Source organism: Burkholderia sp. BCC1644 (assembly GCF_902833225.1).
Classification (GTDB): domain Bacteria; phylum Pseudomonadota; class Gammaproteobacteria; order Burkholderiales; family Burkholderiaceae; genus Burkholderia.
In genome coordinates this window covers 229,561-287,231 of record NZ_CADFEI010000009.1, presented here as the reverse complement: position 1 = coordinate 287,231, position 57,671 = coordinate 229,561, and the positions used below count along the sequence as shown (strand labels likewise).

The 57,671-nt window shown below is 67.8% G+C and carries 51 protein-coding genes (1 of these 51 running past the window's edge); 29 read left to right on the top strand and 22 right to left on the bottom strand.

From position 1 onward, the window contains the following. Position 1 precedes the first annotated feature (1 nt). On the bottom strand, positions 2-958 hold the full coding sequence (locus HWX87_RS20170; RefSeq protein WP_176048757.1) for a hypothetical protein: 957 nt from the start codon (positions 956-958) through the stop codon (positions 2-4). 308 nt (positions 959-1,266) lie between these two features. Between HWX87_RS20170 and HWX87_RS20165 the strand changes: the two genes are divergently transcribed. Together HWX87_RS20165 and HWX87_RS20160 are read left to right on the top strand one after the other, a co-directional pair. Then, positions 1,267-2,559 carry an MASE1 domain-containing protein gene (locus HWX87_RS20165; protein ID WP_176048756.1) on the top strand — a complete coding sequence of 431 codons (1,293 nt, stop codon included), beginning with the start codon at positions 1,267-1,269 and terminating at the stop codon, positions 2,557-2,559. 13 nt (positions 2,560-2,572) lie between these two features. Beyond that, the gene (locus tag HWX87_RS20160) at positions 2,573-3,388 is read left to right on the top strand and encodes an alpha/beta fold hydrolase (protein WP_176048755.1); all 816 of its coding nucleotides are present in this window, start codon (positions 2,573-2,575) and stop codon (positions 3,386-3,388) included. A gap of 7 nt (positions 3,389-3,395) precedes the next feature. On the opposite strand, the gene HWX87_RS20155 is transcribed toward HWX87_RS20160, so the two are convergent. From HWX87_RS20155 to HWX87_RS20090, 14 genes are all read right to left on the bottom strand, one after another. After that, positions 3,396-4,418 carry a MerR family transcriptional regulator gene (locus HWX87_RS20155; RefSeq protein WP_176048754.1) on the bottom strand — a complete coding sequence of 341 codons (1,023 nt, stop codon included), beginning with the start codon at positions 4,416-4,418 and terminating at the stop codon, positions 3,396-3,398. An 84-nt stretch (positions 4,419-4,502) separates the two neighbouring features. Then, complete coding sequence (xylB, locus tag HWX87_RS20150) at positions 4,503-5,969, bottom strand: xylulokinase (RefSeq protein ID WP_176048753.1); 1,467 nt, start codon at positions 5,967-5,969, stop codon at positions 4,503-4,505. Next, positions 5,966-6,901: an AraC family transcriptional regulator gene (locus tag HWX87_RS20145; RefSeq protein ID WP_176048752.1), complete on the bottom strand. Its 936-nt coding sequence runs from the start codon at positions 6,899-6,901 to the stop codon at positions 5,966-5,968. The genes xylB and HWX87_RS20145 overlap by 4 nt, the downstream gene beginning before the upstream one ends. Before the next feature lie 28 nt (positions 6,902-6,929). After that, positions 6,930-8,123: a sn-glycerol-3-phosphate ABC transporter ATP-binding protein UgpC gene (gene ugpC, locus HWX87_RS20140; protein WP_176048751.1), complete on the bottom strand. Its 1,194-nt coding sequence runs from the start codon at positions 8,121-8,123 to the stop codon at positions 6,930-6,932. Between the two features lie 3 nt (positions 8,124-8,126). Beyond that, a complete protein-coding gene (locus HWX87_RS20135) occupies positions 8,127-9,161 on the bottom strand; it encodes an NAD(P)-dependent alcohol dehydrogenase (protein ID WP_176048750.1) in 1,035 nt (344 codons plus the stop codon). 10 nt (positions 9,162-9,171) lie between these two features. Then, on the bottom strand, positions 9,172-9,999 hold the full coding sequence (locus HWX87_RS20130; RefSeq protein ID WP_244137723.1) for a carbohydrate ABC transporter permease: 828 nt from the start codon (positions 9,997-9,999) through the stop codon (positions 9,172-9,174). A gap of 11 nt (positions 10,000-10,010) precedes the next feature. Continuing rightward, positions 10,011-10,970: a sugar ABC transporter permease gene (locus HWX87_RS20125; RefSeq protein ID WP_244137717.1), complete on the bottom strand. Its 960-nt coding sequence runs from the start codon at positions 10,968-10,970 to the stop codon at positions 10,011-10,013. Further along, on the bottom strand, positions 10,954-12,228 hold the full coding sequence (locus HWX87_RS20120; RefSeq protein WP_176048749.1) for a sugar ABC transporter substrate-binding protein: 1,275 nt from the start codon (positions 12,226-12,228) through the stop codon (positions 10,954-10,956). The genes HWX87_RS20125 and HWX87_RS20120 overlap by 17 nt, the downstream gene beginning before the upstream one ends. A gap of 215 nt (positions 12,229-12,443) precedes the next feature. Next, the gene (locus HWX87_RS20115) at positions 12,444-13,403 is read right to left on the bottom strand and encodes an amidohydrolase family protein (protein WP_176048748.1); all 960 of its coding nucleotides are present in this window, start codon (positions 13,401-13,403) and stop codon (positions 12,444-12,446) included. Between the two features lies 1 nt (position 13,404). After that, positions 13,405-14,352, bottom strand: coding sequence for a YncE family protein (locus tag HWX87_RS20110; protein ID WP_176048747.1), 948 nt, complete (start codon positions 14,350-14,352; stop codon positions 13,405-13,407). A 43-nt stretch (positions 14,353-14,395) separates the two neighbouring features. Then, positions 14,396-15,688: an MFS transporter gene (locus tag HWX87_RS20105; RefSeq protein WP_176048746.1), complete on the bottom strand. Its 1,293-nt coding sequence runs from the start codon at positions 15,686-15,688 to the stop codon at positions 14,396-14,398. Between the two features lie 131 nt (positions 15,689-15,819). Beyond that, positions 15,820-16,737, bottom strand: a complete 918-nt coding sequence (locus HWX87_RS20100) for a dihydrodipicolinate synthase family protein (RefSeq protein ID WP_176048745.1) — start codon at positions 16,735-16,737, stop codon at positions 15,820-15,822. Between the two features lie 8 nt (positions 16,738-16,745). Further along, positions 16,746-17,918 (bottom strand): L-rhamnonate dehydratase, encoded by a 1,173-nt coding sequence (locus HWX87_RS20095; RefSeq protein ID WP_176048744.1) that lies wholly within the window; start codon positions 17,916-17,918, stop codon positions 16,746-16,748. A 63-nt stretch (positions 17,919-17,981) separates the two neighbouring features. Further along, the gene (locus HWX87_RS20090; protein ID WP_176048743.1) at positions 17,982-19,037 is read right to left on the bottom strand and encodes a 4-hydroxythreonine-4-phosphate dehydrogenase PdxA; all 1,056 of its coding nucleotides are present in this window, start codon (positions 19,035-19,037) and stop codon (positions 17,982-17,984) included. A gap of 115 nt (positions 19,038-19,152) precedes the next feature. Between HWX87_RS20090 and HWX87_RS20085 the strand changes: the two genes are divergently transcribed. After that, complete coding sequence (locus HWX87_RS20085; protein WP_176048742.1) at positions 19,153-20,100, top strand: LysR family transcriptional regulator; 948 nt, start codon at positions 19,153-19,155, stop codon at positions 20,098-20,100. Here HWX87_RS20085 and HWX87_RS38060 read toward each other — a convergent pair. After that, complete coding sequence (locus HWX87_RS38060; protein WP_244137716.1) at positions 19,996-20,466, bottom strand: hypothetical protein; 471 nt, start codon at positions 20,464-20,466, stop codon at positions 19,996-19,998. The genes HWX87_RS20085 and HWX87_RS38060 overlap by 105 nt on opposite strands. An 89-nt stretch (positions 20,467-20,555) precedes the next feature. Next, positions 20,556-21,833 carry an MFS transporter gene (locus tag HWX87_RS20075; protein WP_176048740.1) on the bottom strand — a complete coding sequence of 426 codons (1,278 nt, stop codon included), beginning with the start codon at positions 21,831-21,833 and terminating at the stop codon, positions 20,556-20,558. Positions 21,834-22,008: 175 nt separating this feature from the next. Between HWX87_RS20075 and HWX87_RS20070 the strand changes: the two genes are divergently transcribed. Then, a complete protein-coding gene (locus tag HWX87_RS20070; RefSeq protein WP_176048739.1) occupies positions 22,009-22,704 on the top strand; it encodes a hypothetical protein in 696 nt (231 codons plus the stop codon). Between the two features lie 67 nt (positions 22,705-22,771). On the opposite strand, the gene HWX87_RS20065 is transcribed toward HWX87_RS20070, so the two are convergent. Next, a complete protein-coding gene (locus tag HWX87_RS20065) occupies positions 22,772-23,857 on the bottom strand; it encodes an ATP-binding protein (protein ID WP_176048738.1) in 1,086 nt (361 codons plus the stop codon). Continuing rightward, the gene (locus tag HWX87_RS20060; RefSeq protein WP_176048737.1) at positions 23,854-24,591 is read right to left on the bottom strand and encodes a response regulator; all 738 of its coding nucleotides are present in this window, start codon (positions 24,589-24,591) and stop codon (positions 23,854-23,856) included. The genes HWX87_RS20065 and HWX87_RS20060 overlap by 4 nt, the downstream gene beginning before the upstream one ends. 438 nt (positions 24,592-25,029) lie before the next feature. Here HWX87_RS20060 and HWX87_RS20055 point away from each other — a divergent pair, with 438 nt between their 5' ends. The 25 genes from HWX87_RS20055 to HWX87_RS19935 all read left to right on the top strand — a co-directional run bounded on the left by HWX87_RS20055 (position 25,030) and on the right by HWX87_RS19935 (position 53,559). After that, positions 25,030-26,514 carry an FAD-dependent oxidoreductase gene (locus HWX87_RS20055; RefSeq protein ID WP_176048736.1) on the top strand — a complete coding sequence of 495 codons (1,485 nt, stop codon included), beginning with the start codon at positions 25,030-25,032 and terminating at the stop codon, positions 26,512-26,514. 10 nt (positions 26,515-26,524) lie between these two features. Next, the gene (locus HWX87_RS20050) at positions 26,525-27,184 is read left to right on the top strand and encodes a c-type cytochrome (protein ID WP_176048735.1); all 660 of its coding nucleotides are present in this window, start codon (positions 26,525-26,527) and stop codon (positions 27,182-27,184) included. A 35-nt stretch (positions 27,185-27,219) separates the two neighbouring features. After that, a complete protein-coding gene (locus HWX87_RS20045) occupies positions 27,220-27,894 on the top strand; it encodes a hypothetical protein (RefSeq protein WP_176048734.1) in 675 nt (224 codons plus the stop codon). 73 nt (positions 27,895-27,967) lie between these two features. Continuing rightward, the gene (locus HWX87_RS20040) at positions 27,968-28,591 is read left to right on the top strand and encodes a TetR/AcrR family transcriptional regulator (RefSeq protein WP_176048733.1); all 624 of its coding nucleotides are present in this window, start codon (positions 27,968-27,970) and stop codon (positions 28,589-28,591) included. A 245-nt stretch (positions 28,592-28,836) separates the two neighbouring features. Beyond that, a complete protein-coding gene (locus tag HWX87_RS20035; RefSeq protein ID WP_176048732.1) occupies positions 28,837-29,670 on the top strand; it encodes a phytanoyl-CoA dioxygenase family protein in 834 nt (277 codons plus the stop codon). A gap of 17 nt (positions 29,671-29,687) precedes the next feature. Beyond that, the gene (locus HWX87_RS20030) at positions 29,688-30,101 is read left to right on the top strand and encodes a RidA family protein (protein ID WP_176048731.1); all 414 of its coding nucleotides are present in this window, start codon (positions 29,688-29,690) and stop codon (positions 30,099-30,101) included. Between the two features lie 215 nt (positions 30,102-30,316). Then, the gene (locus tag HWX87_RS20025) at positions 30,317-31,681 is read left to right on the top strand and encodes a DUF1329 domain-containing protein (RefSeq protein ID WP_176048730.1); all 1,365 of its coding nucleotides are present in this window, start codon (positions 30,317-30,319) and stop codon (positions 31,679-31,681) included. A gap of 85 nt (positions 31,682-31,766) precedes the next feature. Further along, a complete protein-coding gene (locus tag HWX87_RS20020) occupies positions 31,767-33,611 on the top strand; it encodes a DUF1302 domain-containing protein (RefSeq protein WP_176048729.1) in 1,845 nt (614 codons plus the stop codon). Positions 33,612-33,673: 62 nt separating this feature from the next. Beyond that, positions 33,674-36,034, top strand: coding sequence for an efflux RND transporter permease subunit (locus HWX87_RS20015; RefSeq protein ID WP_176048728.1), 2,361 nt, complete (start codon positions 33,674-33,676; stop codon positions 36,032-36,034). A 30-nt stretch (positions 36,035-36,064) separates the two neighbouring features. Then, positions 36,065-36,355, top strand: a complete 291-nt coding sequence (locus tag HWX87_RS20010) for a hypothetical protein (RefSeq protein ID WP_176048727.1) — start codon at positions 36,065-36,067, stop codon at positions 36,353-36,355. Positions 36,356-36,386: 31 nt separating this feature from the next. Further along, the gene (locus tag HWX87_RS20005; RefSeq protein ID WP_176048726.1) at positions 36,387-37,355 is read left to right on the top strand and encodes a YCF48-related protein; all 969 of its coding nucleotides are present in this window, start codon (positions 36,387-36,389) and stop codon (positions 37,353-37,355) included. A 47-nt stretch (positions 37,356-37,402) separates the two neighbouring features. Beyond that, entirely contained in the window at positions 37,403-38,881 is a 1,479-nt protein-coding gene (locus HWX87_RS20000) for an FAD-dependent oxidoreductase (protein ID WP_176048725.1), read from the top strand. Beyond that, entirely contained in the window at positions 38,881-39,552 is a 672-nt protein-coding gene (locus tag HWX87_RS19995) for a c-type cytochrome (RefSeq protein ID WP_176048724.1), read from the top strand. Before HWX87_RS20000 ends, HWX87_RS19995 begins: the two co-directional genes overlap by 1 nt. A 174-nt stretch (positions 39,553-39,726) precedes the next feature. Continuing rightward, positions 39,727-40,857: a DUF5938 domain-containing protein gene (locus tag HWX87_RS19990; RefSeq protein WP_176048723.1), complete on the top strand. Its 1,131-nt coding sequence runs from the start codon at positions 39,727-39,729 to the stop codon at positions 40,855-40,857. A 42-nt stretch (positions 40,858-40,899) separates the two neighbouring features. After that, positions 40,900-42,453 carry an AMP-binding protein gene (locus HWX87_RS19985; protein ID WP_176048722.1) on the top strand — a complete coding sequence of 518 codons (1,554 nt, stop codon included), beginning with the start codon at positions 40,900-40,902 and terminating at the stop codon, positions 42,451-42,453. Between the two features lie 25 nt (positions 42,454-42,478). Next, positions 42,479-43,720, top strand: coding sequence for a thiolase family protein (locus HWX87_RS19980; protein WP_176048721.1), 1,242 nt, complete (start codon positions 42,479-42,481; stop codon positions 43,718-43,720). 11 nt (positions 43,721-43,731) lie between these two features. Continuing rightward, positions 43,732-45,222 (top strand): FAD-dependent oxidoreductase, encoded by a 1,491-nt coding sequence (locus HWX87_RS19975; RefSeq protein ID WP_176048720.1) that lies wholly within the window; start codon positions 43,732-43,734, stop codon positions 45,220-45,222. 167 nt (positions 45,223-45,389) lie between these two features. Next, a complete protein-coding gene (locus HWX87_RS19970; RefSeq protein ID WP_176048719.1) occupies positions 45,390-46,067 on the top strand; it encodes a TetR/AcrR family transcriptional regulator in 678 nt (225 codons plus the stop codon). A 171-nt stretch (positions 46,068-46,238) separates the two neighbouring features. After that, positions 46,239-47,528 carry an acyl-CoA dehydrogenase family protein gene (locus tag HWX87_RS19965; RefSeq protein ID WP_176048718.1) on the top strand — a complete coding sequence of 430 codons (1,290 nt, stop codon included), beginning with the start codon at positions 46,239-46,241 and terminating at the stop codon, positions 47,526-47,528. 165 nt (positions 47,529-47,693) lie between these two features. Beyond that, positions 47,694-48,368: a histidine phosphatase family protein gene (locus tag HWX87_RS19960; protein WP_176048717.1), complete on the top strand. Its 675-nt coding sequence runs from the start codon at positions 47,694-47,696 to the stop codon at positions 48,366-48,368. A gap of 20 nt (positions 48,369-48,388) precedes the next feature. Then, the gene (locus HWX87_RS19955) at positions 48,389-49,420 is read left to right on the top strand and encodes a phosphotransferase (RefSeq protein WP_176048716.1); all 1,032 of its coding nucleotides are present in this window, start codon (positions 48,389-48,391) and stop codon (positions 49,418-49,420) included. 61 nt (positions 49,421-49,481) lie between these two features. After that, positions 49,482-50,246 carry an SDR family oxidoreductase gene (locus HWX87_RS19950; protein WP_176048715.1) on the top strand — a complete coding sequence of 255 codons (765 nt, stop codon included), beginning with the start codon at positions 49,482-49,484 and terminating at the stop codon, positions 50,244-50,246. 7 nt (positions 50,247-50,253) lie between these two features. Then, on the top strand, positions 50,254-51,012 hold the full coding sequence (locus tag HWX87_RS19945) for a glucose 1-dehydrogenase (RefSeq protein ID WP_176048714.1): 759 nt from the start codon (positions 50,254-50,256) through the stop codon (positions 51,010-51,012). A 34-nt stretch (positions 51,013-51,046) separates the two neighbouring features. Next, positions 51,047-52,291, top strand: coding sequence for an acyl-CoA dehydrogenase family protein (locus tag HWX87_RS19940; protein ID WP_176048713.1), 1,245 nt, complete (start codon positions 51,047-51,049; stop codon positions 52,289-52,291). 362 nt (positions 52,292-52,653) lie between these two features. After that, a complete protein-coding gene (locus HWX87_RS19935) occupies positions 52,654-53,559 on the top strand; it encodes a LysR family transcriptional regulator (protein WP_176048712.1) in 906 nt (301 codons plus the stop codon). A gap of 43 nt (positions 53,560-53,602) precedes the next feature. On the opposite strand, the gene HWX87_RS19930 is transcribed toward HWX87_RS19935, so the two are convergent. The 3 genes in view from HWX87_RS19930 to HWX87_RS19920 are tightly spaced (at most 52 nt apart) and all read right to left on the bottom strand, a layout consistent with a single transcriptional unit that may run on beyond the window. Then, positions 53,603-56,644 (bottom strand): FAD-binding and (Fe-S)-binding domain-containing protein, encoded by a 3,042-nt coding sequence (locus tag HWX87_RS19930; protein ID WP_176048711.1) that lies wholly within the window; start codon positions 56,642-56,644, stop codon positions 53,603-53,605. A 29-nt stretch (positions 56,645-56,673) separates the two neighbouring features. After that, positions 56,674-57,432: a 2-keto-4-pentenoate hydratase gene (locus tag HWX87_RS19925; protein WP_176048710.1), complete on the bottom strand. Its 759-nt coding sequence runs from the start codon at positions 57,430-57,432 to the stop codon at positions 56,674-56,676. A 52-nt stretch (positions 57,433-57,484) separates the two neighbouring features. Further along, positions 57,485-57,671 carry the final stretch of an MFS transporter gene (locus tag HWX87_RS19920; RefSeq protein WP_176048709.1) on the bottom strand. It continues 1,088 nt past the right edge of the window, so only the last 187 of its 1,275 coding nucleotides appear in the window; its start codon lies beyond the right edge, outside the window; it ends in the stop codon at positions 57,485-57,487.

The following is a 57,671-nucleotide window of genomic DNA, read 5'->3' as shown; positions in this document are numbered from 1 at the left end:
ATCACAGGCCGGGTAACTGAATCTGAAGGCCGGCCGGGCGATGTTCGAGGACATCCGTGACTTCATATTCGGTTTTTGCGCCGTCCGAAGTTTGCCATTGCTGCATACGGACATTGCACAAGAGCACATCCCCCTTGCTGAAACTGATCTGGCTGTTGTTCACGCGCGACAGGAAGCCGGCGTCCGTGATTGCCGCATGAATCGTCGACGTGCCGTCGTACAGCCGCCATTTGTTGTCGTCCTTGAACGCGAGCGACACGATCGAGAACGCCATCTTGCGATGCTCGTCGAGCAGGAGCGTGTCGGTTGGCTCGGGTGCGCGAAACCACGCAATTTCGTGGCGGGCGACCGTCTCGAACACTTCCGTATCGGTGCCGGCCGCGAAAATCTCGACGCCTTCACGCGCGAGCGGCGCCAGGACCTGTGCGGTTGCGTGGCGAACGCGGACGTCGCGCAGCAGCGTGAGGACGGGCAGGTCGATCTCGAGTTCGTCGCCCTCGACCTGCAGCACCGCGGTGTGGTCCTGCATTCGCACCTGCCGGATCTCGCGCCCGCGCAGCCATTTGAGGACGGCGAAGAGCCCCTTCCTCGCCTTGGGCGCGGCGATGCCGAGCGCGGTCAGGATCGTGACCGCATTGGCGAGCGCCGTGCCTTCGTTGCCGCTCGGCATGTCGCGCATGCGGCCGGGCAGTGAGGTCGCGAGCGTGAAGTCGATACCGAAGCTGCCGGTCTTGAAGCTGTCGCGCACGTTCACCTGCGGCCGAACCTGATCGCCGCACAGTGCGCGCGTCGATGCGTCGAGCAAATCGCCGAATGCAAGCAGCGCGGGCGCGAGTTCGCGCACGTCCATCTCGGACGATTCGAGCGCGGGCCCGTCGTACGTGACGCGAAATCGGCTCATGGCATCGAAGGGGCCGATGTCGGCCGGACCGGGGCTGTTTCCATTACGTGTGGTCATGTGGAATGCGGGCTGGAGACGTGGACGATACCCGAAACGAACGCTTTCGGATGCCTTTCATGGTAGGGGCGAACGACCGGATGCGTGCGATTTTGGCCATCTGGACAAGACGGCATACGGTCGTGTCCCGATAGCGTCCGGGAAGCCACGAACTTTTCCGATACTTTCCCGGTCACACTCGCCAGCCTGCGGGCGTGCCGGCGCCCCGAACGTGCTTCCGGCCCCGGTATTCCCCCACCCACCCCATCCGCATATCATTCGCACATCGCGCACCTGCAGGCCGCAGGCGCGGCACACAGGGATTCTCGATGGACACCAAACGATCGCGGCCGGGGCTCGTCGCCGCGCTGCTCTGGGCGGCGCTGTATCTCGCGACCGGCTACATCTCGCACGAGTTCAACGGCCCCGTCCGGCTGACGGGCTACATCTGGCTGCCGGCCGGCGTCACGGTCGGCGCGTTCATGCTGCGGCCGGCGCGCGACTGGCTGACGCTGGCCGGCGCGTTCCTCGTCGGGCAGCTCGCACTGACGGCGCTCGAACACGGCAGCCTCGTCAATGCGGTGCTGTTCACGATCGACGAGGTCGGCGCGGCCGCGCTCGCGGTCTGGCTCGTGCAGCGCGTGCGCTTCTCGCTCGAAGGGCTGTACTTCCTGCGCTCGGTGATCCTCGCCGGGTTGATCGCGGGCGTCGTCGGCGCGATCGGCGGCGCGGCGTGGTACACGACGGTCAAGGGCGCGCCGTTTTTCGACGTGTGGTCGGTGTGGGCCGCATCCGATTTCGTCGGCGTGCTGCTGGTCACGCCGGTGCTTGCGTCGTGGTCGCGCTTTCGCGCGCACCGCTCCGGCGACCACGAGCGCTTCGACCTGGTGCTCGGCATGGTCTCGTTCGCGCTGGTCGTGGGCGCCGCGCTCGTGATCTTCGACGGCGACACGTCGCAGAAATTCGGCACGGGCGCCGGCTTCGCGCTCACGTACATTCCGCTGTTCCTGACCGTCGCGGTGACGCTGCTGCTCGGCGGTCGCGCGGGCTCGTCGTCGGTGCTGGTGCTCGCGCTGATCGTGATCGAGCAGACCGCGCAGGGCGACGGCCCGTTCGCGTCGTTCCACGAACACTACGGCAGCGCGCTGCTCGAAGCGCAGCTCTATCTCGCGGTCGCGTCGCTGCTGGTGCTGACGGTCAGCACGCTGAAGACGACGCGCGAACGCGTGCACGAGCATGCGGCGGTCCTGCAGAACAACATGGAGCTCGCGCTCGCGAGCGCCGGCCAGATCGCGTACGTGCTCGATCCGGAGTCGGGCCGGATCGACTGGAGCGGCGACGTCGAGCGCGTGTTCGGCGTCGGCGTCGATGCGTCGCAGATCGCGAGCGTGCCGCTCGTGCTCGAACGCGTGCAGCCGGGCGACCGCGAAGCACTGAGCGACTACTGGAACGCGGAGATCGCCGGCGAGGATTGCGCGTCGCTGTCGCTGCGCATCGTGCTGCGCGACGGCGGCACGCAGACGATCACCGACCACGGCGCGCCGCTGCTCGATTCGAACGTCGACGTGACGGTGGTCGCGGGCGTCTGGCAGATCGAGCGCGTGTGGCCGTCGGACGAATGAGCGGGCAAGTGTCATGACGGGCCGCACGGGCGTCCTGCTGATCCACGGGCTCGGCGGCACGCAATACGATCTCGGTTCGCTGCACAAGGCGATGCGGCGCGCGGGCGCCGACACGCACATGATCACGCTGCCGGGACACGGCACGCGCCCCGAGGACCTGGTCGGCGTGCGCGCGGAGGTGTGGCTCGATGCCGTGACCGAACAGTATCGCGCGCTGGAACGCGAGTACGACACGCTGCATGTCGCGGGCATGTGCATGGGCGCGCTGGTCGCACTGCTGCTGTGCCACCGCGTGCAGCATGCACGCGGCCGGCTCGCGTTGCTGGCGACGCCGGTGTTCATCGACGGCTGGTCGACGCCGTGGTACCGGTCGTTGCGGCATGTGCTGTACCGCGTGCCGGGTGTCGCGGAGCGGATGCGCGTCGAGGAAGGCGATCCGTTCGGCATCAAGAACGCGACGATCCGCGCGATCGTGAAGAAGAAGTTCGAGCGGCAGGACAGCTTCCACTACGCGTGGGTGCCGCTTGCCTGCGTGCGGCAGGTCGACCGGATGCGCGACTGGGCGCTCGAGGCCGCGCCCGGCACGCCGTGCCCGACGCTCGTGCTGCATGCGCGCGAGGACGAACTGACGAGCCTGCGCTCGGCCGATTTCCTGCTGGAGAAGATGCCCGACGCGCGCGGGATCGTGCTCGAAAACAGCTATCACATGATCTGCGCGGACAACGATCGCGACGACGTCGCGCGGCACGTGCTCGAATTCTTCGGCTTCGATCCCGTGCATGCGGTGAGCCCGGCGATGGCGCGCAGGATGGGGCGGCCGGAATCCTGACTGCGGACTACGTCGCTTCCGGCCGGCGGGCGAGCCGCTCGCGGATCTCCGGCGACGCCAGGCAGGTCGCCACGGCTTCATAGCCGGGTGCGCCGGGGTAAGGCGCCACGCGTGAAGGCGGGCTGTGATTGGCCGGGCACAACAGGATGGTTTCGTCGGGGCCGACTGCGGACAGATCGAGGATCGCGGACGAGCGCGTGAGGAGAAACAGCGGGCGCATGCCGGCGGCTGCGCATTCGCGCAGATGCGCGATCAAGGCCAGTTGCGTGGGCCGGTCGAGATCCTGTTCGATCATGTCGACGACCCGCGCGTGCGGGCCCTCCGCTTCGAGACCGACGAGCAGCGCGGTCAGCGCTGTCGACGACGTTGCGCCTCTGGCGGTGAGCGAGGTCAATGTGCGGTCGACCCGCGACTTCAGCGCAGGATCGGCGCGCAATGCCGAGTGTGCCGCCGCACAATCGCTTTCCAGCCGATCGAGCCCCACGAACACGGCGCCGGGCAGCGCGTCGGCCAGCCGAAGCGCGAGCCGCGTCTTGCCGCTTCCCAGCGAGCCGATGATGTAGTTCAGCGGCCGGATGTCACGACACTCGAACCACTCGCCGCCCCACGGCCACGGCAGGTTGAATGCGACACCGGCGCCCGTATCGTCGAGCAGCCTTGCGAGTTCGCCATCGGCCGGCATCCGGCCGCGCGCGAGGCCGGCGCGGATCACGCGTACCCGGTCGACCTTGTGCACGAGATCCTGAATGCCGTGGTCCAGCACCGCTTCGTGAGCGGCCAGCGCGTCGTCCAGGCTGCGCGCGTCGCCGTCGAGCACGCTCGCCACCTGCGCGAGACCGAGGCCGAGCTTGCGCAGCGCCGCGATGTGGGCGGCGCGGGCGAGATCGTCCGGGCCATACGCGCGGTATCCGGCCGGCGTACGTTCGGGCGTGACGAGGCCGTGCCGCTCGTACAGCCGCAGCGCCTTGATCGAGACGCCGAGACGCGCGGCGGCGGCCGATGCGTTCAAACGGGGCGTGGACGTGCCCATCCGTCACCTCTCTTTGCTGTCGATTCGTTGCGGTCAGCATAAAGGCGATCCCAAGGGCCGGGTCAAGCGCGATTGCACGCCGGCTCAGTTGGCGTCCGCGAACTCGTCCCGCAGCGCGCGATATAGCCGCCGATATCGCGCGAGCCGGCCGGCGAGCAGATCGACCGACGCTGAATCGGGCGCGACCGTCTCCGTCACGGGCGGGGCGACACAGACTTCCTCGAGCGTGTCGTCCGTCGCCGCCAGTCGCGCAAGACGCGCGGCGCCGAGGGCTGCGCCGACCGCGCCGTCCGCATGGCGCTGCATCGTGAGCCCGGTCGCGTTCGCACACAGCCGCGCCCAGAACGCACTCTTCGATCCGCCGCCGATGAACGACACCGCGTCGAGCGTCGTGCCGGCCGCGCGCAGCGCGTCGTAGCCGTCGGCCATTGCGAACGCGACACCCTCCATCACCGCATACGCGAGGTCGTTCGCATCGTGCTCGTTGGACAGCCCGAAGAACACGCCGCGTGCATGCGCGTCGTTGTGCGGCGTGCGTTCGCCGCCGAGATACGGCAGGAACAGCGGCGCACGCGCCGGCTCGGCGCGTTCGGCACGCGCGGCCAGCGCGCCGGCGGTCGTGCCGTGCGCACGCGCGAGCCAGTCGAGGCTCGCGGCCGCCGACAGGATCACGCTCATCTGGTGCCAGCGTCCTTCGACGCAGTGGCAGAACGCGTGCACGGCGGCATCCGGGTTCGGTGCGAAGCGGTCGTTGCCGGCGAACAGCACGCCGGACGTGCCGAGCGACAGGAAGCCGCTGCCGGCGCCCGTCACGCCCATGCCGATCGCGGACGCGGCGTTGTCGCCGGCGCCGCCGGCAATCGTCACGGGCCCTGCGATGCCCCATTCGTGCTGCAGCGTGTCGCGCAGCTGCGCGGCGGGCGCATTGCCTTCGACGAGGCGCGGCATCTGCGCGCGCGACAGCTCGGTCGCGCCGAGCATCCGGTCGGACCAGTCGCGGCGCGCACAGTCGAGCCACAGCGTGCCCGACGCGTCGGACAGGTCGGACACGAATTCGCCGGACAGGCGCCAGATCAGGTAATCCTTCGGCAGCAGCACCTTGTGCACCGCGCGGAACACGGCCGGCTCGTACTTCGCGAGCCACAGCAGCTTCGGCGCGGTAAAGCCGGGCATCGCCATGTTGCCGGTGATCGCGCGCGATTCCGGCACCAGCGCCTCGAGCTCGACGCATTCGGTGCCGGCGCGCGTGTCGTTCCACAGGATCGCGGGGCGCAGCACCTGGTCCGCGCGATCGATCAGCGTCGCGCCGTGCATCTGCCCGGACAGCGCGATGCCGCGCAACGCGGCGAAGCCGGCCGGGTGCGCGGCGCGCACCGTCGCGATCGCGTCGAGCATCGCGTGCCACCATGCCTGCGGGCTCTGCTCCGACCAGTGCGGATGCGGGCGGCTGATCGACAGCGTGGCCGAGCCGGTCGCGAGGGGTACCGAACGGGCGTCGGTGAGAAGAACCTTGACCTCGGACGTGCCGAGATCGATACCGAGAAATGTCACGTATGAAGCGTCCTGTCTGGGGTGCGCGGCGGCGCGCGTCGCGGGGGCGGCGCGTCGTCGCGGCCGTGCGGTTCGTTGAGCCGGTGCAGCGCGCGGAACCTCGACGGCGGCACCTGCTTCATCGCGAGAAACTGACGGTTGAAGTTCGACAGGTTGTTGAAGCCAACCCGGTAGCAGATGTCGGTCACCGTCAGGTCGGAAAACATCAGCAGCTCGCATGCCTCGTTGATGCGCAGCCGGTTCAGGTAGCGCACGAACGACGAGCCGGTATGGCGGCGGAAAAAGCGCGTGAAGGTGCTGACGCTCATGCCGGCGAACGCGGCGACGTCGGTCTCGCGCAGCATGCCGGGCAGGTTCTGCTGCAGGTACGACAGCACCTGGTTGATGGTCGACGACATGTAGTGCTGCGCGTTGCTGCGGTAGCCGGGGCCCGCGAGCACGCGCCGCTCGCGGCACGACGACAGCCGGTCGAACAGCGACATCAGGATCTCGACGCGCCGGCAGCCGTGCGCGTTCGCGAGTTCGAGCATCAGCGGCGCAACCTCTGCGCCGACGCGGTCGGGAAACTGCACGCCGCGCGCCGCATCGTCGATCAGGTCGATCACCGGCTGCAACTCGCTGAACGCGCCGACCATCTTCTCGATCGCATCGCGCGAGAACTGCAGCACGACGTCGCGCGACAGCACGCGTTCACCGTCGGCGAGTTCGCTGACCCAGTTGTGCGGCAGGTTCGGCCCCGTGACGATCAGGTTGCCGGGGCCGAAATCGCCGATGTGGTCGCCGACGAACACCTTGCCGTGCGATGCCTGGATCAGATGAATCTCGTACTCGGGATGAAAGTGCCACTTCGCGACCGAATGCGGGTAGTCGTGGACCCACGCGCGGAACGATTCGTCGCGGTGGGTGGGAACGATCTCGAGATCCGGGTTCATCGTGTGCTCCGTCGGGCGTGCCGGCGTGCTACGAACGGGACATCGACCAGCCCGTCGCGGCAGGCGGCGTGGCGCGCGTCGCGGCCGCCGGCAGCGCCGCCTGCGCGATCGGGTTCGCGTCCGGCAGCGCGACGTTGCGCTCGGTGCCGGCGTCGAACAGATGCAGGGCTTCTTCGTCGAAGCGGAACGCTACCACGGCGCCCGGCGCCGGGGCCATCGGGGCCGGCACGAGGGCCGCGCACGGCTGGCCGTGCCAGTCCAGCGTGACGAGCGCCTCGGCGCCGAGCAGTTCGACGAGTTCGACCGTACCGGTCAGCGCGAGCGTTCCCGGGGTCGGATCGCCTTCGGCGACGAGCCGCAGGTGGTTCGGCCGGATCGCGGCCTTCACCTGCTGGCCGTCCTGCAGCCGCGCGAAGCGCGATGACGCGAGCGGCCAGCGTGCGCCGTTGCAGTCGAGCAGCACGTTCTCGCCGACGCGCTCGATCGTGCCATCCGCGAAGTTCATCGCGGGCGTGCCGACAAATCCGGCGGCGAACACGGTGTGCGGCTGGCCGTACAGCTCGGCCGGCGAGCCGATCTGCTCGATGTGGCCGCCGCGCATCAGCACGACGCGATCCGCGAGCGTCATCGCCTCCAGCTGGTCGTGCGTGACGTACAGCGTGGTCGTCTTCAGTTGCCGGTGCAGCCGCTTGATGTCGCCGCGCAATTGCGTGCGCAGCTTCGCGTCGAGGTTCGACAACGGCTCGTCGAACAGGAACACGGCCGGCGTCTTGATCATCGCGCGCGCAATCGCCGCACGCTGCTGCTGGCCGCCCGACATCGCGCGCGGGCGGCGCTCGAGCAGCGCGTCGAGGCTCAGGATGCGTGCGACATCGCGCACGCGGCGGTCGATCTCGTCGGCCGGCACTTTCAGGCGTCGCAGGCCGAACGCGATGTTGTCGTACACCGTCATGTGCGGGTACAGCGCATAGTTCTGGAACACCATCGCGACATTGCGCTCGCGCGACGGCAGGTCGTTGACGACGCTGTCGCCGATCACGAGCTCGCCGCCGGTGATCGCTTCGAGGCCCGCGATCATCCGCAGCATCGTCGACTTGCCGCAGCCGGACGGGCCGAGCAGCACGATGAATTCGCCGTCGGCGATCTCGAGATCGAGCGGGTGCAGCACGGCGGGGCCGCCGTCGTAGTGCTTCGACAAAGCCTTGCAGGTGATCTGGGCCATGGTTTAGTCCATTTCGATCTGAATCTTGACGTCGCGCGGGTGGCCGCTGGCCGCTTCCTCGAACGCGCGCACGCCTTCGGAGAACGGGAACGTGCGCGAGATGAACGGCTTCACGTCGATCGCGCCGGACGCGATCAGCGCAAGCGCGCGCGGGAAGATGTTCGCGTAGCGGAACACCGATTCGATGCGGCCTTCCTTCGCCTGCAGCGCGACCACGTCGAGCGGCACGGGGGCGACCGGCATGCCGATCAGCACCGCGCAGCCGCCCGGGCACATCAGGTCGACGAGGTCCGCATACGCGTTCGCGCTGCCGCTGGCCTCGAACACGACGTCCGCGCCCCAGCCGCCGGACGCTTCGGCCACCGCGTCGGCGAGCGGCCGCGTGCGGACGTCGACGGTCGTGACGGCCGGGTTGCCGGCGAACAGCGCGAGCTTGTCCGGCACGACGTCGGCGAGGATCACGCGCGCGGCGCCGCCCGCGAGCGCGGCGAGCGCCGTCATCGCGCCGATCGTGCCGGCGCCGATCACGACCGCGAGGTCGCCCGGCTTCATCGCCGCCTTCTTCGCGGCCTGCAGGCCGATCGACAGCGGCTCGACGATCGCGCCTTCCGCGAACGACACGTTGTCCGGCAGCCGGTAGGTGAACGCGGCCGGATGCACGACGAACGGCGTCAGGCAGCCGTGGATGGGAGGCGTCGCCCAGAAGCGCACGTCGGGGTCGAGGTTGTAGAGCCCGCGCAGCGTCGCGGGCGAATCGAAGCGCGGTACGCCGGGTTCCATGCACACGCGATCGCCGACGCGCAGGTGCGTGACGCCGGCGCCGGTCTCGACGACGGTGCCGGAGGCTTCGTGGCCGAGCACCATCGGCGCGTCGACGCGGAACGGGCCGATCCCGCCGTGAACGTAGTAATGCACGTCGCTGCCGCAGACGCCGACGGTATGCACCTTGATCCGGACGTCGCCGGGGCCGACCGCCTGCGGCAGGTCGATGTCGCGCAGCGCGAGCTCGCGCGTGCGTTCGAGTACGAGCGCTTTCAACACATCCTCCTTATTTTCCCTTGACCATCGAATTGAGCAGGCGGCTCAGCATGCCGACGAACACGAGCGGCGGCAGCGCGAGCAGCACCGTCGACGCATTGATCACGCCCCACGGCACTTCCTGGCCGAGCGACGTGAACGCGGAGGCAACCACCGGCAGCGTCGCGCTGCGCGACGACGTCAGTGCGAGCGCGATCATCAGTTCGTTCCAGACCAGCACGAAGCTGAATACGATGCCGCCGAGCAGCGTGCTCGCGCACACCGGCAGCGCGATATGCCAGAACACCGCGTACGGGCCGTAGCCGTCGAGCGCGGCGGCCTCCTCGATCTCGCGCGGCAGCCGGCGAAACACGGGGATCGACAGCCACGTGATGGTCGACAGCGTGACGAGCAGGTACGTGACGATCATTGACAGCTTCGTGTCGTACAGCCCGAGGTCGACCCAGATCGCGATCAGCGGCAGCGCGACCGCGACGGGCGGCAGGAAGCGCAGCGACAGCAGGAAGAACTGGATGTCGCGCTTGCCGCGCACCGGGTAGCGTGCGATCGCGTAGGCGGCCGGCACGCCGAGCACCGCGCCGATCAGCACGGCCGCGCCGACGATCGCGATGCTGTTGCCGAGCCCGATCAGCACCTCGGGGCTCGACAGCACCTGCTCGTAGTTCGCGAGCGTCGGCGTGAAGATGAAGCGCGGCGTCGGCGTGACGATGTCGAGCAGGTGCTTGAGCGAATTGAGCACGGCCCAGAACAGCGGGAACGCGGCGACGAGCAGGATCGCGCCGGCGATCACGACAGTCGATGCGGTCGAAACGGTCGCGGCGGGGCCGCGGCGGGCCATCCGGCGAGCCATCAGTCGTCCCATTTGTTGACCCTCTTCCAGATGAGCGTGAAGACGAGCGTGGTCGCGACCATCATCAGCACGGCCATGCCCGACGCATAGGAGACCTTGCCGGCGAGGCCGATGCCCTGCTGGTACGCGTAGAGATCGAGCGTTTCGGTCGCGATGCCGGGGCCGCCCTTGGTCATCACGTAGATCAGGTCGAACGAGCGCAGCGACTCGACCATCTTGATGAACACGAGGCTCACGAGCGGCGCCTTCAGCATCGGCAGCGCGATGTATGCATGCACCTGCCATGTCGTCGCGTAGTCGAGCCGCGCGGCTTCGAGCGGCTCGGGCGGCAGCGTCTCCAGCAGCTTCAGGATCACGACCGCGAAGAACAGCCCCCATTGCCACACGTCGACGAGCGCGACCGCGTACAGCGCGAGATGCGGATCGGCGAGGAACGCGGTGTTCTCGACGCCGAGCGTGCCGAGCAGCCAGCTCAGGATGCCGGTGAGCGGCGCGTACATGAACTTCCAGATGAACGCGGCCGATACGCGCGGCAGCAGCACCGGCATGATCAGCACCAGCGACGCGAAGCGGCGCCAGCGGCCATGCACGCGCTCGAACAGGAACACGGCGAGCGCGATCCCGACCAGTACCGCGCCGGCGACCGTGACGACTTCCCACAGCACCGACACCTCGATCGCGTTCAGGAAGCGCCGGTCGGATGCGAGCCGGATGAAGTTGCGCAGGCCGACGTATTCGCTGTCGGGGTAGCGCAGCACGCGGTTGCGCAGCGCGAGGTTGATCGCGGCGACGGTCGGGACGAGGCTCAGGACCGCGAGCAGCGCGAGCGTCGGCGCGAGGAATACCCACGGCAGGCTCGTGCGGTCGCGGCGCGCACGGCCGTGCCGCGCCGAAGGGGTGGAAGGGGGCGGGCGGACGCCGAGCGCGCGTCCGCCGGCGCCGTCATTTGCGAGCGCCATGTTCGAGCGCATCCTTCGCGTACTGGGTCGCGTCGTCGAGCGTGCCGCGCGCGTCGGCCTGCGTGCCGGTGAACACCTGTTCGAGGGCGATGCCGAGGTTGTCGCCGATATCCGGCCATTGCGGCGTGCGCCAGATCGTCACCTGCGTGACGGGGTTGGTGTCGTTCAGCCCGGCCTGGATCTGCGGCGCGACGTGCTGCTTGAAGTACGGGCTGCCGATCGTGCTCGTGCGGTTGTAGTCGCTGAACACGCCGCTGCGCAGCCGCGCCTGTTCCTGGTCCTTGCTGGTCGCCCACGCGATGAAGCGGCCGGCGGCCATCCGCGTGCAGTCGTCCTTCGCGCCGACCGCCGAGATCGCGAAGCCGTGACCGTAAGCGGCCGACGGCAGCGGTGCGGGCGGGCGCGTGTAGCCGACCTTGCCGGCCACGCTCGACTTGCTCGCATCCTCCATCCAGTCCGCGAACGGCGTCGATTCGATCATGAACGCGACCTTGCCCGAGCGGAATGCTTCGAGCGCGTTGCTCCAGTCGTAGGTCGCGGCGCCCGGCGGCGCGTACTTGAACAGGTCGCTGTAGAGCTGCGTGGCCTTCACGGCGGCCGGCGAGTTGAACGTGGGCTGGCCGCCCTTGTCGGTCCATGCGCCGCCCATCCCGAGCATGAACGGCGACCAGCGCCACACGTTCATCCCCGAGCCGCGCTGGCCGCGCGCGACCCAGCCGTACAGTTTTGGCGGCGCGTTGAGTTTCTTGATCGCGGCGACGAGCTGGTCGAGCGTCTTCGGCACCGGGATGTGCGCGGCGTCGAGCAGGTCGCGGCGGTAGAACAGGAAGTCGCCGCCGCCGATCAGCGGCGCGAAGTACGCGACGCCGTTGTAGCTCGCGACCGCGCGGCGGCCCGGCAGGAAGTCGTCGTAGTCGTGTTCCTTCGGGTAGTACTTGAGGAGCGGCACGATCCAGTTGGCCGACGCGAATTCGGCGACATTCGCCTCGTCGACGTAGTAGATCTGGTAGGAGCCCGCGCCGGTCGACGCGTCGAGCCGCGATTTCGCCCGGCGGTCGTTCTCGCCGAAATAGCTGATCTCGACCTTGGTGCCGCTCTTCTTCTCGTAGTCGGCCAGCGACTTCTCCATCACCGACAGGCCGAGACTCTTCTGCGCGAGCACCCGAAGGGTCGGCACCTTGCAGGTTTGCGCGGCCGCGACGCCCGGCAGGCAGGCGCCGAGCAGCAGGCCGGCTGCGACGATTCGCATCTTGTTCACCCGTGTCTCCTTGATTCTGCTTGTTCGAATGCCGTCGATGACGACAGGACTCATGGTGTGACGGCGGCGATGCGGGCACCACATCAAAAGAAAACGCGAACCGATACTTTTTGCTCAGGTTCGGTCGTGCGATGCACAAAATGTGTCGGTCGGGCCGCGGCGCGATGCGCCGCCCGATCGACAGGAGGGGATGGGAGGGGAGGGAGAAGGTGGCGCTAGCCGTGCGCCGGCCGGTGCGGCGCGTCGAGCGCGATCCGGTAGACGCGCAGCGCGTTGTCCTGCCAGATTGCACGGCGCGCGGTGTCGTCGAGATGCGTCATCGCGCGCGCGAACGTGCGCAGCAGCACCGGATAGGTCACGCGCAGGCCGGCCACCGGGAAATTGCTCGCGAACAGGCAGCGCCGCCAGCCGAAGATCGCGATCGTGTCGCGGATGATCCGCGCGTTGTCCGCTTCGTTCCACGCCGCGTCGCGCAAGCCGAGTTCGGAGATCTTCACGGCGACGCGCGGCAACGCGGCGAGCGCTTCCATGCCGTTGCGCCAGCGTGCGAGGCCGGCTTCCGAGCGGTCCCACGGCAGCCCCGCGTGTTCGAGCACGACGTCGACGCCGGGGGCGTCGGCGAGCAGCGCGGCCGCTTCGCCGAGATGCCAGAACGGCACGCGCAGATCCCAGCTCAGGCCGTGCGCGGCGAGGCGCGCGAGCGCGGCCGGCCAGCGCGGGTCGTGCAGCGTGCCGGGCCCGTCGACTGCGGCATCGGGCGTGGCCGCGGTGCGCGGCTTGAAGCGCACGCCGCGCACGCGCGGCCACGCGGCCTGTTCGGCGAGCCGCTCGTCCGCGTCGCCGGCCAGCAGGTCGACCCACGCGACGACCGCCGACGGCAACCCGTGCGTTTCAGCGACCTCGTGCAGCCAGCGCGTTTCCGCCAGCGCCTCGTCGTGCGCGCGTTCGGCTTCGACGTGCACGCTGGCGACGATCGGCGCACCTTGCGCCGCGCGGCGGAGATCGTCCACCCCGAAATCGCGGCACAGCGCCGCGTAGTCGCCGAACATGAAGCGCGCCGGATCGTAGTCCGCCTGCAGCCACGGGTAGTGCGCGCCCGCATCGAGCCGCCACAGGTGGTGATGCGCATCGACGAGCGCATCCGGCATGCCGTCCGGCGGCGACCCTTCGTGCATGTCAGCGTGCTCCGGCGAGCACGTACGACGCATCGGGCTCGCGCAGCGTCGCGAGCGCGCCGACGAAGCGCCAGGTATCGAGATCGAGTTCGCGCACGTAGTCGTCCTGGAACGACACGTAGGCGACGCGCCGCGACGGATGGAACGACAGCGCGGTCGGGTTCGCGGGCAGCGCGATGCGCTCGATCTCTTCAAGCTGGCGCGCATCGAACACCGAGATCGACCGTTCGCCCGAATTGGTCAGCAGCAGCAGGTCGCGGCCGTCCGGCGCGCTCGTCCGGTAGATGCGGTTCGGATCGCTGCGGGTCTTCACGCGGCGGCCGCAGGTCATCGTTTCCGTGTCGATCTCGACCAGCGTGTCGTCGCCGCGATTCGCGACGAACAGCGTGCGCTCGTCGCTCGACAGCGCATTGCCTTCGGGGCGCGGGCCGGGCATCACCGCGCGCGGCGCGACCGTCGCGTCGCGTGGATGGAACTGCGTGACCGTGTTCGACAGCAGGTGCACGCCGTAGGCGCGGCTCGCGTCGCGCGTGAGCGTCACGAGGTGCGTCTTCACGCCGCCGGACGGCACGGCCATGTTCGGCACCGGCTGCCGGGTCGGCTCGTCGAATACGAGCAGCATGTCGTGCGCCTCGCTCATCGCGTACAACCGGCCGTCGCGGTCGGTCGCCATCCCGTGCGGCCGGTAGTACGGCCACAGGTCGAGCATGCGCGTGTGCGTGCGCTCGACGAGATCGATCTCGGCGATCCGGTGATCGCCTTCATGACCGCGCGACCACGCGGTTTCGATCCCGAAGATGCCGACGTACGCATGGCGCTCGTTCACGTCGACGGTGAATTCGTGCGGGAAGTTCGGCAGCACGATGTGCTTGAGCGGCGCTTTCGTGTCGAGGTCGTAGAAGCTGAAGGTATGGGCGCATTTCTGCACCAGCAACAGGGTGTCGTTCATGGTGAGTCTCCGTAATATCGTTCGCTGTCCCGCGTATCCGGTATCAGTCCTCGCAGCGCTGCGGCAGCGTCATCGCGAGCACGCCGGCGATCGCGAGCGTGACCGCGAGGCTGTACACGCCGGCCGCCGCGCTCACGTGCTGGGTCAGCACGCCGACCGCATACGGGCCGCAGAAGCCGCCGAGATTGCCGAGCGCGTTGATCAGGCCGCGCGCGCTGCCGGCCGTCTCGACGCTGCAAAGCTTCGGCGGAATCGCCCAGAACACGCCGGCGGCGGCCTGCAGGAAGAAGCCGCAGCCGATCAGGAACGTGAACGACACGGCCATCGATGCATGCGTGAGCACCGACAGCGCGAGGCACGCGGCGAAGCCGACCAGCGGCAGCAGCACGAACAGTCGGCGCTTGCCGGTCCGGTCAGACCAATACGACGTGACGAACATCCCGATCACCATCGCGACATACGGCAGCATCGCGAGCAGACCGATCTTGCCCATCCCGCTGTGCGTGAGATTTTTCAGCAGGGTCGGCAACCACATCGTATAGCCGTAGATGCCGACCTGATAGCAGAAGTTGATCGCGATGAGCAGCCAGATCGTCGGGTTGCGCAGCAGCTCGCCGAACGACGCGGCAGCCGGCGCGCCGGCCGCGCGCTTGCGTTCCTGCTCGTCGCGCAGCGCGTCGAGGATGTAGGCTTTTTCGCGCGGCGACACCCAGCGCGCGGTTTCCGGGCCGTCGTCGGCGAACATCATCCACGCGACCAGGCACAGCAGCGACAGTGCGCCCGCGCTGAAGAACAGGTGACGCCAGTCGTACGCGGCAAGGATGAAGCCGGACAGCGGCGCGGTAATCATGCCGGCGAGCGGCACGAACATGATGACCATCGCGTTCGCGCGGCCGCGCTCGCGATCGGGAAACCAGTGGCTGACCATCGTCAGCACGACGGGCAGCATCCCGCCTTCGGCCACGCCGAGCATGAAGCGCAGCGCCAAAAGTTGCCACGTATGGGTGACGAGCCCGGTCAGCACCGACAGCACGGCCCAGCTCACGAGCGACCACGCGATGAACTTCTTGCCGCTGCCGAGCGCCGCGCGCCGGCCGCCGGGAATCTGCAGGAACAGGTAGCCGAAGAAGAAGATGCCGCCGGCGAGGCCGGCCATCGTCGCGTCCATGCCGAGATCGGCGTTCATCCCGCCGGGCATCGCGAACGCGATGTTGACGCGGTCCATGTAGGAAATGATGCAGGCGAGCAGCAGCGGCGGAATCACGCGCAGCCAGCGGCGGCGCGGAATGGCTTCGCCGGCTTCGTATGCCGGGGTGGCCGGGGTCAACAGGGTCATGGTGTCTCCATCCAGTTTGGGTAGTCGGCCGCGGCGGCCTTCTGATGGGCCGCTGTCTCGCCGTGGCGGGCCGGAGTCGCACCGGCCGCCGATGCGCAACGCCTTGCGGCGTCGCACGTGTGAACCGATCGCTAACGCCCCCAGCGCAGCACGAGCGGATCGAGCCGCCGCGCCGTATCGAGCAGGCCCGCACGCACCTGCGGATGCAGCTCGGGCCACGGCGAGCGCGGCTGGTCGCACGCGATCACGCCGCCTTCGCGCATCAGCGCCTTCGCGGTCAGGAAGCCCGACTGGCGGTTCTCGTAGTTGATGAGCGGCAGCCAGCGCGCGTACTGCTCGACCGCTTCGTCGCGGCGTCCGGCGAAATACGCGTCGGTGATCCGGCGAATCCCGTCGGGATAGCCGCCGCCCGTCATCGCGCCGGTCGCGCCGGCATCGAGATCGGCGAGCAGCGTGATGCCTTCCTCGCCGTCCCACGGCCCTTCGATCGCGTCGCCGCCGAGCGCGATCAGCTCGCGCAACTTCGATGCGGCGCCGGCCGTCTCGATCTTGAAGTACGACACGGCATCGATCTCGCGCGCGAGCGTCGCGAGGAACGGCGCGGACAGCGCGACGCCGCTCGCGGGTGCGTCCTGGATCATCAGCGGAATGTCGAGGCCGTCGGCGGCTTCGCGGAAGAACGCGCGCACCTGTGCCTCGGGCACGCGGAACGTCGCGCCGTGGTACGGCGGCATCACCATCACCATCGCCGCGCCGAGCGCCTGCGCCTGCCGGTTGCGTGCCGCGCAGATCCGCGCGCTGAAGTGCGACGTCGTGACGATCACCGGCACGCGGCCCGCGACGTGCTCGAGCGTGGTGCGCGTGATCAGGTCGCGTTCGTCGTCGCCGAGCGCGAATTGCTCCGAATAATTCGCATGGATGCAGATGCCGTGCGAACCGGCGTCGATCATGAAGTCGAGGCAGCGGCGCTGGCCGTCGAGATCGAGCGCGCCGTGCGCGTCGAAGATCGTCGGCGCGACCGGAAAGACACCCTGGTAGCGTGCGTTCATGGCGGGCCTCACTCGACGATGTCGAACTGGTCGAGGTACTCGGTCTTCAGCGTGAGGCCGAGACCCGGCACGTCGTCACGCAGTTGCACGAAACCGTTCTCGGCCACCGGCTCGCCGTCGAAGATGTAATAGAACAGCTCGTTGCCGACCTCGACGTCGAACATCGGGAAGTACTCGCTCATCGGCGACGCGAGCGTGCTCATCGTCAGGTGGTAGTTGTGCATCTGGCCCGCGTGCGGAATCACCGGCACGCTGTACGCTTCGCACAGCGCGTTGATCTTGTGCGCCATCGTGATCCCGCCGACGCGGTTCGTGTCGTACTGGACGACCGACACGGCCTTGCGGTCGAGCAGCTGCTTGAAGCCGTACAGGGAGAACTCGTGCTCGCCGCCGGAGATCGGAATGCGGGTGAGCTGATTCAGCTCCGCGTAGCCGTCGATGTCGTCGGCGATCACCGGTTCTTCCAGCCAGCGCGGCTGGTATTTTTCGAGCTTCGGCAGGATGCGCTTCGCGTACTCGAGGTTCCAGCCCATGTAGCACTCGAGCATGAGGTCGTTGTCGTAGCCGATCACCTCGCGGATCGCCGCGACCGACTTCAGGTTCTCGACCACGCCCTGCTGCCCGTGCGCGGGCCCGTAGCCGAAACGCATCTTGAACGCGCGGAAGCCTTCCTTCAGATAGCGCTGCGCCTCGTCCTGCATCTCCTTCAGGTCGGTGCGGTAGAGCTTCGAGTAGTAGCAGGGGATCTTTTCCTTGGTGCGGCCGCCGAGCAGCTTGAACACCGGCTTGCCGACGCTCTTGCCGAGGATGTCCCAGATCGCGATGTCGACGGCCGAGATCGCCGCCATGCCGATGCCCTTGCGGCCCCATGCGTGGGTCGCGCGGTACATCCGCTGGTTCAGGTATTCGTAGTCCCACGGGTCCTGGCCGATCACGAGCGGCGCGAGGTACTGGTCGATGATGACCTTCGCGACGTGCGGCGCGAGCGCGACGTTGCCGAGGCCGACGATGCCGTCGTCGGTCTCGACCTCGACGACCGTCCACGCATGGAAGCGGAACGTGCTCATCGTTTCCTGCGGCGCGTACAGCAGGTCCATCGCGTTCGAGCAGAAGTTGCCCTGGGGCGGAACGGTCTTGCCTTTCCACTGGAATACGCGTGCGCGTACGGAACGGATCTTCATGAGGGTGTCTCCGGGATGCGGTGTTGTCGTGTGCAAAGGGGGTGCGAGCGAGGCGTGCGAGCGTCACGCCGAAACAGCGGGGGTGCGGCGCGCGGCGCCCATCCGGCAGGCGATCTGCAGTGCCTGCCAGGTCGCGCCGACGTCGGCCGTGCCGCGGCCCGCGATGTCGTACGCGGTGCCGTGCGCGGGCGTGGTGATCGGCACGGGCAGCCCGCCCTGCACGGTCACGCCGCGCGAGAAGCCGAGCAGCTTGATCGCGATCTGCCCCTGGTCGTGGTACATCGTGACGATCGCCTGGTAGTCGCCGGCCTGCGCCTTCAGGAAGATCGTGTCGGCGGGGAACGGGCCGTGGAACGGCGCGTCGGTCGGCCAGTCGCGCGCCTGCAGCTTGCGCACGGCCGGCTCGATGATGTCGACTTCCTCGCGGCCGCAACTGCCGCCGTCGCCGCCGTGCGGGTTGAACGCGGCGATCGCCACCTTCGGCGCCGCGACGCCGTTCGCGAGCAGCGACCGGTAGATGAGTTCCGAAGCCTGCTCGATCCGCTCGATGCTCAGGCAGCCGGCCGCGTCCTTCAGCGGGATATGCGACGAGATGCGCGCCGTCCACAGTTCGCCGAGCGTGTTGAATTCGCAGAAATAGCCGGTCACGCCGAGCGCTTCGGCGAAGTGGTGCAGCTCGTCGTCGTGGCGTAGCCCGCCGAGCTTCATCGCGTATTTGTTCAGCGGCGCGAAGCAGATCGCGTCGATCTCGCCGGCGAGCGCGGCGTCGAGGCACAGGTCGAGCACGGTCAGTGTCGAGCGGCCGCCGGCCGCGCCGGGCTGCCCGACCGTGACGCCGGCGGGATCGATCGTGTCGATGGCGACGAACGCGGCGCGTGCGGTCGACGGCCGGCCGCGCGCGGCGGCGAGCGACGCGACGGGCTCGACGTCGACCGTGACGCCGGCGACGCGCTGGCCGGCTTCCCACAGCCAGCGATCGCCGATCAGCACGAGGTTCGCGCGGGCGGTCGCGTCGGGGCGGGCGAGCAGTTTCGCGATCAGTTCGGCGCCGATGCCGGCGGGGTCGCCGAGCGTCAGCGCGACGACGGGCAGGGTGGCGGCGGTCGAGGGGGTGTTCATGCGGTGTCTCCGGTGGCGGCGCGTAGCCGTTCGTGTATGGGGTTCATGCTAGGTAGACGGAATGAGTCGGTAAATTGAAAACTCTTGATGAATCGATAACCTGGAGTAATCAAAGATGGGCTCGATCGACCGACGAGACTCGACCCCGCAGTTGCTGAACCGGCTGCGCATGCGGCAGATCGCGCTGCTGCTGGCCGTCGACGAATGCTCGACGCTGCGCGCGGCAGCCGAGCAGATGGGCCTCACGCAGCCGGCCGCGACGAAGATGCTGGCCGAACTGGAGAGCGCGCTCGGCCAGCGGCTGTTCGATCGCGTCGGGCGCGGGCTCGTGCTGAACCCGGCCGGCGAGCGCGTGCTCGGTTATTTCCGAGGGATTCGCGGCAGCGTGGAAGCGTTGAACCGCGAACTCGGCGAACTGCAGCTGGGCAGTGCCGGGCGGCTCGCGATCGGCAGCATCATGGCCGCGTCGCCGGGCCGGCTGACCGAGGCGCTGGTGCAGTTGAAGGCGCGTTATCCGCTGCTCGCGATCGACATCGCGGTGGACACGAGCGACCGTCTGATGCCGCAGCTGCGCGAAGGCGTGCTCGAAGTGGTGATCGGGCGCCACGTCGGGACCGATTGCGACTTCCGCGTGGTCGACGACGAGGCGCTCGCGATCATCGCGGGCCGCGACCATCCGCTCGCGGGCGCGGGGCAGGTCGAATTCGATGCGCTGCTCGACTACGCGTGGATCCTGCAGCCGGCCGGCAGCCCGGCGCGCGAAGTCGTCGAGCGCGAATTCCGCGCGCGTCACCAGCCGATGCCGCGCGGGCTCGTCGAAACGGGGTCGATCCTGACGACGATGAACCTCGTCGACCGTTCGTCGATGCTCGGCGTGATTCCGCTGACGGTGGCGCAGCGCAACGCGGAGCACGGGCTCGTCACGATCATCGACTACGCGCTCGAACAGAAGCTGCCGTCATACGGCAGCCTCGTGCGGCGCGACCGGCCGCTGAGCATCCCCGCGCAGCAGTTTCTCGCGCTGTTCCACCGGGACGGGGTGGGGGATGACGGCGATGCGTAATGGCGCGGTTTGCCAGCCGAGGCGGCCGAGCCAGCCGCGCCAACCGCGCTGGCCGAGCAGGCCGATCAAGCCGATCAAGCCGATCAAGCCGAACACGCCGAACACGCCGAACACGCCGAACACGCCGAACACGCCGAACACGCCGAACACGCCGAACACGCCGAACACGCCGAACACGCCGAACACGCCGAACACGCCGAACACGCCGAACACGCCGAACACGCCGAACACGCCGAACACGCCGAATACGCCGAACCAGCCGAACCAGCCGAACCAGCCGAACCAGCCGAACCAGCCGAACCAGCCGAACCAGCCGAACCAGCCGAACCAGCCGAACCAGCCGAACCAGCCGAACCAGCCAAGCAAGCCAAGCCACCATCGCGGAACGCGGTGAAGCGTGATGGCGGGCGACGCCGGCGAGCCGGAAGAGTCAGGCGAACCCGGCGCGAACCGCTTCAGCGCGCCGACGGCGCGGCGGGCGCATCGGCGAGCGTCGGCATCGATTCCGACAGCGTGCGGTCCGGGCGGATCCGCAACGCGGCGACGATGCCGATCAGCAGCATCGCGACCGAGCCGATGAACGGCAGCGTCCAGCTGCCGGTGCGATCGACGAGATAGCCGAACAGGATCGGCGACAGGATCCCCGAGATCGCGGAACCGGCGTTCATCATCCCGCTCGCGATGCCGGCGTGGCTCGGCGCGATGTCGCTCGGCACGGCCCAGATCGGACCGATCGTCAGTTCGAGACACAGGAACGACCCCGACAGGCACAGCGCGACGCCGGCCGTCGAATGGACGATCGCGAGCGGCAGCAGGCAGATCAGCGCGCCGACGAAGCTCGTGACGATCACGCTCTGGCGCGACAGCGCGAGGTTGCCGGTCTTCCGGTAGATGCGGTCGCAGAGCCAGCCGCCGAGCGTGTCGCCGACCACGCCCGCGAAGAACACGCCGGACGCGAACAGCGCGGTCGATTTCAGGTTCAGGCCCTGGCCGTTCAGGAAGAACGTCGGCAGCCACGTGAAGAACAGCCACGCGGTCCAGCCGTAGCAGAAGTAGACGAAGATGGTGGGCGCCATCCGGCGGAACAGCGGGCCCCACGGCGTCGGGCCGGACGGTGCGGCGGGGTGCGTGGCGCGCGGGCGGCCGTTGCCTGATTCGTCGCCGAGCGGATGTTCGCGGAAGCCGACGATCCACCACGCGAGCCAGACCAGCGTCACCGCGCCGATCACGAAGAACGCGGCGCGCCACGACAGCCACGTCATCAGCGCGGCGACGATCGGCGGCGTGACCGCGTTGCCGAGCCGCGAGAACGAATGCGTGAAGCCCTGCACGACGCCGCGCCGCTCGCGCGGGAACCAGTGCGTGATCGCGCGGGCCTGGGCCGGCAGTGTCGCGCCTTCGCCGATGCCGAGCAGCAGGCGCGCGGCGAACAGCAGCCCGAGGCTGTGCACGAGCCCCGTCGTGAAGGTGGAGACGACCCAGATCAGCCCGCAGCCGATCAGCGTGATGCGGGCCCCGAAGCGGTCGGCGATCCAGCCGCCGCCGATCTGGCAGATTGCGTATGAATACGCGAACGCGGAGAATGCGACGCCAAGTTCGGTATTCGACAGGCCGAGCTCGGTCTTGATCGCGCCGGCCGCGGTCGCGAGGTTGACGCGGTCGACGTAGAGGATGAACGAAAGCGCGCACAGCAGCCACAGCGTGTGGCGCCGTTGACGATGGTCGTTAGGCATGTGTCTCACTCCATTCTCGTGCGCGGCGCTGCAATGGCGCCGCGTTCACTGGCGGGGCCAGCATCGCGCGCCGGCCGAGACGGCGTCTAATGAATCTTTTGGATCAATTGATAACCTGCGGCATTCATTCCTGTTTCAGCCGCGCCAGGAGCAACGGAACACCACGGGTGACGAATTGACCGACAACGAAGAACTATCGCTGCGCCCGGAGAGCCGCTTCTGGCAGCTTGCGCCGGTGAAATGGTGGATTCGCGGGCACGGCCGCGACGGCTATTCGTTCCGTCTGCTGCTGTGCCCGCTCGTGCTCGTGTTCGTGCTCGAATTCGTCTGCATGATGTTCGAAGCGCTGTACACGAGCATCGCCGTCAGCGCCGCCGCGACGCTGTTCCTCGGCGTCGCCGGTTACTACGGCGCGCAGCGCGAATGGCTGGTGACGTCCGCGACCGCGCGCGCACTCGTGAAGGCGCGCATGAAGAAGGCGGCCGAGCGGCTCGCGTCGCTCGGCGTCGGCGCGACGGTGCTCGCGATCTTCGTCGCCGCGACCTCGCTGTCGCTCGTGATGTCGGGCCAGCCGGTGCTGGACAGCGTGTCGAAGGATGCCGTGTCGATCTTCATCGCGCTGGTGTTCCTGCCGGTGTACGTGTCCGGCGCGGTGCGCAAGCTGGCGATCGCGCGGATCGAGGAGCTGGAGGCGCTGCGTAATGCAACGGTCGGCACGAAGCTGAAATTCGACCGGGCCGGCGCCGTGCGCGCGGTGGTCGTGCAGGGCGCGGCCGGGGAAGGGACGAAAGGCACGGTGCCCGTGATGGAGTACACGGTGCTCGGGTTCAGCCCGCCGCTCGAACAGGTCGGGCGCGAGCCGCGCGCGTGAGGGTGTAGAGGCGTAACGGCGTAGAGGCGTAGAGGCGTAGAGGCGTAACGGGCGTAAAGGCCGCGCGCTACGCCGGGAAGCGCTCGCTGTCGGGCGCCGGCACGAGGTTGTCGGGCCACTGCACCTCGAACCGCGTGCCGCCAGCGCCGGTCGGCACGCAAAGGGCTTCGCCGCGGTGCGCATGCGCGATCGCCGCGACGACGGCGAGTCCGAGGCCGGTGCCGCCGGGTTGCGTATCGTCGACGCGCCGGAATGCCTGGAACACGTGCTGCGCGAACTCGGCCGGGATGCCGGGGCCGTCGTCCTCGACGCGCAGGCGGCACATCCCGTTTTCGACGCGCGTCTGGATCCGGATCGTGCCGGGCACCGCATGGCGGCGCGCGTTCTCCAGCAGCGCCAGCAACGCCTGGCGGATGCGGACCGGATCGCATCGCATGCGTCGCGCGTCGAGATCGAGTTCCGGATGCTGGCCGGCGGCCTGCAGCGCGTGCGCGAACACGTCGACCACGGCGCGCACATCGGCGGCGAGATCGGTTTCGCGGATTTCGATGCTCAGGTGGCCGCTGTCGGCGAGACTGACCACGCGCAGATCCTCGATCAGCCGCGTCAACCCTTCGACCTGCGCAAGCAGGCTGCGGTACAACGCTTCGCTCGGCGTGAACACGCCTTCGGCGAGCCCCTGCAGCCGCCCGCGCAGCACGGTCACGGGCGTGCGCAGTTCATGGGCGATCGCCGCGTTCCAGAACGTCTGCTCGTCGGTCACGCGCTGCAGTTCGCTCGCGAGTGCGTTGAAGTTGTCGGCGAGCAGCGCCGCCTCGTGCAGCGAACGGTCGCCGGCGACGGCGCGTGCGCCGAGATCGCCGCGCGCGACGCGGCGGATGCTGTCCGTCACCGAGTTCAGCGGCACGAGGATGCGGCGCGACAGGTTGACCGCGACGACGACCGAGATCAGCAGGCCGACCAGCGTGGTCGAGATGATCCACACCCACTCCGGCCCGCTCGGGAGCCAGCTCTGCGGCTTGAAGTATTCGGGCGAGTACCGGTACAGCAGGTAGTAGAACGCGTAGGCCGTCACGACGATCAGCACCGTGATGCCGAAGGCGATCGCGCCCATCGTCAGTGCGATCTGGCGGCTCAGGCCGTCGAGTTTCAATCGCCGCTCCACAGTTTGTAGCCGACGCCGCGCACGCTGGCGGGCACGCCTTGCACGCCGAGGTCGTCCAGTTTCTTGCGCAGCTTGCTGACGTGGCTGTCCACCGTGCGCTCCAGCGCATCGCCTTCCGGCAGGCAGGTGGCCATCAGCTCGGCGCGGCTGAATACGCGGCGCGGTGCGCGCGCGAGCTGCGCGAGCAGCTTGAATTCGGTGAGCGTCAGCACGAGCGTGTGGCGTGTGCCGCCGGCTTCGACCGTCGCTTCGTGGTGCTCGAGATCGATCTCGAACGGCGCGGCGCGCAGCACGCGCTGTTCTTCCTGGCGCGAGCCGGCCATCGACCGGCGCAGCACGGCCTGCGCGCGCGCGACGACTTCGGCCGGGTTGAACGGCTTGACCACGTAGTCGTCGGCGCCGATGCGCAGCCCGGTCAGCTTGTCGATGTCCTGGTCGAGCGCGGTCAGCATGATGACCGGCGTGTCGCCGCGATGGCGGATTTCGGCGAGCACCTTCCAGCCGTCGACGTGCGGCATCTGCACGTCGAGCAGCACGAGGTCGGGTTTCAGCGACAGGTGGAGCTCGAGCGCGCGGCGGCCGTCGGCCGCGTGCACGGTGCGCAGGCCGTTGCGCGCGAAGTAGGCGGTCAGGATCTCGGCGATCTCGGATTCGTCCTCGGCGATGAGGACGAGCGCTTGCGCGCCCTGGCCGGCGCCGGGAGATGAAGAAAATTCGGGCATGGCCACTCGTTCAGATCCATCGGGGTTCCATCGAGTCGCCATACTACCGCACGGCCAAATCAATCGAACGAAGGTGGGCGGGGCCGTGCCGTTGCCGGATCGCCGGAGACGTCTTTCCACGTCCTTTCGGAATGGAAGCGATCGCCGTGCGACAGGGGAATACCCTGTCTTTTTTTTTCGATCCTGTTTTATGTATCATGACCTATCTTTTGCAATATGTACTAATTAAGGGTGCCGGGAAATCCTTATCGGGACAAGGCAATACGGCACGTGACCAGGCAGGCATGCGAACCGGATTCGCGCACTTTCCAAGTGGGCGGACTGCCGGTGGGTGTGGCGGCCCGAGATCGCATCCAGTGTCAGATTCCGCGCGAGCGATGGCCGCGTGCCGCCGGGGCGGCCGCCGTTCGCGCCATTTGCAGGCGGTACCCACACATCATGTCCAGGAAGTCATCCATCAGCGGAACGGCCGACCTGCAGCGCAGGCAGTGGCTCAAGGTCGCGGGCGCATCGGTCGCGGCGGGCGGGTTGGCGCTCGGCGCCGCGCGGGCGAAGGCCGATGCGGCGCCGGCCGCCGGCCATGACGGTGCGGTGCTCGACGTCGCGATCGTCGGCGCCGGGCTGGCCGGCCTGACGGCCGCGCGCGACCTGCGCTACGCGGGCTGCGAATCGTTCGTCGTGCTCGAGGCGCGCGATCGCGTGGGCGGCCGCACGCTCAACTACGACGTGGGCGGCGGGTATGTAACCGAAGTCGGCGGCCAGTGGATCGGCCCGGGCCAGACGGCCGTCGCCGATCTTGCCCGCGAACTGGAGGTCGGCACGTTCCCGAGCTATTACACGGGCAAGACGGTGATTCTCGGCGGCGACGGGCGCGCCGAGATCGACCTGCAGGGTACGTTCGGCACCGACGAAACCGTCGCGGCAAAGTTGAGCAAGCTGTCGCGCGACGTGCCGTCGGGGGCGCCGTGGACGTCGCCGAAGGCGGGTGAGCTCGATCGGTTGTCGGTCGGCGACTGGCTGGCGACACAAGGCATCAAGCCGGAAGACCGGATGGGCTGGAACGCGTCGATTTCGCTGTCGGGCGGCACCGCACCGGCAAAGATGGGGCTGCTGCATTTCCTGTCGATGATCAACTCCGCCGATTGCGATTACGAACAGCTCGACTCGATCAGGCACAGCGCGCAGGAAACGCGCTTCGTCGGCGGCTCGCAGGTCCTCAGCATCCGGATGGCGCAGCAGTTGGGCGACAAGGTGCGGCTGTCGTCGCCGGTGCGCCGGATCGTCGGCTGGGATCGCGACGTCGTCACGCTGGAAACCGATCGCGGCATGGTGCGCGCGAAGAAGGTGGTGATGGCGCTCCACCCGGCGTTGTGCCACCAGGTGCAGTTCGACCCACCGCTGCCGGAAAGGCGCCACGCACTGCAGCGCGCGTGGCCGGCCCATTCGCCGGCGCGCAAGACGGCGCTGGTCTATCGGCGCCCGTTCTGGCGTGACAAGGGATTGAACGGACACATCTTCCAGACCGACGGGCCGGTTTTCTGGGCTTACGACAATTCGCCGCCGGGCGGCGAGATCGGCGTGATCAACGCGTTCGTCCGGAATGCGCTGATGCCGTCGGACCCACAGGCGGCGAAGCAGATGCACATGGATCTCTATGCGCAGGCGTGGGGCGACGAGGCGCGTGCGCCGGTGTCGTACCACGATCGCGACTGGGGGCTGGCCGATCCGTGGACGATCACGTGCGTGTCGGCGATCCCGCCCGGTTTCTGGAGCGCGCACGGCGAAGCGCTGCGCGCGCCGTGCGGCAACCTGATCTGGTCGGGTACCGAGACGGCGAACATCTGGGCCGGCTACATGGACGGCGCCGTGCGCTCGGGTCACCAAAGCGCGCTTCACGCGCTCAATGCGCTGCGTCATGCTTAGGAGAGCGAAGATGAAGAAACGCATGCTGCTGCTTGCGGCGCTCGTGGCGGCCGGCGCGTTGCTCGCGCTCTATGGCCCGACGCTGCTCGGCTTTTATCGCCTGCAGCGCCATATCGATACGGCCGCGCAAGCCGATGACGCAGACGGCGGCCCGTGGCCGCGCGTGACCGATACGTGCATGGGCTGCCACGGCGTGAAAGGCACATCGCTCAACCAGGCGTACCCGAGCCTCGCGGGCCAGCCGGCGCAATACGTGGCCGTGCAGCTTCGTGCGTTTGCAAGCGGGCAACGCGCGAACCCGACGATGGGGCCGCTCGCGATGACCATGAGCGAAACCGAGGTCGCGCATCTGGCCGACTACTACGCGAAGCAGGTGCCGGTGGACAACCGGTACTTCAAAGCGGATGCGCGACTGCGGGCGAAGGGCGAGCAACGGGTGAAAGGCGCCGCGTGCGCCGCGTGTCACGGTGCACGGCTGACGGGGCAGGCGCAGTTTCCGCGTCTGGCCGGGCAGGGCTACGACTACCTGCTCGCGCAGCTCGACGCGTTTGCGAACGGCACGCGCAGCGAGGCGACGGGCACGATGCAGCGCGTCACGAAGGCGATGTCGGCCGACGACCGCATGGCAATCGCGACCTACCTCGCGAGCGTCAGCCCTGGCAAACAGTGAATCATCGAAAGCAATCGACCTACGGAGTTCGAATCATGGATCACAGATCACTTGTCCTTTGTCTTTCCAGCGCGACGCTTGCGGCGACGACCGGCGTGTACGGCTTCAAGTTCGTCCGCAAGCGCAACTTCCTGCTCGGCTTCGAGTGGTGGATCGTGACGATCTCCGCATCCAATGCCGTGATCTTCTTCGCGACCGAATCGCCGGTGTCGTACTTCATTTCGCACTTTCTCGACGCGTTCTCGCGCGGGTTCGGGATGCCGGTGATCGCGGTTGCCGGCCTGATGGCCGTCACGCACGGTTACCGGCCATCGATGCGGCAGGACGTGACGCTGTTCGTGTTCGCGGCGCTCGGGACGATCGCGCTCGTGGCCGGTGCGTTGGGGCACGTGCTCCCGTACTTCTACGTGACGATGTGGACGCTGATGTCGATCTATCTCGCCGGTTTCGTGTTGCGGCTCGTGCGTGCCGGCCACGCGTTCCATGCGCTGACGACGACGATCGCGCTCGTCGCTTCGCAGGCGATCGCGTGCATTTACGACTTCTACAAGATCCCGGGCGAGGAAACCAACATCGTGTTCAATTTCTACGTACTGGCGCTGCTGACGTGGTCGTACCTGACCGCCGCGCTCTATTACGCGTATTGCGCACTGGAGCGCGAGGCAGGACGCAGCAATGCGAACGCGAATGTCTTGTCGTATCCGAAATGAGTAGCTGTGCTGAGGAACTGGCGATGGCTCGCGCCGTTTTCCGATCCGGCCGCGACGATCGCGGAGCGCGTGGATGGACGGGGTTCGCCTGACCCGTGCGCAGCGGCGCGAGGCGACGCGCGAACGCCTGCTCGGCGCCGCGCACGCGATCTTCGTGGAGAAAGGATATGCGGCCGCGAGCGTGGAAGAAATTGCGGCAGCGGCCGGGTATACACGCGGGGCATTCTATTCGAACTTTCGCAGCAAGACGGAGGTGCTGTTCGAGCTGTTGCGGCGCGATCACGACGATGCCGCGACGGCGTTGCAGCGAATCATCGGCATGCCGACCGGTTCGGCAGACGACGCGCAGCGCGCGATGCTTGCGTACTGGCGGCGGCTTGCCGCGCGGCACGCGTCGCGGCTGATGTGGCTGGAGGCGCAGCTGCAGATGGCGCGCGATCCGCAGTTTCGCGCACAGTTCGGCGCGTTCCTGCGCGAGCGGCAGGCGCTCGCGACGGCGTGTATCGACGCGTTCGCAACGCGCACCGGCGTGTCGCTACCGCTGCCCGCGCACGTGCTGGCGCTCGGCCTGACTGCACTGTGCGACGGCGTGCAGTCGTGCCGTGCGGCCGACGCATGCAGTACCGACGACACGCTGGCCGATGCGGTGCTGGTCGGCTTCCTCACGCACACGGTGTTCGACCGCATGCGCGGATGACGTAACGGCGAAGCCGCGGCCCGGCTTCGTCGCCCGATTGTACGAACGCTGAAAGCGGGTTGTCATGACAGACCGGCAGACCGCCGCGATGCGCGTTCGATCATGCAGACGAAACAGGGAATACCCCGTCTTTTTCTTTTCATTATTTTTGTCATGATGACCTAACATAGTCATCATGTTCTACTGAAGGGGCCGGCAGTGAAGATCGGCCGCCGGTTGTCGCTGAACGAATCAGGAGATTGACGATGGACGCAAAGATGCGAAAGGCTTTCTTCGAGGATGGGGCAGTGCTCCTCGAAGGGGCGCTCAATGACGAACAACTCGCGCATTGCCGCGCGGCGTTCGACTGGGGGATGGAGAACCCGGGCCCGATGGCATCGGCGCTGCTCGACGGCACCGAATACCGGTCGCACAACGACAACGCGAACCCGTATGCGAAGGCACGGCTCGACGAACTCGTCGGGACGTTGCCGTTCGGGCAGCTGTTCGCCGACCTGTGGGGCTCGAAGCACGTCTGGTATTTCGCGGAGGAGCTGTTCATGAAGGCCGGCGGCAAGAGCGCGCGCTCGCCGTGGCACCAGGACACGTCGTACCTGCCGTGGCAAGGGATGCATTTCGGCAATGCGTGGATCAGCTTCGAGGGCGTGCCGAAGCGCAATGCGCTGGAAATCGTACGTGGCTCGCATCACGGCGTGCGCCACGACGGCACGACGTTCCAGAACGCCGAGGATCCGACGGACCCGCTGCATGGCGGCGACGTGTGGCCGCGCCTGCCGAACATCGAGGTCGAGCGCCGCGCGGCGCCGGATGCGTACGACATCCTGTCGTGGGAAACGAAGCCTGGCGACGTGCTGCTGCTTCATCCGGGCGTACTGCACGGCGGCGGCGCGGTCGATGCCGACTTCCCCGATCGCCACACGCTCGTGCTGCGCTTCTTCGGCGACGACGCGGTGTTCAGCCCGCTGCCGGACGAAAGCCGTTCAGGCTTTACGCCGGCCGGCGTGCTGTTCGTCGAGGAACTGGCCGCGCTGAAGGCCGGCGATCCGTTTCGCGCGTCGTGTTTCCGCCAACTTGTTTGAACCGGGAGATTTTCATCATGACAGCAACCCCCAAGCGGCAATCGATCGTGCCGGCCGCATTCCAGCCGTGGTACGACGCGTACCACTTCTCGCCGGCGACGCGCGTCGGCGACACGATCTGGGTGTCGGGCCAGGTCGGCCTCGACGCGCAGATGCAGCCTGCCGACGGCGTGCAGGCGCAGGCTCAGATCGCGTTCGAGTGCCTGAAGATGATCCTCGAGGAAGCCGGGGCGAGCCTGGCCGATGTCGTCGAGCTGACGACCTTCCACACGGATCTGCAGCGCGAGACCGAAGGCTTCGCAGCGGTCAAGGACAGGTATTTCCCTGACCGTTACCCGTCGTGGACGGCAGTCGGCGTGTCGCAACTGGCGCTGCCGGGGCTGTGCGTCGAGGTTCGTGCGGTGGCGGTGGCGGGTTCGGGCAAGGACTGACGGCACGCATCGATGATTTGTCGTCGGCGCCGCGTTCAACATGAATCGCAGTACTGACGAAAGATGCGGAAATGAAAGACAAGCGGCGAGCGGCCGGCGGGAGCCCGGCCGGTCACGCTCAACGAGCGGCCCATCGTCGGCTGACGAAGGCGATCGAAGTGAATGCGTTTCGTCCACGACGGGCGAACGAAGGCGGAACAGGAAGGAGAACCGTGATGAAGAAGCATCGTTTGTGGGCCGCGTCCGCGATCGCGGCCGCCGCATGTGTCGCGATCGGCACCGCCGTCGCGGCGGACGACCTGGCGCCGGCCGGCGCCGACCGCGCGGCGAGCAAGAACGGCGCGGTGCCGGTCTATGCGGGCAAGCAGTCGCCCGACGCGGGTTGGGAGTGGGGCAAGGAGCGCGGCGATTTCTGGAAGCACCGCAACGAGAAGCCGCTCTATTCGATCGATGCGGCGAACGTCGACAAGTACGCGGACAAGCTGTCGCCCGGGCAGGTCGCGCTGATCAAGCAGAAGAAGGGCTACCGGATGGACGTGTACCCGTCCCATCGCGAATGCCAGTTGCCTGACGTCGTCGAGCAGAACTCCAGGGCGAACCTGACGGCCGCGAGGCTGGATTCGGCCGGCGAGAGCCTCGCCTCGGCCGTGCTGCCGGGTGTGCCGTTCCCGCAGCCGAAGAGCGGCATCGAAGCGATCCTGAACTACGAGATGCGCTATCGCGGCGCGGGTGTCGACTGGGCGCAGGTCGCCACGGCCATTTCGCCGCGGCCGGGCAGCAGCGAATGGATCGACGCGGTCGGCCCGCAAACGCTCTACTTCCCGTCCGCCAGGCTCGGCAAGAGCTCGCCGCAGGACGTCGACCAGCTCAGCGCGGCGGTCTACTTCCAGATGAATTCCCCCGCCGCGCTGGCCGGCCAGGCGTTCGTGCAGCGACAGTATTTCAACAAGGCGTCGGAAACGTACTACTACTTCCCGGGCCAGCGCCGCGTGCGACGCATGCCGGCCTACACGCACGACGCGCCGCTGATCGGCTTCGAGAACCAGTACCTGATCGACGAAGGCAACATGATCAACGGCTCGCTCGACCGGTTCACCTGGAAGCTGGCCGGCAAGAAGGAAATGATCGTGCCGTACAACGCGTTCGGCCTGTACCGGTTCAAGAGCAAGCTGCACGATGTCGCGACGCCCGACGGCCTCGCTGCCGCGAACCGGCGCTACGAGACGCATCGCGTGTGGGTGGTCGAAGCGACGCTCAAGCCGAGCGCGCGGCACGTCGCGTCGAAGAAGGTGTTCTATCTCGACGAGGACAGCTGGCTCGCGCTCGTCGGCGAGGACTACGACGCGCAGGGCAAGTTGTGGAAAGTGCGCGAAAGCTACCCGATTCCGGTGTGGGAGCTCGGCGGCACCTGCGACAACGAACCGCTCGCGCAGTACGACATGATCAACGGCCGCTACGTGTTCGATGCGTCGTCGATCGGCCAGGGCAAGGACGTGCGCTGGCTCGAGCAGGCCGACGATCCGCGCTTCAAGCAGGATTTCTACACGGCGGAATCGCTGCGCTCGGTCAGCGAGCGGTGACGGCAATCGGTTGACGGCTGACGGATAAAAGGACCGGCGCGCGCAACGATCGCGCGCCGGCGGCGGACAGGGGCGGAGGCGGATCATGGAACCGGCAAGATTAGTCAGGAATGCGACAGTTTCGATTGCGATCGCGGGTGCCGCGACGTCGAGCGCGTATGCGTACGATTTCACGGCGGGCGGCGGCGCCGTACAGGGCTCGTGGGTGACGAACCTGACGGCCGGCGCGGGGATCCGGACCAAGAATCCGAGCTGCTCGCTCACCGGCGATCCGAACGCGTTCGGCTGCGGCGCGGCCGCGAACACCAACCAGTGGGGTTACGCGGACAACGGCGACCTGAACTACCGCAAGGGCCAGCCGTTCAGCACCTACGTCAGCGCGACCAGCGAGCTGCTGCTGAAGATGCCGGCCGAAGGGCTGAAGTTCATGGTGCGCGGCACCGGCATGTACGACTTCCTCGCCGGCAACACGAACCGCACGCCGTTGTCGAGTACGGCGGCCGCGCAGGTCGTCTACAACGCGCAGCTGCTCGACCTGTGGGCGCAGAAGGATTTCACGATCGGCGGGCGCAACGCGCACGTGCGGCTCGGCAACCAGGTGATCAACTGGGGCGAGAGCATGTTCGCGCAGAGCGGCATCAACGCGACCAACTCGATCGACGTGCAGAAGCTGCTGATTCCCGGCTCGCAGCTCAAGCAGGCGCTGCTGCCGGCGCCGATGGCGAGCTTCGCGGCGGACCTGTCGCACGGGTTCAGCACCGAGGCGTATTACCAGTTCCAGTGGAACGGCAACCGCTACCCGCCGGTCGGCTCGTACTGGTCGGTGACGAACGGCTTCGGCCGCGGCGCCGAGCCGTTCACGATCAACACGAACAACCTGAACGTGATCGGCCCGAGCGCGGGCACGATCGCCAACGCGATCGGCGGATCGGGGGCGGCCGGCAACCAGGACACGCTGAACGCGATCAAGAACGGGCTCGTGAACGGCACGTATGCGGGGCCGCCGTTCAACGACATCGGCCTGCCGAGCACGACGAACCTCCCGGCGAAATACCGGCCGCAGTTCGGTGTGAAGTTCAACTATTCGCCGCGCTCGTTCGACGCGAACTTCGCGTTCTACTACCTGAACTACACGGACAAGTCGCCGGTGCTCGCGTCGCTCGCGAACGGGACCGAGCAATGGTCGTATCTCGGCCGGCGCCAGCTGTTCGGCGCGAGCGCGAACTTCGGCGTCGGCCCGTGGGCGATCGGCACCGAGCTGTCGTACCGGCCGCGCGATGCCGTTGCGCTGTCGAGCTGCTACGGCGCGGGCGGCCCGCTCGACCTGAACACGAACGGCGTGGCGGGTATCGACTGCCAGCAGTGGGTCGACAAGAAGAAATTCCAGTACGACATCAACGGGCTGCTGGCGCTGACGCGCAGCGAATATCCGTTCCTGAAGCTGCTCGGCGCCGATTCGGCCGCGCTGACATGGGAGCTGACATGGATCTACTACCCGGGGCTGAGCGCGAGCGGCGTGACGCGCACGATCGACGGGCAGACCGTGACGCAGGTGCCGCAGACCGGCTACCTGCCGTGGCTGAACAACGGATCGGCGGCCGGCTATCCGATCGGGATGGGCCAGGGCACCTCGAGCTCGGTGGGCGCGACGATCGACTTCAACTGGACCTATGACGGCTCGCTGATTCCCGGCTGGCAGGTCACGCCGGGCGTGACGTTCTCGGACGGCCTGTACGGCTACACGCCGACCTTCACCGCGAATTACATGCAGGGCGCGAAGTCGGTGAACGTCTACGTGCTGTTCAACCAGAATCCGCCGAACTGGCAGGCCGGCATCAACTTCACCGCGTTCTGGGGCGGCCACAACACGGTGGGCCAGCCGTACGCGGACCGGAATTTCGTCGGGTTGTTCGTCACGCGGAATTTCTGACGGTGGCGGGATGGCTGGCGGCGTGCGTCGCGCGTCGCCGCAATACATGAGGGAGTAAGGTCGTGCTCAATCGTCTGGTCGGTCGCCTGGAAAGGTTCTTCTTCGGTCATCGCGCGCTCGTGCTCGCGGCGATCGCGTTGTTCACCGTTGCGATGGCCGTGTTCGCCGTGCAACTGCGCATGGATGCCGGCTTCGAAAAGCAGATGCCGATCGGGCACGAGTACATCCGCACGTTCCAGCAGTACCGGAACGACCTGCTCGGCGCGAACCGGATCACCGTGGTCGTGCGGGCGAAGCACGGGTCGATCTGGTCGAAGGAGGGGCTCACGCGGCTGTACGACGTCACGCAGGCCGTCACGTACCTGCCGAATGTCGACCGGATCGGCGTGCGCTCGCTGTGGACGCCGAACGCGTTCGTCAACGAAGTGACCGACGAAGGCTTTCGCGCTGAGCCGATCATTCCCGGCACGGTCACGCCCGACCAGTTGACGCCGGACGTCGTGGCGCGCGTGCGCCGCGCGACGACGCTCGGCGGCTACGTCGGCACGCTCGTGTCGCACGGCGAGGACAGCGCGATGATCACGGCCGAGCTGAACGAGCGCGACAGCGCGGGCAAGGTGCTCGATTACGTCGCGTTCAATCATTTGCTCGAAAGCAAGATCCGCAAGCCGTTCGAGGATGCCGGCTACGACATCCAGATCATCGGCTTCGCGAAGCAGATCGGCGATATCGCCGACGGCGCAACGGCCGTGCTCGGCTTCTGCGCGGTCGCGCTGCTGCTCACGGCACTCGCGGTGTACTGGTACTGCCATTCGGTGCGCTTCACGGTGCTGCTGATCGCATGCTCGCTGACGTCGCTCGTGTGGCAGTTCGGCACGCTGAAGCTGCTCGGTTTCGGGCTCGATCCGCTCGCGGTGCTGGTGCCGTTCCTCGTGTTCGCGATCGGCGTGTCGCACGGTGTGCAGCAGGTGAACTTCATCGTCCGCGAGATCGCGCACGGGCAGAGTTCGTTCGATGCGGCGCGCCACAGCTTCAGCGGCCTGCTGATCCCCGGTGTGCTCGCGCTGATTACCGCGTTCGTATCGTTCATCACGCTGCTGCTGATTCCGATTCCGATGGTGCGTGAGCTGGCGATCACCGCATCGCTCGGCGTTGCATACAAGATCGTCACGAACCTGATCCTGCTGCCGGTCGCCGCGTCCTGCTTCAACTTCACGAAGTCCTACGCGGACAACTCGCTCAAGCGCGCGCAGCAGCGCGCGAAGCCGCTGCGCGCGCTGGCCCGCGTGGCCGAGCCGAAGTATTCGAGCCTCACGGTCGCGCTGACGGTGGCGATCTTCGCGCTCGCCGCCTGGCAGAGCCGCGATCGCGTGATCGGCACGCTGCAGCCCGGCGCGCCGGAACTGCGCGCGGACGCGCGCTTCAACCGCGACGCGACGTCGATCGCCGGCAACTACGACATGGGCCTCGACTGGCTGACGGTTGCGATCGAGTCGAATGGCAAGGCCTGCGACAACGCGGCGGTCGGCCTGTACGAGGACGACTTCTCGGCCGCGATGCGCACCGAACCGGGTGTCGTGTCGGTGCAGTCGTACTCGGCGATGCTGCGGGCATACAACCAGGGCTACAACGAGGACTTCCCGAAGATGAACGTCGTGCCGATCGACGGCGAGAACTATGGCGCGGTGTCGGTCGATGTGTCGCGCATGAAGGGTTTCATGAGCCGCGATTGCGGGATGACGGCCGTGCACCTGTTCCTGACCGATCACAAGGCGACGACGATCAACCGGATTCTCGACGACGTGAAGCAGTACCGCGCATCGCATCCGCTCCCCGGCATCACGGTGCGGCTGGCCGCGGGCAATGCAGGCGTGCTCGCCGCGACGAACGACGAAGTCGAGAAGAGCGAGTTGCCGATGATGCTCTACGTGTACGCGGCGATCCTGATCCTCGTGTTTCTCGCGTACCGCGACTGGCGCGCGATGCTGGCCTGCTGCCTGCCGCTGTCGGTCGCCACCTTCATCGGTTACTGGTTCATGAAGGAGCTGCAGATCGGGCTGACGGTCGCGACGTTGCCGGTCATGGTGCTGGCGGTGGGTATCGGCGTCGACTACGCGTTCTACATCTACAACCGGCTGCAGGTGCATCTGGCGGGCGGCCAGGACATCGTCAAGGCCGTGCAGCACGCGATGCTCGAAGTGGGTGTCGCGACGATCTTCACGGCCATCACGCTGGCGATCGGCGTCGCGACATGGAGCTTCTCGGCACTGAAGTTCCAGGCCGACATGGGCAAGCTGCTCGCATTCATGTTCGTCGTGAATCTCGTGATGGCGATGACCGCGCTGCCTGCACTCGCGTCGCTGCTCGAGCGCTGGTTCCCGCGCCGCAAGCCCGCCCGCGCACCGGGCCTGTTCAGCCACTGAAGCCGACAACATCCCGACGGAGATTCACTCATGGTCAAGACTCTCGCAGTTTGCGGCGTACTTTGCCTTGCGGCGGCTGCCTTCGAACGTTTCCATGAAGCGGTTGCCGACCGGCCCGCGCCGGCGCATGCGTTCACGACCGACGCAACGCGCGTCGCCGTGCGTCACGCCACGCCGGTCGAACCGGGCGTCGCTCCATCGCCGAACGACGGCAGCGCCGAGCGGCAGACGGCCGCCGCGGCCGCGCAGGTGGCGAACAAGCCGCCGATCGTTGCGCTCGGCGTAGCGAATTCGGGCTGGCCGGCGTTGTTCAGCCACTGACGCCCGCGCATACCACTACAGAGGTTCATCCATGATCAAGACGCTAGTTGCCTGTACCGCGCTCTGCTTTGCCGCGACGGCTTTCGCGCAACCGCCGGGCGGAACGGTCGCGGCCTGGGCCGCGAAGCCCGCGCACGCGTGGCCCGCGCCGACGCACATGATGCTGATGGACGCCACCCGCGCCGGTTCGCGGATCGTGGCGGTCGGCGAACACGGCATCGTGTTGCTGTCCGACGATGACGGCAAGAACTGGCGGCAGGCGCGGCGCGTACCGGTGTCGGCGACGCTGTCGGCCGTGACGTTCGCGGATGCGAAGCACGGCTGGGCCGTCGGCCAGTGGGGCGCGATTCTCGCGACCGACGATGGCGGCGACACATGGGTCACGCAGCGGCTCGACACGTCGGTCGACCAGCCGCTGTTCTCGGTGCTGTTCACGAATGCACGGGACGGCATCGCGGTCGGCCTGTGGTCGCTGCTGCTGCAGACCCATGACGGCGGCAAGACGTGGGCGCGTACGACGCTGCCGAAGCCGCCGGGCGGCGGCAAGGCCGACCGCAATCTCTATCACGTGTTCGCTGACGCCGAGCATGCGCTCTACATCGTGTCCGAGCAGGGGATGGTGCTCAAGTCGGCCGATGGGGGCGCGAACTGGACTTATCTGCCGACGGGCGGAAAAGGCACGTTGTGGTCGGGCGTCGCGATGCCCGACGGCCGGATCGTGGTCGGCGGGTTGCTCGGCAGCCTGTTCGAGAGCAGCGACGGCGGCACGACGTGGGCCGCGCAGCACACCGGCACGCGCAGCTCGATCACCGATCTCGTCGCAACGGGCGGCGGGCTGGTCGGCGTCGGCCTCGACGGACTGACGTTCGCGCAGCGCGTGGCAGGCGGCCCGTTCGACGTCGCACAGCGCGCGGATCGCGCGACGCTCACCGCTGCGCTGATCGATGCACGCGGCAAGCCGGTGCTGTTTTCGCAGGGCGGCGTGCTGGCTGCGCCATGAGTTGTGGTTGAACCCGCAAGAACGCAAGGAAGGATGGAGTACGCAAAATGAAGAACAAGTACAAGCCGGACATGCAGGCCCGGCGGCGGATACTGCGCGCCGCGGCTGCGGGCGCCGCGTCGCTCGCGGCCGGCGAGGTGTCGTTCGCGGAAGGCGCGGCATCGGCCGCCCCCGATCGTGGCGTGTTCGATGTCGTCGTCATCGGCGCCGGGCTTGCGGGGCTCACCGCCGCTCGCGATCTGAAGCGCGCAGGGTGCGAGTCGTTCGTCGTGCTGGAGGCGCGCGATCGCGTCGGTGGACGGACCTACAACCACGATCTCGGGCATGGCGTGGTGTCCGAAGCCGGCGGCCAGTGGATCGGCCCGGGCCAGACGGCGATCGCCGATCTCGCGCGCGAACTCGGTGTCGATACGTTCCCGACTCATTACGCAGGCAAGACGGTCGTGCTGGCCGGCGACGCGCGCGTCGCGCAGGATTTCCATGGCGGCTCGGGCGGCGACGACGCGATCGGCGCGAAGCTCGGCGCACTTGCACGCGGTGTGCCGTCTCGCGAACCCTGGACCGCGCAGCATGCGGCGGAGCTCGACAAGCTGACTTACGGCGACTGGCTGCTCAAGCAGGGCGTGACCTACGAGGACGGCTACTTTCTCGGCCTCGCCGCGAAGCTGTCGCTTGGCGGTGCACCGGCGCAGCTCGGGCTGCTGCACTACCTGTCGATGATCAACAGCGCCGACTGCGACTATGCGAAGCTCGAATCGATCAAGGGCGGCGCACAGGAGACGCGCTTCGTCGGCGGCTCGCAGGTGTTGAGCATCCGGATGGCGAACGAACTCGGCGAGAAGGTGCGACTGTCCTGCCCGGTGCGCAGGATTTCGGGCTGGGATCGCGACGTGGTCGACGTGCAGACCGATCGCGGCATGCTCCGCGCGCGGCGCGTGATCGTCGCGCTCAATCCGGCGCTGTGCCAGCAGATCGCGTTCGATCCGCCGCTGCCGGACGGCCGCGCGCAACTGCAGCGCAACTGGCCGGCGAATGCGCCGATGCGCAAGACGGTACACGTGTACGACCGTCCGTTCTGGCGCGACGAAGGCTGCAACGGGCAGATCTTCGAGGTCGGTGGCCCCGTGTTCATGGCGTACGACAACTCGCCGCCGGACGGCTCGGTCGGCGTGCTCGCCGCGTTCGTCGCGCCGGGTGCGCTGCCGGCTGAACCGAAGGCCGCCGAACGGACGCTGTCGGCCATCTTCGCGCGCGCGCTCGGCGACAAGGCGCTGCATCCGACGCAGTTCCACGACTACGACTGGGGCCGCGTCGATCCGTGGACGCTGCAGTGCATTCATCCGCTGCCGCCGGGCTTCTGGACGAAATGGGGCAAGTACCTGCGTCCGGAGGCCGGCCGCCTGATCTGGTCGGGTACCGAAACGGCCGACCTGTGGCCCGGTGCGATGGATGGCGCGGTGCGCTCGGGGCACCGCGCAGCGCTGCAGGCGCTCGGCAAGCTGGCTAGCCGTGGCGGGGAGGCCTGATGAAACGAATCTGGAAGATCGGCGTCGCGCTGGCGGTCGCGGGCGTGCTGGCGGGCGGCGTGCTGTACGGGCCCGACCTCGTCGACGGCATGCGTTACCAGAGGGCGATGGCCGCGATCGGCGGCGCCGACACGGCCAACGGCGGCGCATGGCCGCAGCCGCAGGAGACGTGCTTCTTCTGCCACGGCGTGCATGGCCAGTCGCAGAACGCATGGTATCCGTCGCTGTCCGGCCAGCCGGCCACCTATATCGCCGCACAACTGCGCGCGTTCGCGACCGGCCAGCGTAGCAACGCCTACATGGCGCCGCTCGCACGCGAACTCGACGACGCGAAGATCGACGCGCTGGCGACCTATTTCGCGCGGCAGGCGCCGGCACGCAACGAGGCCGTGGCGGCAGATGCCGCGCTCGACGGGCACGGGATGGCGCTGGTGGAGGCGCGAAGCTGCCGCGCGTGCCACGGCGCGGCGCTGACGGGCAAGGATCCGGCGCCGCGCCTCGCGGGCCAGGGGCAGCTTTACCTGGAGTCGCAGCTGGCGGCGTTCCGCTCCGGTGAGCGGCGCGATCCCACCGGCGCGATGAACGGGCTGGCCGCGACGTTGTCGGGCGACGACACGCGTGCGGTCGCGCACTATCTGGCCGGCCTGTCGCCGGACGGGGCGGCCCGATGATGCGCGAAGGGCGTCAGGGCCGGGAATACCCTGCCTTTTTCTTTGCCGTTTACTTTGTCATAGTGACCTAAGATTGGTAATGTGTTCTACAAAAGAGCACCCCCGGATGTGAAGCGGCAGTACCCGATTTTTGACCGAACCGGTTTTCAACAACTCACGTATCAGGAGACAACCATGGCTAAGCACCCCGTCGTCGTTTATGGCGCAAGCGGTTACACCGGCATGTTGATCATGGACTGGCTGATCGACCAGAACATCCCGTTCACGGCGGTCGCGCGCAACGCGGGCCGCACGAAGGAAATGATGGCGCAGCGCGTCGTGCGCCTCGAATCCGCGGAATACGAAATCATCGAGGCGGAGCACGACGTCGATGCGCTCGTGAATGCGTTCAGCGGCGCGAAGGTGGTGTGCAATACGGTGGGGCCGTTCTCGAGCTTCGGGCTCGTCGGCGTGGAAGCCGCATTGAAGGCCGGCTGCCACCACCTCGATACGACGGGCGAACAGTCGTATATCCGCGACGTGCGCGACCAGTTCGGCGAGCTGTACCGTCAGGCCGGCCTGCTGGTGTCGTCGTCGAACGCGTACATGTACACGTTCGCCGAGATCGCCGCCGAGCTCGCGCTCGAGACGCCGGGTATCGATGCGCTGGAAACGGCCACGCTGACGCGCGGCCCGCGCGGCGCGGCCGGCGTGAGCATCGGTTCGACCGCGACGATCTTCGACGGCGCGCGCCACGAATCCTGCTACCTGTGGGAGAAGGCGCTCGTGCCGCACGCGCCGGACGCATCCTTCACCGTCGCGACGCCCGAACTCATGCAGCCGGTGTTCTGCCTGCCGTGGGGCGGCACGTCGCTGCCCGTCTACTTCGAGCGCGATCCGCGCGTGCGCAGCTGCATCTCGTGCGTGGGCTTCTACGACAACAACGTGATGAAGCTGGTGCACCAGTTCGGGCAGAAGTGGGAAGCCGAATACAAGCACCTGCCGCGCGAGCAGCAGGACGCGGTGCTGAAGCAGGTGGTCGCGTCGACCACGCCGACGATGCCGCCGCGCGAGCGCACGACGATCCAGCGCAGCGTCGACTTCGCGATCGGCCGCGGCCAGCTCGCATCGGTGCGCGCGACCGTGCACGGCATCACGCCGTACATCTCGACGGGTGCGATCCACGCGGCCGGCGTGCTCAAGCTGCTCGACGGCGACGTCGCGCGCACGGGCTTCGCGTCGGGCTCGAAGGCATTCGGCCATCGCTACCTGCTCGGCTTCCTCGAACAGCGCGGGCTCGCGCGCGCCACGGTCACGCAACTGTGACGGCCGCCGCCGCACCGGACCAGACCCAACGGAACTTGTGACATGGCCATTATCGATTTCTACGACCGCGGGTGGCGCCTCAATCCCGACGGCATCGCCTATATCCAGGACGAGCGCAGCTACACGTTCCAGGAGATCGGCGAGCTGTCGTGCCGCATCGCCAACGGGCTGCTCGCCGCCGGCTTCGCGAAGGAGGCGAAGGCGGCGGTGTGGGCGGACAACGACGTGATCGGCTGGAGCTGCGCGCTCGGCATGTGGCGCGCCGGGCTCGCATATATCCCGGTGAACGGGCGCAACGCGGTGGCCGAGAACCAGTACGTGCTCGATGCGTTCGACTGCGAGGTGCTGTTCTTCCACCAGGCGTTCGCGGCCGCGATCGACGCGTTGCGGCCGCGCCTGCCGAAGATCCGGCTGTGGGTGTGCCTCGATGCCGACCTGCCGTGGGCGCCGTCGCTGGCCACCTGGAGCGAGCGCCAGCCGGCGACGCTGCCGGTCGTCGATTACGCGATGGACGACGTCGTCGCGCTGTCGGCGACGGGCGGCACGACCGGCGCGCCGAAGGGCGTGATGAACACACACCGCTCGCTGCAGACGTACTTCGCGCAATTCATGATCGCGATGACGTATGGCGACGCGCGCCCGGTGAATCTCGCCGCGGCGCCGATGACGCACACGGCCGGCATGATGTCGCTGCCGTGCACCGCGCGCGGCGGCACGGTCGTCGTGCTGCCGAAACCCGACCCCGCGCTGCTGCTCGGCGCGATCGTCAAGCACCGCGTCACCGAGTTCTTCCTGCCGCCGACGGTGATCTACCGGCTGCTCGACATCCCCGGCATCGACAAGGTCGATTTCTCGTCGCTGCGCTACTTCCTGTACGGCGCCGCGCCGATGTCGGTCGAGAAGCTCAAGCGCGCGATCGACGTGTTCGGTCCGGTGATGACGGGCGGCTACGGTCAGACCGAGGCGCCCGCGTCGATCTCGTACCTGACGCCGGCCGAGCATTTCGTCGATGGCCGGTTCGCCTCGGACGAGCGGCTGGCGTCGGTCGGCCGCCCGAACCCGCTGGTGCGCGTCGAGATCGTCGGCGAGCGCGGCGACGTGCTGAAGCAGGGCGAGACCGGCGAAATCTGCGTGCGCGGCGACCTCGTGATGAAGGGGTACTACAACGCGCCGGACAAGACGGCCGAAACGATCGTCGACGGCTGGCTGCACACGGGCGACATCGGCCATCTCGATGCCGACGGTTATCTGCACATCACCGACCGCAAGAAGGACATGATCATCAGCGGCGGCTTCAACGTCTATCCGAGCGAGGTCGAGCAGGTGATCTGGGCGCATCCGGCGGTGCAGGACTGCGCGGTGATCGGCGTGCCCGACGACACATGGGGCGAGGCCGTGAAGGCCGTCGTCGAGCTCAATGCCGGCCAGCAGGTGAGCGCGGAAGAACTGGTTGCGCTCTGCAAGGAGAAACTCGGCTCGGTGAAGGCGCCGAAGAGTGTGGACTTCGTCGCCGCGCTGCCGCGCAGCACGGCCGGCAAGGTGCTGAAGAAGGACCTGCGCGAACAATACTGGCAGGGCCAGCAACGCAGGATCTGAGCCTGATTAATACGGATTCCATACGATGAGCAACATCTACATTGCCGGCATTGCGATGACCGTGTTCGGCCGGCATCTCGACCGCAGCCTCGACGACCTGGCGAGAGAGGCGCTGCAGCGCGCGTTGCGGGACGCCGGCTGCCATGCCGATGCGATCCGCGCGGCGTTCTATTCGGGCATCACCAACGGCGCGTTGCAGGGGCAGCTGTCGATTCCCGGCCAGGTCATCTTCAGCAAGATCGGCATTGAAGGCATCCCGGTGTTCAACGTCGAGAATGCGTGCGCGTCCGGCAGCACGGCCGTGCACCTCGCCGTGCGGGAGCTGCAGTCGGGCGCGTGCGACGTCGCGCTCGCACTCGGCGCGGAAAAGATGAACGTCGCGGACAAGGCGAAATCGTTCGCGCTGTTCGAGGCCGGCTGGGACGTGTCGCGTGTCGACGAGAATTTCGCGACGCTCGCCCGGCTCGGCGAAGGGATCGAGCCGCCGCCCGGGTCGGAATCCGATCGCCCGTACAGCCGTTTCATGAAGATCTACGCGGCGATGTGCCGGCATCACATGCACACGTACGGCACGACGCAGCGGCAGATCGCCGCCGTGTCGGCGAAGAATCACGGGCATTCGGTGCACAACCCGTATTCGCAGTTCCGTCAGCCGTTCACGATCGACGAGGTGCTGGCGGCCGCGCCGATCACGTACCCGATCACGCTGCCGATGTGCGCGCCGCTGTCGGACGGCGCGGCGGCCGCGATCCTTTGCACCGAGGAAGGGCTGGAGCGCATCGGCGCGGATCGCGGCCGCTGCATCCGGATCGCCGCGAGCGTGCTGCGCAGCTTTACGCGGCGGCGCATCGACGAGCCGCACAAGCACATCGGCCGGCTCGCCGCGCTGCAGGCGTACGACCAGGCCGGCGTGGGGCCGGAGGACATGGACGTCGCCGAAGTGCACGACGCGTCGGCGATGGGCGAAATCATCCAGGCCGAGAACCTCGGCTTCGTGCCGCCCGGCGAAGGCGGCCCGGCCGCCGAGCGCGGCGAATTCACGCTCGGCGGGCGCATTCCGATCAACACGTCGGGCGGCCTCGAATCGAAGGGCCATCCGCTCGGTGCGACCGGCATCGGGCAACTGTACGAGCTGGTCACGCAGTTGCGCGGCGAAGCGGGCGCGCGGCAGGTGGACGGCGCACGCCATGCGATCCAGGAGAACGGCGGCGGCTTGCAGGGCGTCGAAGAGGCTGCGCTGGCGATTCACATTCTCAGCAGGGACTGACGGAGGCGGACATGGGCAACGCACACGGCGCGATGGCGTTCGGGCAGGTAGCGCAGGCGGGGCAGGCAGGGCAGGCAGGGCAGGCGACGGGCGGGGTCGGCGCGGCTGCGTCGATGCAGGCGGCGGGCGCCGACGCGGCCGGGCCGCTGGCCCGCTGGGGCGAGGAAATCCGTGCCGATGCGGCGTTGCAGAAGTATCGCCCGGTCGGCGGATGGATCGAGCGGCCCGAGCCGGTGCAGCCGCCGCTCGAAGGCGACGTCCGCGCGGACGTGATCGTCGTCGGTGCGGGCTTTGCCGGCCTGTCCACCGCGCTCGAGCTGGCCGCGCGCGGCGCGAGCGTCGTCGTGCTCGAACGCGAGTTCGCGGGCTTCGGCGCGAGCGGCCGCAACGCCGGTTATCTCGCCGGCGGCCAGGGGCTCGAATACGACCTGTTTCTCAAGCGGGTCGGCCGCGAACAGGCGAAGCGGATCGTCGGCTTCTATGACGAAGGCGTCGCGTATGTCGAACGCAAGCTCGCCGAATACGCGATCGATTGCGACTACCGTGCGTCGGGCATCATTCGCGCGGGCGTGCATCCGTCGCAGGAGAAGCGCTTGCGCGAGAGCATGGCGACCGGCATCGAACTCGGCTCGCCCGCGCAGTTTCTCGATGGCGCGGCGATGCGCGAGCGCGGGATTCCGCCGGCCTTCCTGTTCGGCGCGTACGTGCCGGGCGGCGGCACGCTCGATCCCGGCAAGTACGTGACGGGGTTGCGACGCGCGGCGCTCGCGGCCGGCGTGAAGCTCTACGAGAACACCGCGCTGCTCGAATTCGAGGAAGACGAGACGGTGCGCGTTCGCACCGCACGCGGCAGCGCGAGCGCGCCCGTGCTGGTGCTCGCGACCAACGCGTATACGCCGCAGCTCGGCCTGCTTGGCGACAAGGTGATGCCGTTGCGCGTGTCGGCGCTCGAAACCGAGCCGCTGTCCGATGCGCAGCTCGCAGCGCTGGACTGGCCGAATCGCGAGGGCATCGTGACGCCGCACCTGACGATGGAGAGCCATCGCCTCACCGCGCGCAACACGCTGCTGCTGACGACCAAGCGGCTGCACTACGTGTACGGATCGCAGACCCCGAACGTGCCCGACGACGACGCGTATCGCGCGCTTCTGAAGACGCTGCACGCGCGTTTTCCGCAACTCGGCAACGTGCCGGTGCGCGCGTGCTGGAGCGGCTACATCTCGTTTGCGGGCGACGCGTTGCCGGTGATCGGCGCGGCCGGCGCGCACGGGAACGTGTTCTACACGGCCGGCTGCTCGGGGCATGGCGTGGGCACGCAGTCGCTGGTCGGGCGCCTGCTGGCCGAGCGGATCGGGGACGGGCAATCGCCGCTGCTCGACGCGCTGGCGCACAAGTCCCCGTCGGTGCCGCCGGAGCCGTTGCGATGGTGTGCGGTCAATGCGATGCTCGGCGTCGCGAACCTGCTCGACGATCGCGTGAACCGCAAGGTGCGGCCGATGTAGCGGCGCACGCGCGCGTCGCGACGCGGCAACGTGGGTCCGGCGGGGCGGCCCGGCAGAAGGGCCGCTCGATGGAAAATGAAGCGCGCATCGGGTATAGTCGTTTGCGCTCCGTAAGGTACGGAGCGTCCCTTCGACGAAGCCGAAACGCCACCTTCACGACGAACACGATGACAGTGTCCAACGAACCGCGCAGCAGCAAGAAGCGGCGCACTTCGACTGCCACCCCCGCAGCAGCCGGCAACCCGGACGGGTTGCGCGCGCAAGGCCTGCGCACGCGCAACACGATCATTCGCGTCGCACGCAAGCTGTTGCTGGAAGGCGGCCCGCTGGAATTCTCGCAGCGTGCGGTTGCCGCGGCCGCGGGGATCAGCGTCAGCAATCTGCAGTACTACTTCCCGACCCGGATCGCCGTGTTGCGGGCCGTCATCGAGCCGGTCATCGATACGTACCTCGACGACATGAAGCGCGCGATCAGCAGCGACGCTTCGCCGCGCGACGTGTTCGAGGAGATCCTCGAGCGTTCGATCAAGGATGCGAAGGATGCCAAGTACAACGCATTGTTCCGGCACTTCCTGTCGTTCGCGGCCACCGATCCCGAGTGCTTCAAGCTCTACGACGAATGGTATGCATCGCTCACGCGCGACCTCGCGCAGTTACTGCGCGCGGTCAATTCCGCGCACAGCGCGGCCGATAGCCGGCATGCGGCGACGATGCTGATCGCGCTGGCCGACGGCTTCGCGATGCAATACGGCACCGGGCGCCATACGCAGGCGCTCGACGCGTATTTCACCGCGACCTCGCGCGCGATCGCGTACGGCACGCTGGCGGTTCCGGCCGGCAAGTAACCGCGCGAGCCCACAGCGGCAATGCGGGAAGAGACAGGGGAATACCCTGTCTTTTTTTTGCTTCCTGCGTTTGTCATGATGACCTATGTTTGGTATGTATTACTAGATGTGGGATGGCCGGGCGCATCCGCTGTCCGGCCAACATGATTCGAGTCCAGGAGGAGAACGGAGATGATTCGTCTGAACAAGTCCGCGGCGCTGCCCGTGGTCGGCATGACCGGCTTCGAGACGCCGTTGAGCGAAGAGGAAAGCGCAATCCAGCACACGGTTCACCGCTTTGCGCGCGACGTGCTGCGGCCGATCGGCCGCGAGCTCGACCGGATGACGGCGGAGGAGGTGATCGCGCCCGGCTCGCCATACTGGGCCGCGATCGTCGAGAGCGCGAAGCTCGGGCTCGATCCGCAACTGATCGCGCAGTTTCCGCCGGAAACGGCCGTGCGCATCGAGTCGTTGATCGGCGAGGAGCTCGGCTGGGGCGATTCGGGCCTCGCCGTGTCGATCGGCGCGGCCACGATGCCGCTGATGATGGCGCATACGGTCGGCAATCCCGAACTGGTCGAGATGTGCGCGGGCAAGGTCGGCTGCTGGATGAACACGCAGCCCGATCGCGGGTCGGACGCGGCGATCCTGTATCGGCAGGAACTCGGCGCGAACGGCCGGCAGCCGGTCGGCAACGTGACCGCGAAGGTCGGCGCGGACGAGATCGTGATCAACGGACAAAGCTCGGCGTGGATCTCGAACGGCTCGGTCGCGCAGGTCGCGCTCGCGTACATGGCGGCCGACTACGGCGACGGCTTTTACGGGGAAGGCGAGCGCAGCGCGTTCACGAACGGCATCGCGATGATCCTGCCGCTCGACCTGCCGGGCATATCGCGCGGCAAGCCGCTCGACAAGATCGGCCAGCGTTCGCTGCCGCAGGGCGAAATCTATTTCGACAACGTGAAGGTGCCGAAGCGCTTCGCGGTCGCGTTGAAGGACGACTATCTCGGCAACCTCGCGTCGACGTGGTCGTATGCGGGCACGCACATGTGCCAGGTGTTCGTCGGCGCGGCGCGCGCCGCGTTCGAACTGGCGCTCGCGTATTGCCACGAGCGCAAGCAGGGCGGCGCGCTGCTGATGGATCACCAGATGACGCACCTGCGCATCGGCGAGATGCTGCGCCGGCTCGAGATGGCGCGTGCGATCGCGCGCCGCAGCCTCGCGTTCTCGCGGATGTCGCCGCAGAGCCATCCGTACGCGACCGCGCAGGCGAAGGTGAGCGTGACCGAGGAAGCGATGAAGATCACGCACGAGGCGTTCCAGCTGTTCGGCGGCAACGGCACCACGCGCGAGTTCCCGATCGAGAAGCTGTTTCGCGACGTGCGTTCGGCGCTGATCGAGGATGGCGAGAACTACGTTCTCGCGTCGCGCCTCGGCGTGCTGGCCGGGCACCTTTATCAGAACGGGTGGACGCGCGAGTAAGCGGCGCGAGGGAGCGGGGGCGCGCGCCGGTTCGGCCGGTCCGGCGACGCGTTCCGTCCCGGTGAATCGGGGATTCCCATGGTGAATACCCGCTCATTCATCAAATAAATTTTAAAAATGGTCGCCCGCTGGCTATGCTGAATCCTTCACTCAGGCGGGCATGCGATGGCTGAACTCTTTCTGGTACGGCACGGGCAGGCGTCGTTCGGCACCGACGACTACGACCGGCTTTCCGCGGCGGGCGAGCAGCAGGGCGCCTGGCTCGGCGAATACTTCGCGCGGCAGGGCCTGACGTTCGACCGCGTGATCTGCGGCACGATGACCCGCCATGCGCAGACGGTCGACGCGATCCTGCGCGGGATGGGCCGCGAAGGCGTGCCGGTCGACCGCCATCCCGGCCTGAACGAATACGACTTCCACGGGTTGTTCGCGGCCGCCGCCCGCGACTACCCGGAGATCGCGCGGCTTGCCGCCGGCTCGATGAAGGAGCATTTCCGCGCGCTCCGGCAGGTGCTGCAGCTGTGGACCGAGGACAAGCTCGGCGAAGCGGCCCCCGAAACCTGGTCGCATTTCCAGCAGCGCGTGGCCGATGCACGCGCCGCGATCCGCCACGGCGGCGGCCAGCGCGTGCTCGCGGTGAGTTCCGGCGGCCCGATCGCCGCCACCGTCCAGCAGGTGCTCGCGGCGCCGCCGTCGAGCGCGATCGCGCTGAACCTGCAGATCCGCAACAGCAGTCTTTCGCAGTTTTTCTTCAACGCTGATGCGTTCCACCTCGCGTCGTTCAACGGCATCCCGCATCTGGAGGATCCCGAACGGCACGCATGGCGGACCTACGGCTGACCCACGAACGACACGCGACGATGACGAACCCTTCCCAGCAACTCGACACAGCCCGCCTCACGCGCTATCTGGAAACGCACGTGCCGGGCTTCGAAGGCCCGGTCGACACGGAGAAGTTTGCCGGCGGCCAGTCGAATCCGACTTTCCTGCTGCACGCGAAGAGCGGCCGCTACGTGCTGCGCCGCCAGCCGCCGGGCGAACTGCTGAAGTCCGCGCACGCGGTCGACCGCGAATTCCGCGTGCTGACCGCGCTGTCGGGCACCGCGGTGCCGGTCGCACGGCCGTATCACCTCTGCGAAGACCGCGACGTGATCGGCAGCCTGTTCTACGTGATGAGCTTCGAGGACGGCCGGATCTTCTGGGATCCCGCGCTGCCGGAACTGCCGAAGGCCGATCGCGCGGCGTGCTACGACGCGCTGCTGCAGACGATGGCCGCGCTGCACGACGTCGATGTCGGCGCGGTGGGCCTGGCCGACTACGGCCGACCCGGCAACTACTTCGAGCGCCAGATCGGCGTGTGGACGAAGCAGTATCGCGCGGCCGAAACCGAGCGTCTCGACGCGATGGAGACGCTGATCGACTGGCTGCCGAAAGCCTGCCCCGAGGACACGGGCCGGCCGGCGCTGGTGCACGGCGATTTCCGGATCGACAACCTGATGTTCGCGCGCGACGGCTATCGCGTGCAGGCCGTGCTCGACTGGGAGCTGTCGACGCTCGGCAATCCGCTCGCCGATCTCGCCTATTTCTGCATGTGCCTGCGGCTGCCGACCGGCGGGCAGGTGCGTGGGCTCGCGGGCCAGGATCGCGACGAACTCGGCATTCCTGACGAAGCGGCGATCGTCGCGCGTTACTGCGAACTGCGCGGGATCGAGCCGATCCGCGACTGGCACTTCTATCTCGCGTTCAGTTTCTTCCGGCTCGCGTCGATCGCGCAGGGCGTGAAGGCGCGCGCGCTGCAGGGCAACGCGTCGAGCGAGCAGGCGCTGCGCGTCGGCGCGATGGCTGGCCGGCTGGCCGAACTGGCCGTGAGCGTGATCGACGCGCATCGCTGAAAGCGCCGCGATCGTACGCGGCCACACGACATACCCATCAACAATGGAGGAGCGAGACAACATGGCAACGAATCTGTTCGACCTGACCGGCAAGATCGCGCTGGTGACGGGCGCAAGCCGCGGCATCGGCGAGGAAATCGCGAAACTGCTCGCGGAGCAGGGCGCGCACGTGATCGTGTCGAGCCGCAAGCTCGACGACTGCCAGGCCGTGGCCGACGCGATCGTCGCGGCGGGCGGCCGCGCCGAGGCGCTGGCCTGCCACGTCGGGCGGCTGGAAGATATCGCGGCGACGTTCGAGCACATCCGCGGCAGGCACGGGCGGCTCGACATCCTCGTGAACAATGCGGCCGCGAACCCGTATTTCGGGCACATCCTCGATACGGATCTCGCCGCCTACGAGAAGACCGTCGACGTGAACATCCGCGGCTACTTCTTCATGTCCGTCGAAGCCGGCAAGCTGATGAAGGAACACGGTGGCGGCGCGATCGTCAACACGGCGTCGGTGAACGCGCTGCAGCCGGGCGACCGGCAGGGCATCTACTCGATCACGAAGGCGGCCGTCGTCAACATGACGAAGGCGTTCGCGAAGGAGTGCGGGCCGCTCGGCATTCGCGTGAATGCGCTGCTGCCGGGGCTCACGAAGACGAAGTTCGCAGGCGCGCTGTTCGCCGACAAGGACATCTACGAAACCTGGAAGGCGAAGATCCCGCTGCGCCGCCACGCGGAGCCGCGCGAAATGGCCGGCACCGTGCTGTATCTCGTGTCGGACGCGGCGAGCTACACGAACGGCGAATGCATCGTCGTCGACGGCGGCCTGACGATCTGAACGCGCGATGAAAATCGACAGCTACGCCGGCCAGGCCGTGATGATCACCGGCGCCGCGAGCGGCTTCGGCGCGCTGCTCGCGAGCGAACTCGCCGCGATGGGCGCGCGGCTCGCGCTCGGCGACCTGAACGGCGAAGCGCTCGAACGCGTGGCCGCGCCGCTGCGCGCGGCCGGCGCCGACGTGATCGCGCAGCGCTGCGACGTGCGCGTCGAAGCGGACGTGGCGGCGCTGGTGCATGACGCCGCCGAGCGCTTCGGGCGGCTCGACGTCGGCATCAACAACGCGGGCATCGCCCCGCCGATGAAGGCGCTGATCGACACCGACGAGGCCGATCTCGACCTGAGCTTCGCGGTGAACGCAAAGGGCGTGTTCTTCGGGATGAAGCACCAGATCCGCCAGATGCTCGCGCAGCGCGAAGGCGTGATCCTGAACGTCGCGTCGATGGCCGGGCTCGGCGGCGCGCCGAAGCTGGCCGCGTACGCGGCGTCGAAGCATGCGGTGGTCGGGCTCACGAAGACGGCCGCGCTCGAATACGCGCGCCACGGCATCCGCGTGAATGCGGTGTGCCCGTTCTACAGCGCGACGCCGATGGTCACCGACAGCGATATCGGCGACCGCCAGGACTTTCTCGCGCAGGGCTCGCCGATGAAGCGGCTCGGCCGGCCCGACGAAATCGTCGCGACGATGCTGACGCTGTGCGCAAAGGAAAACACGTATCTGACCGGGCAGGCCGTCGCCGTCGACGGCGGTGTCTCGGCCTTCTGACCGAACGGAACACGAAAATCTCGAGGAGTCGATCATGGACTTTGGCTACACCCCGAAAGTGGAAGCACTGTGCGAACGCGTGCGCGCATTCATGGACGCGCACATCGTGCCGCGCATCCGTCAGTGGAACGAGGAAGTGCATGCGGGCCAGTATCCCGTGTCGTTCATGGAGGAACTGAAGGAGCGCGCGAAGGCGGAAGGGCTGTGGAACCTGTTCCTGCCGCACCTGAAGGACGACGAGCCCGGCACGGGCCTGACGAACCTCGAATACGCGCCGCTCGCCGAGATCATGGGGCGCGTGAGCTGGGCGTCGGAAGTGTTCAACTGCAATGCGCCGGACACCGGCAACATGGAGCTGCTGCACATGTTCGCGACGCCCGAGCAGCGCGAGGAATGGCTGCTGCCGTTGCTGCGCGGCGAGATCCGCTCGGCGTTCGCGATGACGGAGCCCGACGTCGCGTCGTCGGATGCGACGAACATCACGACGCGCATCGAGCGCGTGGGCGACGAGTACGTGATCAACGGCCGCAAGTGGTTCATCACGAACGCCGCGCATCCGAACTGCAAGATCTTCATCGTGATGGGCAAGACCGACCCCGATGCCGAGTCGCACCAGCAGCAGAGCATGATCCTCGTGCCGCGCGACACGCCGGGCGTGACGATCGTGCGCAACATCACGGTGGTCAATCACCATGCACCGGAAGGGCATTGCGAGATCACGTTCGACAACGTGCGCGTGCCGGCGCGCAACCTGCTCGGCGAGGAAGGCAGCGGTTTCGCGCTTGCGCAGGCGCGCCTCGGGCCGGGCCGCATCCACCACTGCATGCGTTCGATCGGCGCGGCCGAGCTGGCGCTGGAACTGATGGTCGACCGTGCGCAGTCGCGCGTCGCGTTCGGCAAGCCGCTGAACCGGCACGGCACCGTCGGCGAATGGATCGCGCGTTCGCGGATCGAGATCGACCAGGCGCGCCTGCTGGTGCTGAAGGCCGCGTGGATGATCGACAAGGTCGGCGCGAAGGCCGCGCGCAAGGAGATCTCGATGATCAAGGCGCTCGTGCCGACCGTCTATACCGATGTATGCGACCGCGCGATGCAGGTGTTCGGCGCGGCGGGGTTGAGCCCCGATACGCCGCTCGCCGACCTGTGGACCTGGGGCCGCGCGCTGCGCTTCGCCGACGGCCCGGACGAGGTGCACCTGCAGGCCATTGCGCGGATGGAGATCAAGGACGGCGAGCCCGGTTCGACCGCGCCGTACCTGACGCCGCCGCTGCGCGGCTGAGCCTCCGCTCGATTCGTCTGGCGAACATGGACGAACGGGCGGCGCGCGCCGTAAGATGTGGGGCCTGTTCCCGCTCATAACGGGCTTGCGCTGGCCGCCAGAAGGGCCGAGCGCAAGGATTGCGACGAAGCGAATACTCAATGTATTCGCAAGGAGCATGACGCCGCGATCGGCCCTTCTGGCGGCCAGCCCCACGAACGAATTTTCCCAAACAGGGGAACGTGCGTTGCCGGCCGTATTGCGGCGTCGATCGTCACTTGTTTGGCTTGGCCAAACGGCGCTCCTCTCTCCTTGCACTACGACCGGCAACGCGCGTTCGCAAGCCCGTTATGAGCGGGAACAGGCCCCCTGGAGATCCGGCGATGCGCTTGACGAAGATTGATCTGAACCTGTTCGTCGTATTCGAGGCGATCTACAACAAGCGCAACCTGACGCGCGCGGCCGAGGTGCTGAACCTCACGCAGCCGGCCGTCAGCAACGCGCTGGCGCGGCTGCGCAAGACGCTGAACGATCCGCTGTTCGTCAGCACGCCGGCCGGGATGATGCCGACCCCGATGGCCGAGAACATCGTCGGCCGTGTGCGCGAGGCGCTGCAACTGCTCGATTCGAGCGCGCACGAGGGCGACGTGTTCGATCCGGCGTCGTCCGAGCGCGTGTTCCGGCTCAGCATGAGCGACCTGACCGAAGCGCTGCTGCTGCCGGCGCTCGGCGAACTGCTGCAGACGCATGCGCCGGGCATGCACGTGCGCAGCTACACGATGGATCGCCGCGAAGTCGCGACCGCGCTCGCGAACGGTTCCGTCGACATCGCGATCGACGCGCCGCTGATCGGCGATCCGCACCTGCACCAGGCGCTGCTCGTGCAAGACCGCTACGCCTGCATGATCCGCGACGACCACCCGTTCAAGGGCGACACGCTCACCATGGACGACTACCTGTCGATGGGGCACATCCACGTGTCGAGCCGCCGCAAGGGCAGCGGGCACGTCGATGCGGAGCTGACGCGTCTCGGGCTGCGCCGCGACATCCAGATGCGCGTGCAGCACTACATGGTCGCGCCGCTGATCGCGATGCGCGGCGATCTCGCGCTGACGGCGCCGCTGCGGCTGCTGCAGCGCTATCCGGCGCGCATTCTCGAACTGCCGTTCGAGATGCCGGGGCTCGACTATTTCTGCTACTGGCATCGCAGTGCCGATCAGGACCAGGGCAGCCGGTGGCTGCGCGAACAGCTGATGACACTGATGGGCGGAATGGGCGAACCGCAGTGATCGAGCGCGGCGCGTGCGCGCCGCATGCGCTTCGATAGCGTCTTCAGTTTTGCAATGCCTGCGCCAGTACACGCGCCACATGCACGGCTTGAGTTTGCGCGCCATCCTGGATCTGATGCCGGCAACTCGTGCCGTCCGCGACGACGATCGCGTCTTCTGCTCGCGCACGCACAGCCGGCAACAGCGACAGCTCGGCCATCGCCTGCGACGCGGCGTAGTGCTCGGCTTCATAGCCGAAGCTGCCGGCCATCCCGCAGCACGACGATTCGACCGGCGACACCTTCAGGCCCGGAATCCAGCGCAACACCGTCTGCACCGGCGTGAACGCGCCGAACGCCTTCTGATGGCAATGGCCGTGCACGAGCGCTTCCTTCGCATCGATTGCGTGCAGCGGCAGCGACAAGCGGCCGGCCTCCTGTTCGCGCACGAGAAACTCCTCGAACAGGAACGCGTGGCTTGCCAGTCGCGCCGCTTCGTCGCCATAGCCATAAGCAAGAAACTCGTCGCGCATCGACAGCAGGCACGACGGCTCCAGCCCGACGATCGCGACGCCGCGTTCGAGATACGGCCGCAACGTATCGAGCGTGCGTTTCGCCTCGGCCTTCGCTTCATCGACGAGCCCGGCCGCGAGGAACGTGCGGCCGCAGCACAGTGGCCGCTCGCCTTCGCGCACGTTGAAATGCACGGTGTAGCCGGCCGCTTCGAGCACGGCCTGCGCGGCGCGCGCATTGTCCGGTTCCTGGTAGTTGCTGAACGTATCGACGAAGAGCAGCACTTCGCGGGTCACCGAGCCGGTATCTTGCGAAGACACTGACGTCCCTGCACCCATACCCGCATCCGTGAGAAACGGCCGTGCAAATGCAGGCAGCGCGCGCTGCGGCGCGAGCCCGATCCACCGCTTCATTGCTGATGCGACGACCGGCACGCCGTTTGCAAACGCGATCGCGCCGCGCATGCGTGCAGCCCATGGTGCATAACGCGGCAGATACGCGACGAGCCGTTCGCGCAGCGTCGCGCCGTGCTTGCGGTTCCACGCATGTCGCGCCTCGATCTTGAAGCGCGCCATGTCGACGCCCGTCGGGCAATCGCGCTTGCAGCCCTTGCACGACACGCACAGGTCGAGCGCGGCCTTCACGTCGTCGCCGGCGAGGCCATCGGCGCCAAGCTGGCCCGTCACCGCGAGCCGCAGCGTATTCGCGCGGCCGCGCGTCACGTGCTGCTCGTCTCGCGTCACGCGATAGCTCGGGCACATCGTGCCCGCGTCGAACTTGCGGCAGTGCCCGTTGTTGTTGCACATCTCGACGGCCGACGCGAGCCCGTGCGTGATGTCGGTGCCGGAGCCGGGCGCGGTTTCTTCACCGGTCAGCGGGTTGCGCGCGACGTTCCAGGCCGACCAGTCGAGCGCGGGTTGCAGCGGCAGCGCCGCATAGCCGGGCGCGAAACGGAAATGCTCGCGCGTATCCATCTTCGGCGGATTGACGATCTTGTCCGGGTTGAAGCGGTTGTCGGGATCGAACAACGCCTTGATCTCCGCGAACGCCGCGTTCAGGCGCGGGCCGTATTGCCACGCAACCCATTCGCCGCGACACAGCCCGTCGCCGTGCTCGCCCGAATACGCGCCCTTGTACTCGCGCACGAGCGCGGCCGCTTCCTCGGCGATCTCGCGCATGCGCGTCGCGCCGTCGCGCCGCATGTCGAGGATCGGCCGCACGTGCAGCGTGCCGACGCTGGCATGCGCGTACCACGTGCCTTCGGTTTCATGCTTGTGGAATACGTCGGTCAGGCGGCGCGTGTATTCGGCGAGATGTTCGAGCGGCACCGCGCAATCCTCGATGAACGATACCGGTTTGCCGTCGCCCTTCATGCTCATCATGATGTTGAGCCCGGCCTTGCGCACGTCCCACAGCGCCTTCTGCGCGCCGGCATCGGTCATCTTCACGACGCTGTCGGGCAGCCCGAGATCGGCCATCAGTTCGGCGAGCCGGTCGAGTTGCGCCAGTTGCGCGTCGCGCGATTCGCCCGCGAACTCGACGAGCAGGATCGCTTGCGGCTGCCCGACCAGCGCCTGCTCGATCACCGGGCGGAACGCCGGGTTCTCCATCGACAGGTCGATCATCGTGCGATCGACCAGCTCCACGGCCACCGGCTTCAGCTTCACGATGTGCTGCGCGGTGTCCATCGCCTGGTAGAAGGTCGGGAAGTTCACGACGCCGAGCGTCTTGTGCGCGGGCAGCGGCGCGAGCTTCAGCGTGATCTGCCGGCTGTACGCGAGCGTGCCTTCCGAGCCGACGAGCAGGTGCGCGAGATTCGCGTGGCCGTCGTCGGTGTACGCGCGCGGGTTCTGGCAGTCGAACAGGTCGAGGTTGTAGCCGGCCACGCGGCGCAGCACCTTCGGCACGCGCTCGACGATCTCGTCGCGCTCGCGTATCGCGATGCGTTCGACGCCGTGCAGCAGCTCGAGCGTGCGACGGTCGGTAACGGGCTGCGCGAGCGAGCCGAACCGGCATTCGCTGCCGTCCGCGAGGATCGCGTCGATCGCGAGCACGTTGTGCACCATGTTGCCGTACTCGATCGAGCGCGACCCGCACGAGTTGTTGCCGGCCATCCCGCCGATCGTGCATTGTGCGCCGGTCGACACGTCGACCGGGAACCACAGCCCGTGCGGCTTCAGCCACGCGTTCAGGTGATCGAGCACGATGCCGGGCTCGACGGTGACGGTGTGCGCTTGCGCATCGAATTCGACGATCCGGTTCAACCATTTGCTGTTGTCGACGACGAGCGCCTCGCCGACCGTCTGCCCGCACTGGCTCGTACCGGCGCCGCGCGCGAGCACGGGGATCTTGCGGTCGCGCGCGATGTCGAGCGCGACGCGCAGGTCGTCCTGGTCGCGCGGCACGACCACGCCGAGCGGCATGATCTGGTAGATCGACGCGTCGGTCGCGTAGCGGCCGCGGCTTGCGCGATCGGCGTGGACGTCGCCGCGCATTTCCGTGCGCAGCCGCTCGAACAGCGGCGACAGTGCGGCGCCTTGCGACGGCACGAGATGGACGGGGCGAACCAGCGAAGGCGAGACGGCGGATTTCATGGTGGCGATCGGTATCGGGTGAAAACGGATCAGGCGAGCGTGACGCTGACGGGCGGCAGCCCGGCGATGCGGCCGACGGCCGTGCCGGCGGCCTGCGGGAAAGCCATCCCCGTGTACGAGCCGGTCGTGACGACGGTGCCGGCCGGCAGTACGATGCCGCGCCGCGACGCGTGATTGACGAGCCATGGCAACAGGCGGCGCGGGTCGCCCGCAGGGTTCGTGCCGGTGGTGGCGGCGATGTCCCGCCCGTCGAACGTGAAAGCGGGGTGGGGTGTGAGGAACGGGAAATCCGCGCGATAACCGGTCATTTCGCCGAGCACGAGCGCGCCGTGGTTCTGCAGGTCGGCGAGTTGCGCGGCGGGCGCGACGTCCGGCCATTCGCGGAAGCGGCTCGCGACGATCTCGATCGCGGCGCCCATCTGCGCGATGCCGTCGAACACTTCATCGTCGGCATAGGCGGCCGCACGCGGCGCGAAGTCGCGGCCGAAGCGGAACGCGATCTCCAGTTCGAGGCCGAGCGGCCGGAACGCGCCGCGCGGCAGCGTGACGCCGCTCGCGTGGCGGCAGTCGTCGGGCAGTGATGCGCCCTGGATCGGGCCGTCGGGCTGCTTCGCGCCGACCTTCCACGCACCGATCGCGGCGCGGCGCTCGGCGAGCAGTTGCGCCTGCACCGCATAGGCGTCGTCGGCATCGGCGGGGACGAGTGCTGAAGGCAGCGCGGCGAACGCGATGCCGTGTTGCCAGCCGGCGGCGAGCCGGACGGCGAGGTCGTGAGTGGCTTGAGTCATCGTGAATGGCAAAAAGGAGAAAAAGCGGGGCGGCGGCAGCGCCCCGTTGGCATCAGGCCGGCGAGCGGTGGGTTGCCGGCTGTTCTGCAGGCGCATCGGCGAAGCGGCTGTCCGGCTGCATGCGGAACGCGAGCAGCACGCCCACGCCCATCAGCACCATGCTGCCGATGAACGGCAACTCCCAGCTGCCGAAGCGGTCGATCACGAAGCCGGAGATCACCGGCGACAGGATCGCCGCG

Bases quoted from the DNA above. Each gene is read 5' to 3' on its own strand.
- HWX87_RS20170 (WP_176048757.1), bottom strand. From the start codon at position 958: ATGACCACACGTAATGGAAACAGCCCCGGTCCGGCCGACATCGGCCCC.
- HWX87_RS20165 (WP_176048756.1), top strand. From the start codon at position 1,267: ATGGACACCAAACGATCGCGGCCGGGGCTCGTCGCCGCGCTGCTCTGG.
- HWX87_RS20160 (WP_176048755.1), top strand. From the start codon at position 2,573: ATGACGGGCCGCACGGGCGTCCTGCTGATCCACGGGCTCGGCGGCACG.
- HWX87_RS20155 (WP_176048754.1), bottom strand. From the start codon at position 4,418: ATGGGCACGTCCACGCCCCGTTTGAACGCATCGGCCGCCGCCGCGCGT.
- HWX87_RS20145 (WP_176048752.1), bottom strand. From the start codon at position 6,901: ATGAACCCGGATCTCGAGATCGTTCCCACCCACCGCGACGAATCGTTC.
- ugpC (WP_176048751.1), bottom strand. From the start codon at position 8,123: ATGGCCCAGATCACCTGCAAGGCTTTGTCGAAGCACTACGACGGCGGC.
- HWX87_RS20130 (WP_244137723.1), bottom strand. From the start codon at position 9,999: ATGGCCCGCCGCGGCCCCGCCGCGACCGTTTCGACCGCATCGACTGTC.
- HWX87_RS20125 (WP_244137717.1), bottom strand. From the start codon at position 10,970: ATGGCGCTCGCAAATGACGGCGCCGGCGGACGCGCGCTCGGCGTCCGC.
- HWX87_RS20115 (WP_176048748.1), bottom strand. From the start codon at position 13,403: ATGCACGAAGGGTCGCCGCCGGACGGCATGCCGGATGCGCTCGTCGAT.
- HWX87_RS20110 (WP_176048747.1), bottom strand. From the start codon at position 14,352: ATGAACGACACCCTGTTGCTGGTGCAGAAATGCGCCCATACCTTCAGC.
- HWX87_RS20105 (WP_176048746.1), bottom strand. From the start codon at position 15,688: ATGACCCTGTTGACCCCGGCCACCCCGGCATACGAAGCCGGCGAAGCC.
- HWX87_RS20100 (WP_176048745.1), bottom strand. From the start codon at position 16,737: ATGAACGCACGCTACCAGGGTGTCTTTCCGGTCGCGCCGACGATCTTC.
- HWX87_RS20095 (WP_176048744.1), bottom strand. From the start codon at position 17,918: ATGAAGATCCGTTCCGTACGCGCACGCGTATTCCAGTGGAAAGGCAAG.
- HWX87_RS20090 (WP_176048743.1), bottom strand. From the start codon at position 19,037: ATGAACACCCCCTCGACCGCCGCCACCCTGCCCGTCGTCGCGCTGACG.
- HWX87_RS20085 (WP_176048742.1), top strand. From the start codon at position 19,153: ATGGGCTCGATCGACCGACGAGACTCGACCCCGCAGTTGCTGAACCGG.
- HWX87_RS20075 (WP_176048740.1), bottom strand. From the start codon at position 21,833: ATGCCTAACGACCATCGTCAACGGCGCCACACGCTGTGGCTGCTGTGC.
- HWX87_RS20060 (WP_176048737.1), bottom strand. From the start codon at position 24,591: ATGCCCGAATTTTCTTCATCTCCCGGCGCCGGCCAGGGCGCGCAAGCG.
- HWX87_RS20055 (WP_176048736.1), top strand. From the start codon at position 25,030: ATGTCCAGGAAGTCATCCATCAGCGGAACGGCCGACCTGCAGCGCAGG.
- HWX87_RS20050 (WP_176048735.1), top strand. From the start codon at position 26,525: ATGAAGAAACGCATGCTGCTGCTTGCGGCGCTCGTGGCGGCCGGCGCG.
- HWX87_RS20045 (WP_176048734.1), top strand. From the start codon at position 27,220: ATGGATCACAGATCACTTGTCCTTTGTCTTTCCAGCGCGACGCTTGCG.
- HWX87_RS20040 (WP_176048733.1), top strand. From the start codon at position 27,968: ATGGACGGGGTTCGCCTGACCCGTGCGCAGCGGCGCGAGGCGACGCGC.
- HWX87_RS20035 (WP_176048732.1), top strand. From the start codon at position 28,837: ATGGACGCAAAGATGCGAAAGGCTTTCTTCGAGGATGGGGCAGTGCTC.
- HWX87_RS20030 (WP_176048731.1), top strand. From the start codon at position 29,688: ATGACAGCAACCCCCAAGCGGCAATCGATCGTGCCGGCCGCATTCCAG.
- HWX87_RS20025 (WP_176048730.1), top strand. From the start codon at position 30,317: ATGAAGAAGCATCGTTTGTGGGCCGCGTCCGCGATCGCGGCCGCCGCA.
- HWX87_RS20020 (WP_176048729.1), top strand. From the start codon at position 31,767: ATGGAACCGGCAAGATTAGTCAGGAATGCGACAGTTTCGATTGCGATC.
- HWX87_RS20010 (WP_176048727.1), top strand. From the start codon at position 36,065: ATGGTCAAGACTCTCGCAGTTTGCGGCGTACTTTGCCTTGCGGCGGCT.
- HWX87_RS20005 (WP_176048726.1), top strand. From the start codon at position 36,387: ATGATCAAGACGCTAGTTGCCTGTACCGCGCTCTGCTTTGCCGCGACG.
- HWX87_RS20000 (WP_176048725.1), top strand. From the start codon at position 37,403: ATGAAGAACAAGTACAAGCCGGACATGCAGGCCCGGCGGCGGATACTG.
- HWX87_RS19995 (WP_176048724.1), top strand. From the start codon at position 38,881: ATGAAACGAATCTGGAAGATCGGCGTCGCGCTGGCGGTCGCGGGCGTG.
- HWX87_RS19990 (WP_176048723.1), top strand. From the start codon at position 39,727: ATGGCTAAGCACCCCGTCGTCGTTTATGGCGCAAGCGGTTACACCGGC.
- HWX87_RS19985 (WP_176048722.1), top strand. From the start codon at position 40,900: ATGGCCATTATCGATTTCTACGACCGCGGGTGGCGCCTCAATCCCGAC.
- HWX87_RS19980 (WP_176048721.1), top strand. From the start codon at position 42,479: ATGAGCAACATCTACATTGCCGGCATTGCGATGACCGTGTTCGGCCGG.
- HWX87_RS19975 (WP_176048720.1), top strand. From the start codon at position 43,732: ATGGGCAACGCACACGGCGCGATGGCGTTCGGGCAGGTAGCGCAGGCG.
- HWX87_RS19970 (WP_176048719.1), top strand. From the start codon at position 45,390: ATGACAGTGTCCAACGAACCGCGCAGCAGCAAGAAGCGGCGCACTTCG.
- HWX87_RS19965 (WP_176048718.1), top strand. From the start codon at position 46,239: ATGATTCGTCTGAACAAGTCCGCGGCGCTGCCCGTGGTCGGCATGACC.
- HWX87_RS19960 (WP_176048717.1), top strand. From the start codon at position 47,694: ATGGCTGAACTCTTTCTGGTACGGCACGGGCAGGCGTCGTTCGGCACC.
- HWX87_RS19955 (WP_176048716.1), top strand. From the start codon at position 48,389: ATGACGAACCCTTCCCAGCAACTCGACACAGCCCGCCTCACGCGCTAT.
- HWX87_RS19950 (WP_176048715.1), top strand. From the start codon at position 49,482: ATGGCAACGAATCTGTTCGACCTGACCGGCAAGATCGCGCTGGTGACG.
- HWX87_RS19945 (WP_176048714.1), top strand. From the start codon at position 50,254: ATGAAAATCGACAGCTACGCCGGCCAGGCCGTGATGATCACCGGCGCC.
- HWX87_RS19940 (WP_176048713.1), top strand. From the start codon at position 51,047: ATGGACTTTGGCTACACCCCGAAAGTGGAAGCACTGTGCGAACGCGTG.
- HWX87_RS19935 (WP_176048712.1), top strand. From the start codon at position 52,654: ATGCGCTTGACGAAGATTGATCTGAACCTGTTCGTCGTATTCGAGGCG.
- HWX87_RS19930 (WP_176048711.1), bottom strand. From the start codon at position 56,644: ATGAAATCCGCCGTCTCGCCTTCGCTGGTTCGCCCCGTCCATCTCGTG.
- HWX87_RS19925 (WP_176048710.1), bottom strand. From the start codon at position 57,432: ATGACTCAAGCCACTCACGACCTCGCCGTCCGGCTCGCCGCCGGCTGG.